Origin of the sequence: Pseudomonas sp. ADAK7, assembly GCF_012935675.1 — a bacterium.
Taxonomy (GTDB): domain Bacteria; phylum Pseudomonadota; class Gammaproteobacteria; order Pseudomonadales; family Pseudomonadaceae; genus Aquipseudomonas.
The window spans coordinates 6,122,907-6,176,615 of the sequence record NZ_CP052861.1 but is presented as its reverse complement, the minus strand read 5'-3'; the positions used below and the strand labels follow the sequence as shown (position 1 = coordinate 6,176,615).

Annotated in this window: 58 protein-coding genes and 3 pseudogenes (1 of these 61 cut by a window edge); 30 read left to right on the top strand and 31 right to left on the bottom strand. The window is 59.8% G+C overall.

Features of this window, described 5'->3' with window-relative positions; translation table 11 throughout:
• From HKK53_RS28375 to HKK53_RS28365, 3 genes are all read left to right on the top strand, one after another.
• On the top strand, positions 1-5 hold the final stretch of the coding sequence (locus HKK53_RS28375) for a TetR/AcrR family transcriptional regulator (RefSeq protein ID WP_169373500.1). It extends 604 nt beyond the left edge of the window; 5 of the gene's 609 nt are visible here — the last part of the coding sequence; its start codon lies beyond the left edge, outside the window; its stop codon occupies positions 3-5.
• A gap of 157 nt (positions 6-162) precedes the next feature.
• The gene (locus tag HKK53_RS28370; protein WP_169373499.1) at positions 163-1,245 is read left to right on the top strand and encodes a diguanylate cyclase; all 1,083 of its coding nucleotides are present in this window, start codon (positions 163-165) and stop codon (positions 1,243-1,245) included.
• A 34-nt stretch (positions 1,246-1,279) separates the two neighbouring features.
• Entirely contained in the window at positions 1,280-1,819 is a 540-nt protein-coding gene (locus tag HKK53_RS28365) for a DUF1003 domain-containing protein (RefSeq protein ID WP_169373498.1), read from the top strand.
• A gap of 148 nt (positions 1,820-1,967) precedes the next feature.
• Here the strand turns inward: HKK53_RS28365 and HKK53_RS28360 are convergent, their stop codons facing one another.
• Complete coding sequence (locus HKK53_RS28360; protein ID WP_169373497.1) at positions 1,968-2,132, bottom strand: hypothetical protein; 165 nt, start codon at positions 2,130-2,132, stop codon at positions 1,968-1,970.
• Positions 2,133-2,292: 160 nt separating this feature from the next.
• On the opposite strand from HKK53_RS28360, the pseudogene HKK53_RS28355 reads away from it, so the two are divergent.
• A pseudogene (locus HKK53_RS28355) lies at positions 2,293-2,541 on the top strand (hypothetical protein); the annotation flags it as partial.
• 147 nt (positions 2,542-2,688) lie between these two features.
• On the opposite strand, the gene HKK53_RS28350 reads toward HKK53_RS28355, so the two are convergent.
• Positions 2,689-3,015, bottom strand: coding sequence for a DUF2025 family protein (locus HKK53_RS28350; protein WP_169373496.1), 327 nt, complete (start codon positions 3,013-3,015; stop codon positions 2,689-2,691).
• Positions 3,016-3,250: 235 nt separating this feature from the next.
• Between HKK53_RS28350 and HKK53_RS28345 the strand changes: the two genes are divergently transcribed.
• The 3 genes from HKK53_RS28345 (at position 3,251) to HKK53_RS28335 (ending at position 6,090) form a co-directional block, all read left to right on the top strand.
• Positions 3,251-4,378 carry a glycerophosphodiester phosphodiesterase gene (locus tag HKK53_RS28345; RefSeq protein WP_169373495.1) on the top strand — a complete coding sequence of 376 codons (1,128 nt, stop codon included), beginning with the start codon at positions 3,251-3,253 and terminating at the stop codon, positions 4,376-4,378.
• Positions 4,379-4,490: 112 nt separating this feature from the next.
• Positions 4,491-4,796: a PepSY domain-containing protein gene (locus HKK53_RS28340; protein WP_169373494.1), complete on the top strand. Its 306-nt coding sequence runs from the start codon at positions 4,491-4,493 to the stop codon at positions 4,794-4,796.
• 115 nt (positions 4,797-4,911) lie between these two features.
• On the top strand, positions 4,912-6,090 hold the full coding sequence (locus HKK53_RS28335) for a GAF domain-containing sensor histidine kinase (protein WP_169374305.1): 1,179 nt from the start codon (positions 4,912-4,914) through the stop codon (positions 6,088-6,090).
• Here the strand turns inward: HKK53_RS28335 and HKK53_RS28330 are convergent.
• Entirely contained in the window at positions 6,087-6,524 is a 438-nt protein-coding gene (locus HKK53_RS28330; RefSeq protein ID WP_169373493.1) for a hypothetical protein, read from the bottom strand. The genes HKK53_RS28335 and HKK53_RS28330 overlap by 4 nt on opposite strands.
• A 111-nt stretch (positions 6,525-6,635) precedes the next feature.
• On the bottom strand, positions 6,636-8,258 hold the full coding sequence (locus HKK53_RS28325) for a methyl-accepting chemotaxis protein (RefSeq protein WP_169373492.1): 1,623 nt from the start codon (positions 8,256-8,258) through the stop codon (positions 6,636-6,638).
• Between the two features lie 523 nt (positions 8,259-8,781).
• On the opposite strand from HKK53_RS28325, the gene HKK53_RS28315 reads away from it, so the two are divergent.
• Together HKK53_RS28315 and HKK53_RS28310 are read left to right on the top strand one after the other, a co-directional pair.
• Positions 8,782-9,804 (top strand): transporter, encoded by a 1,023-nt coding sequence (locus HKK53_RS28315; protein ID WP_133838012.1) that lies wholly within the window; start codon positions 8,782-8,784, stop codon positions 9,802-9,804.
• Between the two features lie 216 nt (positions 9,805-10,020).
• Positions 10,021-11,640: an inorganic phosphate transporter gene (locus HKK53_RS28310; RefSeq protein ID WP_169373491.1), complete on the top strand. Its 1,620-nt coding sequence runs from the start codon at positions 10,021-10,023 to the stop codon at positions 11,638-11,640.
• 78 nt (positions 11,641-11,718) lie between these two features.
• Here the strand turns inward: HKK53_RS28310 and HKK53_RS28305 are convergent, their stop codons facing one another.
• On the bottom strand, positions 11,719-12,615 hold the full coding sequence (locus tag HKK53_RS28305; RefSeq protein WP_169373490.1) for a LysR family transcriptional regulator: 897 nt from the start codon (positions 12,613-12,615) through the stop codon (positions 11,719-11,721).
• A gap of 117 nt (positions 12,616-12,732) precedes the next feature.
• Between HKK53_RS28305 and HKK53_RS28300 the strand changes: the two genes are divergently transcribed.
• Complete coding sequence (locus HKK53_RS28300) at positions 12,733-13,491, top strand: SDR family NAD(P)-dependent oxidoreductase (RefSeq protein ID WP_169373489.1); 759 nt, start codon at positions 12,733-12,735, stop codon at positions 13,489-13,491.
• A gap of 45 nt (positions 13,492-13,536) precedes the next feature.
• Here HKK53_RS28300 and HKK53_RS28295 read toward each other — a convergent pair whose 3' ends face one another.
• A complete protein-coding gene (locus HKK53_RS28295) occupies positions 13,537-14,391 on the bottom strand; it encodes an NmrA family NAD(P)-binding protein (protein WP_169373488.1) in 855 nt (284 codons plus the stop codon).
• 114 nt (positions 14,392-14,505) lie between these two features.
• On the opposite strand from HKK53_RS28295, the gene HKK53_RS28290 reads away from it, so the two are divergent.
• On the top strand, positions 14,506-15,432 hold the full coding sequence (locus HKK53_RS28290) for a LysR family transcriptional regulator (RefSeq protein ID WP_169373487.1): 927 nt from the start codon (positions 14,506-14,508) through the stop codon (positions 15,430-15,432).
• Positions 15,433-15,588: 156 nt separating this feature from the next.
• Here the strand turns inward: HKK53_RS28290 and HKK53_RS28285 are convergent, their stop codons facing one another.
• Positions 15,589-16,026, bottom strand: coding sequence for a multidrug/biocide efflux PACE transporter (locus tag HKK53_RS28285; protein WP_169373486.1), 438 nt, complete (start codon positions 16,024-16,026; stop codon positions 15,589-15,591).
• Positions 16,027-16,114: 88 nt separating this feature from the next.
• On the opposite strand from HKK53_RS28285, the gene HKK53_RS28280 reads away from it, so the two are divergent.
• Positions 16,115-16,969: a LysR family transcriptional regulator gene (locus HKK53_RS28280; protein ID WP_169373485.1), complete on the top strand. Its 855-nt coding sequence runs from the start codon at positions 16,115-16,117 to the stop codon at positions 16,967-16,969.
• 144 nt (positions 16,970-17,113) lie between these two features.
• On the opposite strand, the gene HKK53_RS28275 is transcribed toward HKK53_RS28280, so the two are convergent.
• The 4 genes from HKK53_RS28275 to HKK53_RS28260 all read right to left on the bottom strand — a co-directional run bounded on the left by HKK53_RS28275 (position 17,114) and on the right by HKK53_RS28260 (position 19,703).
• The gene (locus HKK53_RS28275; protein WP_169373484.1) at positions 17,114-18,349 is read right to left on the bottom strand and encodes an RNA polymerase sigma factor; all 1,236 of its coding nucleotides are present in this window, start codon (positions 18,347-18,349) and stop codon (positions 17,114-17,116) included.
• Complete coding sequence (locus HKK53_RS28270; RefSeq protein ID WP_149657815.1) at positions 18,349-18,840, bottom strand: SRPBCC family protein; 492 nt, start codon at positions 18,838-18,840, stop codon at positions 18,349-18,351. Before HKK53_RS28270 ends, HKK53_RS28275 begins: the two co-directional genes overlap by 1 nt.
• 26 nt (positions 18,841-18,866) lie before the next feature.
• Positions 18,867-19,211, bottom strand: a complete 345-nt coding sequence (locus tag HKK53_RS28265; RefSeq protein WP_054044847.1) for a YciI family protein — start codon at positions 19,209-19,211, stop codon at positions 18,867-18,869.
• A gap of 66 nt (positions 19,212-19,277) precedes the next feature.
• Entirely contained in the window at positions 19,278-19,703 is a 426-nt protein-coding gene (locus tag HKK53_RS28260; RefSeq protein WP_169373483.1) for a YybH family protein, read from the bottom strand.
• Positions 19,704-19,855: 152 nt separating this feature from the next.
• Here HKK53_RS28260 and HKK53_RS28255 point away from each other — a divergent pair, with 152 nt between their 5' ends.
• Entirely contained in the window at positions 19,856-20,341 is a 486-nt protein-coding gene (locus tag HKK53_RS28255) for a GNAT family N-acetyltransferase (protein WP_169373482.1), read from the top strand.
• A gap of 18 nt (positions 20,342-20,359) precedes the next feature.
• A complete protein-coding gene (locus HKK53_RS28250; protein WP_169373481.1) occupies positions 20,360-20,965 on the top strand; it encodes a pyridoxamine 5'-phosphate oxidase family protein in 606 nt (201 codons plus the stop codon).
• Positions 20,966-21,005: 40 nt separating this feature from the next.
• On the opposite strand, the gene HKK53_RS28245 is transcribed toward HKK53_RS28250, so the two are convergent.
• From HKK53_RS28245 to HKK53_RS28235, 3 genes are all read right to left on the bottom strand, one after another.
• The gene (locus tag HKK53_RS28245; RefSeq protein ID WP_169373480.1) at positions 21,006-21,494 is read right to left on the bottom strand and encodes a GNAT family N-acetyltransferase; all 489 of its coding nucleotides are present in this window, start codon (positions 21,492-21,494) and stop codon (positions 21,006-21,008) included.
• Between the two features lie 314 nt (positions 21,495-21,808).
• Entirely contained in the window at positions 21,809-22,297 is a 489-nt protein-coding gene (locus HKK53_RS28240) for a GyrI-like domain-containing protein (RefSeq protein WP_169373479.1), read from the bottom strand.
• Positions 22,298-22,365: 68 nt separating this feature from the next.
• The gene (locus tag HKK53_RS28235) at positions 22,366-23,028 is read right to left on the bottom strand and encodes a LysE family translocator (protein ID WP_123514240.1); all 663 of its coding nucleotides are present in this window, start codon (positions 23,026-23,028) and stop codon (positions 22,366-22,368) included.
• A gap of 138 nt (positions 23,029-23,166) precedes the next feature.
• Between HKK53_RS28235 and alaC the strand changes: the two genes are divergently transcribed.
• The gene (gene alaC, locus HKK53_RS28230) at positions 23,167-24,384 is read left to right on the top strand and encodes an alanine transaminase (RefSeq protein ID WP_169373478.1); all 1,218 of its coding nucleotides are present in this window, start codon (positions 23,167-23,169) and stop codon (positions 24,382-24,384) included.
• Positions 24,385-24,548: 164 nt separating this feature from the next.
• Here alaC and HKK53_RS28225 read toward each other — a convergent pair whose 3' ends face one another.
• Together HKK53_RS28225 and HKK53_RS28220 are read right to left on the bottom strand one after the other, a co-directional pair.
• Entirely contained in the window at positions 24,549-25,901 is a 1,353-nt protein-coding gene (locus HKK53_RS28225; RefSeq protein WP_169373477.1) for a GntP family permease, read from the bottom strand.
• A gap of 82 nt (positions 25,902-25,983) precedes the next feature.
• Positions 25,984-26,517, bottom strand: coding sequence for a gluconokinase (locus tag HKK53_RS28220; protein ID WP_169373476.1), 534 nt, complete (start codon positions 26,515-26,517; stop codon positions 25,984-25,986).
• Between the two features lie 216 nt (positions 26,518-26,733).
• Between HKK53_RS28220 and HKK53_RS28215 the strand changes: the two genes are divergently transcribed.
• Positions 26,734-27,765 (top strand): LacI family DNA-binding transcriptional regulator, encoded by a 1,032-nt coding sequence (locus HKK53_RS28215; RefSeq protein ID WP_169373475.1) that lies wholly within the window; start codon positions 26,734-26,736, stop codon positions 27,763-27,765.
• A 112-nt stretch (positions 27,766-27,877) separates the two neighbouring features.
• Here the strand turns inward: HKK53_RS28215 and HKK53_RS28210 are convergent, their stop codons facing one another.
• Positions 27,878-28,753 (bottom strand): LysR family transcriptional regulator, encoded by an 876-nt coding sequence (locus tag HKK53_RS28210; protein WP_169373474.1) that lies wholly within the window; start codon positions 28,751-28,753, stop codon positions 27,878-27,880.
• A gap of 121 nt (positions 28,754-28,874) precedes the next feature.
• Here HKK53_RS28210 and HKK53_RS28205 point away from each other — a divergent pair, with 121 nt between their 5' ends.
• The 6 genes from HKK53_RS28205 to HKK53_RS28180 all read left to right on the top strand — a co-directional run bounded on the left by HKK53_RS28205 (position 28,875) and on the right by HKK53_RS28180 (position 33,894).
• Entirely contained in the window at positions 28,875-29,306 is a 432-nt protein-coding gene (locus HKK53_RS28205; RefSeq protein ID WP_169373473.1) for a PACE efflux transporter, read from the top strand.
• Between the two features lie 42 nt (positions 29,307-29,348).
• Positions 29,349-29,981, top strand: a complete 633-nt coding sequence (locus HKK53_RS28200) for a glutathione S-transferase family protein (RefSeq protein WP_169373472.1) — start codon at positions 29,349-29,351, stop codon at positions 29,979-29,981.
• A gap of 259 nt (positions 29,982-30,240) precedes the next feature.
• A complete protein-coding gene (locus HKK53_RS28195) occupies positions 30,241-30,981 on the top strand; it encodes an NAD-dependent epimerase/dehydratase family protein (protein WP_169373471.1) in 741 nt (246 codons plus the stop codon).
• Positions 30,982-31,106: 125 nt separating this feature from the next.
• Positions 31,107-32,531, top strand: a complete 1,425-nt coding sequence (locus HKK53_RS28190; RefSeq protein WP_169373470.1) for an MFS transporter — start codon at positions 31,107-31,109, stop codon at positions 32,529-32,531.
• Positions 32,532-32,668: 137 nt separating this feature from the next.
• Positions 32,669-33,220: a hypothetical protein gene (locus HKK53_RS28185; protein ID WP_169373469.1), complete on the top strand. Its 552-nt coding sequence runs from the start codon at positions 32,669-32,671 to the stop codon at positions 33,218-33,220.
• A 233-nt stretch (positions 33,221-33,453) separates the two neighbouring features.
• Entirely contained in the window at positions 33,454-33,894 is a 441-nt protein-coding gene (locus HKK53_RS28180; RefSeq protein ID WP_169373468.1) for a hypothetical protein, read from the top strand.
• Positions 33,895-33,962: 68 nt separating this feature from the next.
• Here the strand turns inward: HKK53_RS28180 and HKK53_RS33110 are convergent.
• From HKK53_RS33110 to HKK53_RS28170, 3 genes and pseudogenes are all read right to left on the bottom strand, one after another.
• A pseudogene (locus HKK53_RS33110) lies at positions 33,963-34,388 on the bottom strand (methyl-accepting chemotaxis protein); the annotation flags it as partial.
• A gap of 117 nt (positions 34,389-34,505) precedes the next feature.
• A pseudogene (locus HKK53_RS33105) lies at positions 34,506-35,282 on the bottom strand (PAS domain-containing protein); the annotation flags it as partial.
• Positions 35,283-35,703: 421 nt separating this feature from the next.
• Entirely contained in the window at positions 35,704-36,576 is an 873-nt protein-coding gene (locus tag HKK53_RS28170) for a LysR family transcriptional regulator (RefSeq protein WP_169373466.1), read from the bottom strand.
• Between the two features lie 99 nt (positions 36,577-36,675).
• Between HKK53_RS28170 and gstA the strand changes: the two genes are divergently transcribed.
• Positions 36,676-37,278: a glutathione transferase GstA gene (gene gstA / locus HKK53_RS28165; RefSeq protein WP_169373465.1), complete on the top strand. Its 603-nt coding sequence runs from the start codon at positions 36,676-36,678 to the stop codon at positions 37,276-37,278.
• A 149-nt stretch (positions 37,279-37,427) separates the two neighbouring features.
• Here gstA and HKK53_RS28160 read toward each other — a convergent pair whose 3' ends face one another.
• The 4 genes from HKK53_RS28160 to HKK53_RS28145 all read right to left on the bottom strand — a co-directional run bounded on the left by HKK53_RS28160 (position 37,428) and on the right by HKK53_RS28145 (position 40,855).
• Positions 37,428-38,441 carry an ABC transporter substrate-binding protein gene (locus HKK53_RS28160; protein ID WP_169373464.1) on the bottom strand — a complete coding sequence of 338 codons (1,014 nt, stop codon included), beginning with the start codon at positions 38,439-38,441 and terminating at the stop codon, positions 37,428-37,430.
• Entirely contained in the window at positions 38,438-38,980 is a 543-nt protein-coding gene (locus HKK53_RS28155; RefSeq protein WP_169373463.1) for a sigma-70 family RNA polymerase sigma factor, read from the bottom strand. Before HKK53_RS28155 ends, HKK53_RS28160 begins: the two co-directional genes overlap by 4 nt.
• Positions 38,981-39,103: 123 nt before the next feature.
• Positions 39,104-39,895: a phosphate/phosphite/phosphonate ABC transporter substrate-binding protein gene (locus HKK53_RS28150; protein ID WP_169373462.1), complete on the bottom strand. Its 792-nt coding sequence runs from the start codon at positions 39,893-39,895 to the stop codon at positions 39,104-39,106.
• A gap of 18 nt (positions 39,896-39,913) precedes the next feature.
• Positions 39,914-40,855, bottom strand: coding sequence for a fatty acid desaturase (locus HKK53_RS28145; RefSeq protein WP_169373461.1), 942 nt, complete (start codon positions 40,853-40,855; stop codon positions 39,914-39,916).
• A 415-nt stretch (positions 40,856-41,270) separates the two neighbouring features.
• Here HKK53_RS28145 and HKK53_RS28140 point away from each other — a divergent pair, with 415 nt between their 5' ends.
• Both HKK53_RS28140 and HKK53_RS28135 read left to right on the top strand, forming a co-directional pair.
• Positions 41,271-41,708: a GNAT family N-acetyltransferase gene (locus HKK53_RS28140; RefSeq protein ID WP_169373460.1), complete on the top strand. Its 438-nt coding sequence runs from the start codon at positions 41,271-41,273 to the stop codon at positions 41,706-41,708.
• 60 nt (positions 41,709-41,768) lie between these two features.
• Complete coding sequence (locus HKK53_RS28135; RefSeq protein WP_169373459.1) at positions 41,769-42,590, top strand: class I SAM-dependent methyltransferase; 822 nt, start codon at positions 41,769-41,771, stop codon at positions 42,588-42,590.
• Between the two features lie 74 nt (positions 42,591-42,664).
• On the opposite strand, the gene def is transcribed toward HKK53_RS28135, so the two are convergent.
• From def to HKK53_RS28120, 3 genes are all read right to left on the bottom strand, one after another.
• Positions 42,665-43,204 (bottom strand): peptide deformylase, encoded by a 540-nt coding sequence (gene def, locus HKK53_RS28130; protein WP_169373458.1) that lies wholly within the window; start codon positions 43,202-43,204, stop codon positions 42,665-42,667.
• 2 nt (positions 43,205-43,206) lie between these two features.
• Positions 43,207-44,157 carry a YihY/virulence factor BrkB family protein gene (locus tag HKK53_RS28125; protein WP_169373457.1) on the bottom strand — a complete coding sequence of 317 codons (951 nt, stop codon included), beginning with the start codon at positions 44,155-44,157 and terminating at the stop codon, positions 43,207-43,209.
• A gap of 172 nt (positions 44,158-44,329) precedes the next feature.
• On the bottom strand, positions 44,330-44,521 hold the full coding sequence (locus HKK53_RS28120; RefSeq protein WP_169373456.1) for a CsbD family protein: 192 nt from the start codon (positions 44,519-44,521) through the stop codon (positions 44,330-44,332).
• A 200-nt stretch (positions 44,522-44,721) separates the two neighbouring features.
• Between HKK53_RS28120 and HKK53_RS28115 the strand changes: the two genes are divergently transcribed.
• Entirely contained in the window at positions 44,722-45,099 is a 378-nt protein-coding gene (locus HKK53_RS28115) for a hypothetical protein (RefSeq protein WP_046032015.1), read from the top strand.
• A 149-nt stretch (positions 45,100-45,248) separates the two neighbouring features.
• Here the strand turns inward: HKK53_RS28115 and fadD1 are convergent, their stop codons facing one another.
• Positions 45,249-46,949 (bottom strand): long-chain-fatty-acid--CoA ligase FadD1, encoded by a 1,701-nt coding sequence (gene fadD1, locus HKK53_RS28110; RefSeq protein WP_169373455.1) that lies wholly within the window; start codon positions 46,947-46,949, stop codon positions 45,249-45,251.
• 376 nt (positions 46,950-47,325) lie between these two features.
• On the bottom strand, positions 47,326-49,014 hold the full coding sequence (fadD2, locus tag HKK53_RS28105; protein ID WP_169373454.1) for a long-chain-fatty-acid--CoA ligase FadD2: 1,689 nt from the start codon (positions 49,012-49,014) through the stop codon (positions 47,326-47,328).
• A 224-nt stretch (positions 49,015-49,238) separates the two neighbouring features.
• Between fadD2 and HKK53_RS28100 the strand changes: the two genes are divergently transcribed.
• The gene (locus HKK53_RS28100) at positions 49,239-50,183 is read left to right on the top strand and encodes an alpha/beta hydrolase (protein WP_169373453.1); all 945 of its coding nucleotides are present in this window, start codon (positions 49,239-49,241) and stop codon (positions 50,181-50,183) included.
• A gap of 54 nt (positions 50,184-50,237) precedes the next feature.
• Complete coding sequence (locus HKK53_RS28095) at positions 50,238-50,708, top strand: MaoC family dehydratase (protein ID WP_054044906.1); 471 nt, start codon at positions 50,238-50,240, stop codon at positions 50,706-50,708.
• Positions 50,709-50,798: 90 nt separating this feature from the next.
• Here HKK53_RS28095 and HKK53_RS28090 read toward each other — a convergent pair whose 3' ends face one another.
• A complete protein-coding gene (locus tag HKK53_RS28090; protein ID WP_169373452.1) occupies positions 50,799-51,266 on the bottom strand; it encodes a PA2169 family four-helix-bundle protein in 468 nt (155 codons plus the stop codon).
• Between the two features lie 203 nt (positions 51,267-51,469).
• Here HKK53_RS28090 and HKK53_RS28085 point away from each other — a divergent pair, with 203 nt between their 5' ends.
• Positions 51,470-51,706 carry a DUF3820 family protein gene (locus tag HKK53_RS28085; protein WP_092278897.1) on the top strand — a complete coding sequence of 79 codons (237 nt, stop codon included), beginning with the start codon at positions 51,470-51,472 and terminating at the stop codon, positions 51,704-51,706.
• Between the two features lie 16 nt (positions 51,707-51,722).
• Positions 51,723-52,904, top strand: coding sequence for an aminotransferase class V-fold PLP-dependent enzyme (locus HKK53_RS28080; RefSeq protein WP_169373451.1), 1,182 nt, complete (start codon positions 51,723-51,725; stop codon positions 52,902-52,904).
• A gap of 9 nt (positions 52,905-52,913) precedes the next feature.
• Here HKK53_RS28080 and HKK53_RS28075 read toward each other — a convergent pair whose 3' ends face one another.
• Positions 52,914-53,639: an intradiol ring-cleavage dioxygenase gene (locus tag HKK53_RS28075; protein WP_169373450.1), complete on the bottom strand. Its 726-nt coding sequence runs from the start codon at positions 53,637-53,639 to the stop codon at positions 52,914-52,916.
• Positions 53,640-53,709: the final 70 nt, after the last annotated feature.

The following is a 53,709-nucleotide window of genomic DNA, read 5'->3' as shown; positions in this document are numbered from 1 at the left end:
TCTAGATCAAGTCCCGCCGTACCTGCGCCCGCGTTAAATGGCTCCCAAGGACACTGATTATTCCCGTTGGAATAAATGACAATGTCTGCCGCTTTACCGATGAACGGTAACTCTGAATAAAACACCGCAATGTGTTTCAGAATGAATCTGGCGCAGGGAATTATGGAAAACCAACGCGGCAAGGGCCTTTCGTTCGCCCGACGCATTTACATGCCCAGAACGGTCGGTCTGGGCATTGGCTGTATTTGTGTGACCGCCGCGCTATATCCCTTGAACATGCCGGGCTGGGTCTGGGTGCTGATGCTGCTCAATGGCTTCGTCTGGCCCCATCTCGCTTACCAGATGGCCACCCGCTCGCCGTTTCCTTATCAGGCTGAACGCCGCAATATCATTGGCGATTCGTTGTGCGGCGGTTTCTGGGCGGCCGCCGCTCAGTTCAACCCGATCGTGACCGTGACCATTCTGTCGATGATGACGATGAACAACGTCGCAGCCGGTGGCCCGAGGCTGTTCCTCTACGGCGCCCTGGCGCAAATGGTCGGCGTCATCATTGCCTGGCTCGTGTTCGGCATCGGCTTTACCCCGACGGCCACGCCGATCCAAGTGTGGGCCTGCCTGCCATCGCTGACCCTTTACCCCTTGGCGGTGGGCATGGTGTGTTATCGACTGGCGTTCAAACTCGCCGAACACAAGCGCACCTTGAGCGCCTTGAGCCGCACGGACAGTTTGACCGGCCTGCTCAACCACGGCGCCTGGAAGGACCTGCTGCACGTCAAGTTCCAGCAGTGCCTGCAGAATCAGGGTGCGTCGGTGATTGCCCTGATCGACATCGATCACTTCAAGGCGATCAACGACACCTACGGGCATATCGTCGGCGATACGGTGCTGCGGCAATTGAGCGTGGAACTCAAGCGCACCCTGCGTGAAAGCGATCTGGCCGGCCGCTATGGCGGTGACGAGTTCTGCGTGATCCTGCCGAACATGTCGTTGCAGCAAGCCAGGGAAGCAATGGAACGTTTGCGCGAAGTGCTCAACGAATATCGCCACCCGCACGTGCCCGAACTGCGCATCAAGCTGAGCATCGGCCTGGCCGCGTACCAAACGCCTTTCGCCGACGCGATTACCTGGCTCAACGACGCCGACAAAGCCCTTTACACCGCGAAAAACACCGGTCGCAACAAGATCAGTATGGCGTCGAGCCATTCAACATTGATTCAGACAACCGACGCCTGCGCAGGACTATAGTGACCCCAAGTCCCGATTCCCTGCCGAGCGCACCATGAATTCAACCAAGCCCGACACCAAGCCCGCCGCCCCTGTCGATCACCTGCGCTTCCATCGCCCTCACGCTCACCTGGCGCCGACCTTCGGCAACGACAAATTCGCCCTGCGCGCCGAGGCGTTTGCGCGGTTCTTCGGCACCCCGACGTTTCTTGGTGCGCAAACCCTGATCGTGGTGCTGTGGGTCTGCCTGAATCTGTTCGGCGTGGCGCACTTTGACCTGTACCCGTTCATCCTGCTCAACCTGGCCTTCAGCCTGCAATCGGCTTACGCCGCGCCACTGATCCTGCTGGCCCAGACCCGTCAGGCCGCGCGGGACAAAGCCCAGTCCGACGCCGACGCGCAACACCGCGAAGCCCTGGCCGTCGCCAACAGCGAGCGCCAGGCCCAGGCCGCGCAGAACACTGCGCAGTTGCTGGAACTGCTGGAACAGAACACCCGCCTCACCGAAATGACCAAGGCCCTGACCGAACGGATCGAAAACCTGACGTCGGAAATGCATCAGCATTTTGTGCGCAAGGATGAGCCGAACCTCTGATCAGCGAACGACCACCTTATCCGCCGGCACCTGGGGCAGTGTGACGACTCGCTGCTGCCAGCGCTTTTTATAGCTTTTGGTCCATGTCTGATGGTTACCGTCCAATACGATCTCGATCCCCCCCCCTCTGGCAAATGGAAAACACCCGTTAAACACCGTCCGCCCGGCCGCCGTCCTCGATAATGGCTTGGGCAAGTTGAGCTTGCGTGTCACTTCCCAAAAAGTGCCCGCCACAGGTGAACGGCTGGGACATGGCTTGTCCCGAAGCACCCAAAACACACAAGGCCAACAGCCGTTGAGCCGCTTTTTTCATCCTTACCCTTCCTTGGATCAGCGATTGAATCGAATGTCATAGCGCTAAAGTTATAGGTCGAGACGAGCCTGAATAATCAGAAAAAACGACAGTAGCCATAGGACGAATACCCAGTTTTCGAAGGCGTTTTTCCGGGTGCCGCGGAAACGGCGCGGGCAATGAAACGTCCGAGGTTCACGAAGGCTATCGCTGCCGCTACGGTGTGAATCCGCAGTTCGAACAGGCGCTGTTGAACGGGCAACTCAACGCCGTCGGTCACGATTCGAATGGCGATTTGCGGGCGGTGGAGCTGCAAGGTCATCCGTTCTTCGTCGCTACTTTGTTCCAACCGGAACGTGCCGCGCTCAAAGGTACGTTGCCGCCGCTGGTGGGCGCCCTGATCGACGCCTGCGCGAAGCAGAAATCATGATCGCCAAGACTCCATCACCGCCTTACTACGCGGTGATCTTTACCTCCCTGCGCAGTCGAGCGGGCCTATCGGTTTGAAAAATCGGTTTAACAGCGCTGAAGATCGGCAGTTCCTGCAGGAGCTGCCGAAGGCTGCGATCTTTTGACCTTAACCCTGCACCAAACTGCGCACCGCCGAAATCTCCGGCACTTCCAGTCGATGCATATACACCCGCAACGGCTCGGTAACGTTGATCCGGTCATCGATGTTCTGATCCAGCAACAACTGAATCAACTCGCGCTTAAGCGTCATCGCCTGCTCGGGGCCCGGCGCCCAGACGAATTCGCTGGTGGGGATGATGCCGTCATCCGCCACGTCCATGCCGAAGGAGTCTTCGCTGAAACGCACGATGTACTGGCCGGTCTTGCGATTGAGGCCGACGAAGCCTTTGAGTTGGTCGGCGGCCTGGCAGATGAGCTGGGAAGTGATGCGCATATAAACCTCACAAAAGGTCGCAAAGGGACCGGTGATCGATGGTTTACACGCAAGGCTGGGGAACGGCTTTCCCTCTGCCGGGGAAACTGCCGGGGCCAAGAGTACTGCAAAGAACCGCACAAAAGCGCTGAAAAAAATCGCTTTAAACACGTTTATGTCGGTCTGGCGATAGCGCTCGCGGCGCTCAGTTGTTAAAAGGTACGTCTTTGAAAACCTCTGCGAAAGGACCTCGACCATGCCTGCTACCTTCACCAAGAGCGCCTTGGTACTGAGCCTGTTGCTCGGCCTCGGCCAGGCACAGGCCGCCACCCAGCCCAGCCCCACTGCACGGGCGACCACGCTGGGCATTCCGCATCCGGCCGTGATTGCCCACCGTGGCGCGTCCTTCGATGCCCCGGAATCCACCGCCGCTTCCTACAGACTGGCCCGCGACCTGGGCGCCGATTACCTGGAAATGGACCTGCAGCGCAGCAAGGACGGCGTGCTGTTCGCCCTGCACGACAACAACTTGCAGCGCACCACCGACGTCGCCACCAAGTTCCCCGAGCGCAAGGACGCCCCGGCCAACCAGTTCACCATCGCCGAACTGAAAACCCTCGACGCCGGCAGCTGGTTCAACGCCGCTTACCCGGATCGTGCGCGTCCTTCTTACGTCGGCCTGAAAATCCTGACCCTCGATGAAATCATCGACATCGCCCAGGGCAACCCACTGCACAAGCCCGGCCTGTACATCGAAACCAAAGAGCCGAAGCAATTCCCCGGCATCGAGCGCGACCTCAAGGAGAAACTCCAGGATCGCGGCTGGCTGAGCCCGGTCGGTTCGAAACTGGCGAAGAGCGCGATTGCGGTCGGCCAAGGCAAAGGCAAAGTCGTGCTGCAAACCTTCGAGAAGAGCAGCCTCGAACTGCTGCAAGCAGAAATGCCGAACGTGCCGAAGATCCTGCTGTTGTGGGTCGGTGACGGCAGCATCGAGCCGAAATCCAAAGTGACCTTCGCCGAGTCCGGTGACAAGGACAAAGCCACTTACTACGCCAAGCAAGAACCGAAAAGCAAAGCCGAATTCCAGCAATGGGTCGAGTACGCCAAGGCCCAGGGCGCAATCGGCACCGGTCCTTCGGCGGCGCTGACCAAGGGCGGCGATCAGAGCTATTCGGACCTGGTCAAGCCATGGATGAACCAGTTCACCCACGATCAGGGCCTGCTGGTGCACGTCTACACCATCGACGATGCCGTGGATTATCAGAAGGTGATGGACGCCGGTGTCGACGGCATCTTCACCAACCGCGCCAGCGAACTGCTGAAGTTCTACAAACGCCCGGCGGCAGGCACCGTGGCGCAATTGCTGCAGAACAACGGTTACTGATCGACGTCTGACGCGAGACGGCGTCGACTTCTTCGCGAGCAATTAAGGGTGAATTAAGTTGCGCCGCTTAACCTGAGCCCACTTAAACAGATCACCCCAAGGAAAGACTCTTATGAAAACCCTGACTGCCCTGTTCACCGCCGCTGCCCTGACCCTTACTGCCGGCATCGCCCAGGCTGACATTCGTGTCGACCAGATCCCTGAGCTGGTCAAAAGCGGCAAAATCAAGCCACTGGAAGAAATGAACCAGGCTGCGCTGAAGCTGCATCCGGGCGCGACCATCACCGACACCGATCTGGACAACCACTTCAACGGCTATGAATACGAAGTCGAATTGCGCACCGCCGAAGGCGTTGAATGGGACGTGGATTTCGATGCCACCACCGGCAAAGTCCTGAGCAACAAGCAAGACACATAATCCCCCGCAATACGAAATCCAAATAACGCACGATCTTCGGGTCGTGCGTTTTTTTATGCCTGCGCGCGCCAGGGTCGCTAGAATCCCACACGGGTTCACGCAGAGATCAATGAAGATGGAGCAAACAGCGGCAGCAGACATCGCCACCATCGGCCGCATCAGCGCCGTGCCGGCGATTCTTCAGGTGATCCGGGAAATGACCGGCCTGCGCTTTGCCGCCGTGGCCCGTGTCACCGAGGATTCCTGGACGGCCTGCGCCGTGCTCGATCAACTGGACTTTGGCCTCAAGGTCGGCGGCGAACTGGACGTGGTCTCCACCCTGTGCCATGAAATCCGCGAGGCCCACATGTCGGTGGTGATCGACAAGGCCAGTGAAGACCCGCTGTACCGCGATCACCACACCCCGCGCCTGTACCAATTCGAAAGCTATATTTCGGTCCCGGTGTTTCGCACCGACGGACGTTTCTTCGGCACCATCTGCGCCCTCGACCCCAACCCGGCCGAGCTCAAGAGCAGCGCGATCCAGACCACCATGGAGTCGTTCGCCAGGGTGCTGTCACTGCAGATCGAAGCCGAAGAAAACCTGCAACAGACCGAAGCGGACCTGCAACAGGAACGGCAAACCGCCGAACTGCGCGAACAGTTCATCGCCGTGCTCGGCCATGACCTGCGCAACCCGCTGTTCGCGATCAGCGCCGCCGCCGAAATGCTTCAGCGCAAATTCGCCAATCCGGGCAGCGACAAACTGGTGCAGCACATCCTCACCAGCGCCCGGCGCGCCGCGCAACTGGTGGACGACGTGCTGGACTTCGCCCGTGGACGTCTGGGCAACGGCATCCCGCTCGACATCGCCACTTGCCCGGACCTGGGCGATGCCTTGCAGCATGTGATTTCAGAGATACAGGGCGTGCACCCGCAACGGGTCATCCGCGCCTCGATCGGCGACTTGCAAGGCGTTCATTGCGATCGCGAGCGCGTCGCGCAATTGCTCTCCAACCTGCTGGCCAATGCCATTGCCCACGGCGATGTCCGAGGTGACATCGAAGTCATCGCGCAGGTGGATCAGGGCGCCTTGATGCTGGCGGTGAAAAATCCGGGGACAATCCCCGAAGCCGTGCTGCCCCAGCTGTTCCAGCCCTACTCGCGACCGACCCGCGACACGCCCCAGGCCGGCCTCGGACTGGGCCTCTACATTGCCAGCCAGATTGCCCAGTCCCATGGCGGCCAACTGCACGTGGCGTCCACCGTGCAGAACGGCACGCTGTTTACCTTCCGCCTGCCGGCAACCCGTTAAGCCGACGTACTAACCATCGACCCCGACGTGCTGCTGCCCTCCTGCTGCAACGCCTGCAACAACGCCGCTGTGGCGGTTTGCAACGAGCCCGAGGTCGTCGCGATCTGTGATTGCGCGGCGGCGACATCGGCGGCTTTGGCATCGGCGCTTTCCTGCCTGGCCTGAGCCGCTTGCAGTTGCTGCTGTTGTTCCTGCAATTGCTTTTGCAACTCGGCGATCTGCTTGCGCAACTCTTTCACCGTGTCGGATTCCGTGCTGCTGCTCGAATTTCCCCCACCGGCCGCTGGCGCCGCACCTCCGGCGGAAGCCTTGGTGGTATCGCTGGAAGTCGCTGCGGTCGCTGACGTAGCGTCGTCGGTGCTGTCGCTGATCGCGGTTTTGCTGGTCGGTGTGGAAAGGGTCTGGTTGATCGAAACCGAGGTGATGCTGACCATGGGACTTGTCCTATGTGGGTTCAGGTTAACCCCATCATCGACATCCGCTGGCCGCACTTGAGATCGACTGTGTACCGGTTTGGTAAGCGAACCGGTACACAGTCTCTTTGCTTAAGCGCTGAGGCGCGCCGTGACTTCATTCAACTGCCCCGACAAGCCGTGCAGGTTGTGGCTGGCGGCTTCGGTGCGTTGCACGTTGTCCAGGTTGGTGCTGGCAATCGTGGTGATTTCGGTGAGGTTGCGCGAAATGTCTTCGGCCACCGACGTCTGTTCTTCGGCGGCGGTGGCGATCTGGCGGTTCATGTCGCGGATGGCTTCCACGGCATGGGTGATGCGCTCCAGCATGGCGCCGGCCTCGGTCACTTGCGCGACACTTTCTTCGCTGCGGGACTGGCCGCTTTCAATGGCTTGGGCAGCATCTACGGCACCGGTTTGCACAGTCTGGATGATCTGGTTGATCTCGATGATCGACGCCGCCGTGCGCTGGGCCAGGCTGCGCACTTCGTCGGCCACCACCGCAAAACCGCGTCCGGCTTCACCGGCACGGGCCGCTTCGATGGCGGCGTTGAGCGCCAGCAGATTGGTCTGCTCGGCGATGCCGCGAATCACTTCCAGCACTTTGCCGATACGGCCGCTGTCGGTTTCCAGACGACGGATGACCGTGGCCGTATTGGCGATTTCGCCGCGCATCTGGGTGATGGTGTGGATGGTGCCCTGCATGACCTTTTCGCCTTGCTGGGCGGACTGGTCGGCATCGTCGGCGGCACGGGCGGCGTCGGCAGCGTGACGCGCCACTTCCTGGGCGGTGGCGGACATTTCATTCATCGCCGTCGCTACCTGATCAGTGCGGTTGAATTGCTCGTTGGTACCGCTGGCCATGAGGCCGGCAATGGCGTTCAACTCGCCGCTGGCGCTGTCCAGATCCTTGGCGCTGCGCTGCAAGCGGTTGAAGGTTTCGGCGAGGAAGTCGCGCAAGGTGTTGGCGGCCATGGCCAGTTTGCCCAGTTCGTCTTCACGGCTGCTGGCCACGCGCTCGGCGAACTTGCCCTGGCTCAGTTGCGCCACGTAGTCGATCAGTTTGCGGATCGGGTCCACCAGGTTGCGGTTGATCAGCCACAGGCTCAACAGGCCGATCAACAGGCCCGAGGCGAGCATCACGATAATCCCGAGCATGACCGTGCGCTCGGCACCGGCACTGATCAGCGCCGATTGCTCGGTGCCCTGCTTGCGCAATTCGCCGACCAGTTCGCTCATCTGATCGCTGGTGGCGCGGTCCACGCCTTTGACCGCAGTGTCGCCGGCGGTTGGATCGGCACCGGCGGCGACGTAGGCATCGCGACCTTTCTGGTAAGCGCTGCCCAACTGGCGATGCTCGTCACGCAGGCGTTCGATGCGGGTCTTGAGCTGGCCGTCCAGGCCTTTCTGGCTCGCCAGTTCGCCGAGGATGCCCTGCACGTCGCGCTGGCGGTCTTCGAATTGCTTCCAGTATTTGTCCAGGTCGGCCGGCTGCTTGCCCCGCAGCAGGACATTTTTCCACTCCTGAACCTGCACCTTGAATTGCAGGTTGGCTTCATCGATCAGTTGCGAGGTGTGCAGCGGTCCGTCGATCAGGTTGGCGTAACTTTGCACGCCACTGGACAGGAAGTGAAAGCAAGCCAAAGCGATCAGCAACATCGCCAACAGGCTGCCACCGAGCAATGCGAGAATTTGGGCTCTCAGGGATTTTTGCAGCATCGAGTGATACTCATGACAGGAATGAGGCACGCCTGATTGGGCGTGAAAGACGTCCAAACTTCCCTGTCTGCGATCCCGGCGCGTGGCCGAAGCCGCGCAACCTAACACCTGCGTCATCGGCGTGCCAGAGCGGTTCTTGAATCAATTCCGACCGCTGGTTGCGCACACGTTTGCGCGCCACACACCTGTCACAAAACCGTCAAGAAGCCTTGCGATGATGCCCGGTAGCAACTGCCGTAGCTCCCGTGGCTCCCGTGGCTCCCGTAGCTCCCGTAGCTCCCGTGGCTCCCGTAGCTCCCGTAGCAGCTGTCGAGCGGAGCGAGGCAGCGTTCGGCGGCGAAGCCGTCGTGAAATCAGGCACCGGGGTGTTTCAGGAAAACCGCGAGCTCAGGTTTGACGACGACTTCGTCGCCGAACGCTGCCTCGCTCCGCTTGACAGCTGCTACGTTGCTACGTTGCTACGTTGCTGCGTTGCTACGTTTCCACGTTGCTACGGCCGAATGCCCCTCCCCAGCGAGACCTCATGAACCACAGCATCGATCACACTCACCGCGACACTGACTTGTTCGGCTTGCTGTACGGCTTCCGTTTTCGTCCGGGGGAGCGTGGCCGGGAGATCGATTCGGCCGAGGCGCTGCGCTGTTTGCAACAGTCTGAAGACAGCGACGAATTCCTCTGGCTGCACCTGAACCTGGCCCACGCCGCGTGCGAGCGCTGGATGAAAAGTCATCTGGAATTGCCCGAGGAGTTTTTCGAGGCGCTGCACGAGGGCTCGCGCTCGACCCGCATCGAACATGTCGATTCGGCGTTGTTGGCGGTGGTCAACGATGTGGTGTTCAACCTCAGCAGCATGGTGTCTTCGGATGTGTCGACGCTGTGGGTCTGTGCCCGCAGCAAGCTGATCATCAGCGCGCGCCTGCAACCGCTGCACTCGGTGGACAAGTTGCGCTCCTCGGTGAAGGCCGGGGAATGCTTTCGCTCGCCACTGGAATTGCTCGTGCACTTGCTGCGCGATCAGGGCGAAGTGCTGACGCAGATCGTGCGCAAGACCAGCCAAAGTGTCGATCAGATCGAAGATGAATTGCTGTCCTCGCGGCTGTCGACCAACCGTGCCGAACTGGGCGCCAATCGTCGGGTGCTGGTGCGCCTGCAAAGGCTGCTGGCGCTGGAGCCGGGGTCGTTGCTGCGTTTGCTCAATCGGCCACCGCAATGGTTGCAGAAGGAAGACGTGAAGGAGCTGCGCAAATCCACCGAGGAGTTTGCGTTGATCATCAACGACCTCACGGCCCTCGGTGAACGGATCAAGCTGTTGCAGGAAGAAATCGCCGCCAACCTCAACGAACAGAGCAACCGCACGCTGTTTACCCTGACGGTGGTCACGGTGCTGGCGTTGCCGATCAACATCATTGCCGGTTTTTTCGGGATGAATGTGGGTGGCGTGCCGCTCTCCGGCGACCCGGAAGGTTTCTGGATTCTGGTGGCGCTGGTGGCGACCTTTACCTTGATCGCCGGGCGTTGGGCGTTTCGTAAGCGCCAGGATTATTAACGCACCCCAGTGATCGTTCCCACGCTCCGCGTGGGAATGCAGCCAGGGACGCTCCGCGTCCCAAAGCGGACGCAGAGCGTCCGGGGAGGCATTCTCACGCGGAGCGTGGGAACGATCAGTAGGTAAAAACCCCCAAACACTGACCCACCGCAGTCTCTCTGTCACATTTTGAAACGATCATGGGCGACACTCCTTCCCTCATCAGGATTGTCCGTGATGGCTACTCCTTCCTATACCACTGCCCAGGCGCCCGCCAGCGCCAGCAGCGCCAGACCGCAGCTTGATAAAAAACCCGGCCTGTTCACCCTCGTCATTTTCTTCGGCGTATTGGCCAGTGGTTTGTTGTTCACCGCTTACAGCCTGATGCACGACATGCACGAACTCGGCACGGTGGTGACCACCTGGACGCCGTTTCTGCTGCTCGGCGTGGCGCTGCTGATCGCCCTCGGTTTTGAATTCGTCAACGGCTTCCACGACACCGCCAACGCCGTGGCCACGGTGATTTACACCAACTCGCTGCCGCCGAACTTCGCGGTGGCCTGGTCCGGTTTTTTCAACTTCCTCGGGGTGTTGCTGTCGAGCGGCGCGGTGGCGTTCGGCATCATCGCGTTGCTGCCGGTGGAACTGATTCTGCAAGTCGGCTCCTCCGCCGGTTTCGCCATGATCTTCGCCCTGTTGATCGCCGCGATCCTGTGGAACCTCGGCACCTGGTGGCTCGGCTTGCCGGCCTCGTCGTCGCACACACTGATCGGTTCGATCATCGGCGTCGGCGTGGCCAATGCCCTGATGCACGGCCGTGATGGCACCAGCGGCGTGGATTGGGCGCAGGCGACCAAGATCGGTTATGCATTGCTGCTATCGCCGCTGGTGGGCTTCGGTTGTGCCGCGCTGTTGCTGCTGGCCCTGCGTGCCTTCGTCAAGAATCGCGCGCTGTACAAGGCTCCGGAAGGCGACGCGCCGCCACCGTGGTGGATTCGCGGTCTGTTGATCCTGACCTGCACCGGCGTGTCCTTCGCCCACGGTTCCAACGACGGCCAGAAAGGCATGGGCTTGATCATGTTGATCCTGGTCGGCACCCTGCCGATGGCGTATGCACTGAACCGCACCATGCCCGCCGATCAGGCGCTGCAGTTCGCCGCCGTGGCTGAAGTCACCCAGCAAGCACTGGTGAAAACCACGCCGCTGCCAGCACCTGGCAACCCGCGTGCGGTGCTGTCCGATTACGTGCGCAGCAAAGAAGCCACGCCGCAACTGATCCCTGCCCTCGCTGCGCTGGCCGGCAATATCGGCAACGAAGTGAAGGGTTATGGCTCGCTGTCGAAAGTCCCGGCCGAGGCCGTGGGTAACGTGCGTAACGACATGTACCTGACCAGCGAAACCATTCGCCTGATGGACAAGAACAAGGTCGGCAATTTCGACGCCGACACCAGCGGCAAGCTGCAACTGTTCAAGCAGCAGATCGACAACTCCACACGCTTCATTCCGCTGTGGGTGAAGATCGCGGTGGCCATCGCCCTGGGCTTGGGCACCATGGTTGGCTGGAAGCGCATCGTGGTGACGGTCGGTGAAAAAATCGGCAAGACCCACCTGACGTATGCCCAGGGCGCATCCGCCGAAACCGTGGCGATGCTGACCATCGGCGCCGCCGACATGTTCGGTCTGCCGGTATCGACCACCCACGTGTTGTCCTCGGGGGTGGCCGGGAGCATGGTCGCCAATGGCGGCGGTTTGCAGATGAAGACCATCCGCAACCTGCTGATGGCCTGGGTGCTGACCTTGCCGGCGGCGATCCTGTTGTCGGGCAGTTTGTACTGGTTGTTCACCAAGATTTTCTGACCCGCCCCTGTAGGAGCAAGGCATGCCCGCGATAGCGATTTCAAGAACGCCATCGCGGGCAAGCCTTGCTCCTACAGATCAGAGGCTGGTCTGGATGATTTGTGCCAGCCACTCCATGAACGCCCGCACCCGCAACGGTAAATGCCGTTGCCGTGCATACAGCAGCGACACTTCCATCGACGGTGCGTTGAACTGCGGCAGGACCGCCACCAATTCACCGCTGAGCAAGTACGGCTGCATGCCCGTCCGTGGCGCCTGGATCAAGCCGAACCCACCCAGGCACGCCGACTCATAGCCATCGGTGTTGTTCACCGTAATGCTGCCGGCCATCGCCACGCGCTGCAGCTTGCCCTCCTCTTCGTACAAAAACCCTTCCGACCGCGAACCCAACACACCGACGTAATGCACCAGTCGATGCTCTGCCAAATCGTCAAGACTTCGCGGCACGCCATAGCGTTGCAGGTAAGCAGGGCTGGCGCAGTTGACCATGGCAAAGTCGCACACATGGCGGGCGACCACCGATTGATCCGGCTGCGCACCGACCCGCAACACACAATCAAAGCCTTCGCTGAGCAAATCGACCCGGCGATCGGTGCTGCTGATTTCCAGCTCCAGAAGCGGATGCCGAGCCATGAATTCCGGCAGGCGCGGCATGACCAGGCGCCGCGCCAGAATGCTCGGCATGTCGATGCGAATCCGCCCGGCCAGCGAGGCTTCGTCCTGTTTGAACAGGCCTTCGATTTCATCCATGTGCGACAGCAAATCCTTGCTGCGCTCGTACAACGCCAGGCCGTCCTGCGTTGCCTGAACCTTGCGCGTGGTGCGTTGCAGCAGCCGCGTGCCCAGCAGGGTTTCCAGCGCCTGGATATGCTCCGAGACCGTGGACCGGGGCAAGCCCAGGCTTTCGCCGGCAAGGGTGAAACTCGACATCTCGCTGACGCGGACGAAGGTGCGCAGCAGTTCCAGCTTATTCATGGGCCGACCTTTATTGTTCGGATTAACCGATCAGTGATTCCGATTTACCCCTATTTATCACTGCCAACCGGATAAATAAACTTCCTCACATCGCTCACCCACGCTTGAGGAAATCCCATGAACCGTAAAATCGCATTGATCACTGGCGCCAGCCGCGGCCTGGGCAAAAGCACCGCGCTGCACCTCGCTACCCAAGGCATCGACATCATCGGCACCTACAACAGCCGCGCCGATGAAGCCCAGGCCCTGGTCGCGGAAATCGAAAACCTCGGTGGCCGCGCCGCCATGCTGCAACTCGATGTTGGCCAGAGTGATCGTTTCGGCGCCTTCAGCAGCGAAGTCGCGAATGTGTTGAAGAACCACTTTGATCGCCAGCACTTCGATTTCCTGGTGAACAACGCCGGGATTGGTGTGCACGCCAGCTTCGTCGACACCACCGTCGAGCAGTTCGACCTGCTGGTGAATATCCATTTCAAAGGCCCGTTTTTCCTCACGCAGAACTTGTTGCCGCTGATGAACGACGGCGGGCGCATCGTCAATATTTCCAGCGGTCTGGCCCGTTTCAGCTTGCCGGGTTACGCCGCTTATGCGGCGATGAAAGGCGCGATGGAAGTGTTGACCCGGTATCAGGCCAAGGAACTTGGCGAGCGCGGGATTGCGGTAAATATCCTGGCGCCGGGGGCCATCGAGACTGATTTCGGCGGCGGCACGGTGCGCGATAATGGCGCGGTGAACCAGATGGTCGCGAGCAATACGGCGCTGGGTCGCGCCGGTCAGCCGGATGACATTGGTGCGGCGATTGCGCTGTTGTTGTCGCCGGGCGGCCAGTGGATCAACGGCCAGCGCATCGAGGCGTCGGGCGGGATGTTTTTGTAAGCAACATCGCGATGGAGCGGGCTGACGATCAGCCCGCTTATCGCATTACTGGCGGGCCAACAGTTGCGCGAGAACCGTCAACAACTCGACCCGGCCCTTGCGCGGTTCACCTTCAAACTCGATCCAGCCTTCGTTGAAGCCGTCGATCATTTGCATCCGTGGCAACGGGTGGTTCATCCCCTGACTTTCAAACAATCCCTGCCAGGTCTCCCGTGGCACGACGTGCATACGCACCGGTTTGCCCAGCAGTTCGCTGAACCCGGCGCCCAGTTGCAACGGCGTGATCCGTTGCGGGCCTTCCAGTTCGACGACGCGTTGACCGTGCCAATCCTCCAGCAAAAGCTCAGCGGCGACGCGACCGACGTCGGCGGTGGCGATCATCGGCACGGGCTTATCCAACGGTTGCAGGAAGCTTGGAATCCCGCCTGAGCCGACCGCGTGCTCGACATCCCATAAAGCGTTTTCCATGAACCAGGCGGGTCGTAACAGGGTGACGGGCAATGCAAGCTTGTTAAGCGCCAACTCCAGCAAACGTAATTGATTAAGCAGGTTCGGCTGAGAAGCCTGAGCGCCGATGGTCGACAGCCCCACGACTTTGCCGGGCCGTGCAGCTTCCAGCGCCGAGCGAATGTTCTCCACCACGTGCCGGGTTTCCGGGAAACCTGGGGACGGGTCAAAATTCGACGGCATCATCACGAACACGCCTTTTACACCGGTAAACGCCCCAATCAGGGCGTTACGGTCATCGACATCCGCCACCACCGATTCACACCCCTGCCGGACCCACACCGCGCCTTTATCAATACTGCGCACTACCGCGCGTACCGGATGCCCGGCGGCCAGCAACGTCCGGGCGACCGCGCCGCCCACTTTCCCGGTAATGCCCATGACTGCGTACATCAGCTGTTCTCCTGCGCGATGGCGACGGTTGTCGCGATGGACGCAATTATTGGGTGCAGGGCGAACATTCTCCGATAGCATGAATGTCATTGGACAAATGATCTGGAGTCATCAATGAGTTTTGATGCGAGCCTTGCCAGCGGCATGGGCGTGTTCAGCGCGGTGGTCGATGGCGGCAGTTTCGTGCGGGCGGCCGAGGCGCTGGAACTGACGCCGTCGGGTGTCAGCCGCGCCATCGCCCGATTGGAAAAACGCCTGGGCATTCGCCTGTTTGATCGCACCACGCGTACGGTCACGCTGACCGATGAAGGTCGGCGCTTCCATGGTGAAATCGCGCCGTTGCTGGCCAGTCTGGAAGAAGCAGCCAACTCGGCCTCGACCAGCGCCACCCAGGTGCGCGGACGGCTGCGGGTGAACATGGACCCGTATTTTTCGCGGCTGATCCTCGGGCCGAAGCTGGGGCAGTTCATGGCGCGCTATCCCGAGCTGTACCTGGAGTTGCAAACCCGCGATCAGCTCGGGGACATGGTGGCGGAAGGATTTGATCTGGCGGTGCGTTTCGGCCATCCGCAGTCGTCATCGCTGGTGGCGCGCAAGTTGTTGGAGGTGCGGGTGCTGACGCTGGCGTCGCCGGCGTACTTGAAGCGCCACGGACGACCGTTGGCGCCATTGGATATGGAAGACGAGCGACACACGTGCGTGCAGTTTCGCGATCCGCAAACGGCGCGCCCATTTGGCTGGGAATTTCATCGCCCGGGGCGCGCGGTGCTGCATGTGCAGCCGCATTGTCGGTTGTTGGTCAATGATGTGGGGACGTTGCACAGCGTGTGCGAAAGTGGCGAGGCGATTGCCCAAGTGCTGGATTTGGGGATTGCTCCGGCGTTGGCGGAAGGTAGGTTGGTGGAGTTGTTCCCCGATTGGCCGGATGAGCGGTTTCCGTTGTATGCGTTGTACCCGTCGCGGCATTTGCCGGCGGCGAAGGTGCGGGCGTTTTTGGGGTTTGTGAGTGAGTTGTGTAACGGAGCGACAAGCCCCTTGTAGCAGCTGTCGAGCACCGCGAGGCAGCGTTCGGCGGCGAAGCCGTCGCAAACCCTGCGTACGCGGTCTGCCAGACATACCGCATAGCCTGATTTCACGACGGCTGCGCCGCCGAACGCTGCCTCGCGGGGCTCGACAGCTGCTACCAAGCCGTGATCGTTAGCCCTGGCAAGAAGAGCGCAAGACCAACCGCTCCCGCACCACGTCATACCCCCAGTGGTAAACATAGGTGTAGGGCAGGAAGAACAGCAGCACACCGATGTCCAGCAGGAACGCCTGCCACAGGCTGACGCTCAGCCACCAGGCAATCAGCGGCACGCCCATCACGATCAAGCCGCCCTCGAACAACAGCGCATGCACCACCCGCACCCAGGCGTTGCGCACGATTTCATAGCGCTTGAGCAAGCGGTCAAAAAACCCGTTGAACACCACGTTCCAGCCCAGGGCCAGGGCGGCGATGGCCACGGTGGCGACGCCCATTTCCAGCATCGGTTTATCCATGATCCAAGCCAGCAACGGGGTGCAGATCAACACGGCCAACAGTTCGAAACCGACGGCCTGGAAAATACGTTCAGTAATGGATTTGTTGGCGTTCATGGCCAGACTCCTGAGTGACTGTGGTTGCCATGATCTGTCAGCACACCGATACTTAATAATCAATAACCATCGATCAAGGCGATAGTTCATGGCCTCTCACGAAGTGTTGCTGGCGTTTGTCCAAGCCGCGACCCAAGGTTCGTTTTCTGCGGCGGCACGCAAACTCGGGCGCAGTCAGTCGACCATCAGCGCGGCGGTGGCGAGCCTGGAAATCGACCTCAACCTGACCCTGTTCGACCGCAGCAGCCGCAAACCGAGCCTGACCCCGGCCGGGCACGTGATGCTGCAACGGGCCGAGGACATCCTCGCCGCCACCAGTCGTTTGGAAATGACCGCCAGCCAATTGTCCCAAGGGGTCGAGGCGAAGTTGACGGTGGCGATTTCCGACACCTATCAATCCGACCGTTTCGAAGCGGCGCTCAGTGCCTTCGAGCAGCGTTATCCGGACCTGGAGCTGGAATGCCTGATCGCCGAATGCGATGACCTGGTGGCGTTGGTGCAACGCGGGCGAGCGCATGTTGCCTTCGCCGAAATGCAGGACAGTTATCCGCCGGACCTGGTCAGTTCGACCGTCGATGAGCGCACGGACATTGCACTGTTCGTCTCTCATACGCACCCGTTGGCAACGCAGAGCGGGATCGATCAGGAAGTGTTGCAGCAGCATCGTGAGTTGCGCCTGGCGACTATCGTCAATCCGTATGAAAGCCGGGCGAAGGGCCGGGTGTGGTCGGCGCCGAGTTACCTGATGCTGCTGGAAATGGCCCAGGGCGGGTTCGGCTGGGCGCCGCTGCCGCGCTGGCTGGTGGGACGGTTTGGCGCGGGGTCATTGGTGGAATTGGAGGTGCGCGGCTGGCCGAAACCGGTGTATGTCGATGCGCTGTGGTCACGGCTGCACCCGCCGGGGCCGGCGGGGAGTTGGTTATTGAGCAAAATGCTGGAATAAAACGCACACCCCTCGTAGCAGCTGTCGAGCACCGCGAGGCAGCGTTCGGCGGCGAAGCCGTCGTGAAATCAGACAACGCGGTGTTTCAGGTAAACCTCGCGTGTAGGGTTTGATCGGTCCCACGCTCCGCGTGGGAACGATCGGTCATTTCAATTCTTGCAGGCGCCCCTCGATAAACCGCCGCTCCGGCTCCTGCTGCGTCAACTCAAGCGCTCGCCGATACGCCGCCCGCGCCTTTTCCACCCGCCCCAACTGCCGACAAAACTGCCCCCGCGCCGAATGCGCCAGGTGGTAATCCAGCAACTCCCCGCGCGCCAAAATCTCTTCCACCACCGTCAACCCCGCCAACGGCCCATCGCGCATGGCCAGCGCCACCGCACGGTTCAGTTCGATCACCGGCGATGGCACCGCCCGCAGCAGCAAGTCATACAGGCCGACAATCTGCGGCCAATCCGTCTGCCCCGCCGTCACGGCCTCGGCGTGCACCGCCGCGATCGCCGCTTGCAGGCAGTAAGGCCCGAAGCGTCGCAGGGTCAGCGCGCGCTCCACCAGCGCGCAGCCTTCGGCAATCATCCCGGCGTCCCACAATGAGCGGTCCTGTTCATCCAGCAGGATCAACTCGCCGGTGTCCGAAGTCCGGGCCGGGCGCCGCGACTCGTGCAACAACATCAGCGCCAGCAATCCCATCACCTCAGGTTCCGGCAACAACTCCATCAACAAGCGCCCGAGGCGAATCGCTTCACGGGTCAGGTCTTCGCGGGTCAGTTCGGCGCCGACAGAGGCCGAGTACCCCTCGTTGAACACCAGGTAAATCACCCGTAATACGCTGTCGAGGCGTTCGGGCAATTCGCCCAGCGATGGCACTTGATAAGGGATTTTCGCGTCACGGATTTTCGCTTTGGCCCGCACAATGCGCTGGGCGATGGTGGCCGGCGCCGAGAGAAAGGCGCGGGCGATTTCTTCCGTGGTCAGGTCGCAGACTTCCCGCAGGGTCAGTGGCACCTGGGCATCCGCCGCAAGCGCCGGGTGACAGCAGGTGAAGATCAGGCGCAGGCGATCGTCTTCCACGTCTTCGTCACTCCAGTCGGCCTGCTCCAGCTCTTCCAGTTGAGCAATCAGCAACGGCTGCGACGCCTTGAAACGCCCGCGTCGGCGCAACACATCAATCGCTTTGAAGCGCCCGGTGGACACCAGCCAGGTGCGCGGATTGTCCGGCACACCGTCCCGCTGCCAACGCTCGACCGCGACGAAGAACGCCTCGTGCAAGGCCTCCTCGGCGAGGTCGAAATCGCCAAGCAAACGGATCAGCGTCGCGAGAATCCGCCGCGAGTCTTCGCGGTAAACCTGCTCGACCCTGGCCTTGACCGACTCGCCGGACATCAGTCCGGCATGCCTTCGGTCACCAATGTCACCAAGCGGTCGAGGCTCTGCCCCCAACCGTCATGAAAACCCATGGCTTCATGCGCCTGGCGATCCTCTTCGCTCCAGTGCATGGCGCGGGCGGTGTAGAGGGTTTTGCCGTCCCGGTCTTCGAGGGTCACTTCGGCGCTCATGAACGGTTTGCCTGACGGAATCCAGCCAGGAATAAACGCGTCGGTAAACACCAGCCGCTCCGGTGCGACGATCTCCAGGAACACACCCATGGTCGGGTACTCGCTGCCGTCCGGGGCGCGCATCAGGGTGCGAAACTGGCCGCCGACCCACAGGTCCATTTCGCACTCCGGTGTGGTCATGCCGTGGGGCCCCCACCACTGCACGAGCAAGGCCGGCTCGGTCCAGGCGCGGAAAATCTTACGGCGCGGCGCGTCGATCAAGCGGCTGATGGACAGTTCGAATTCGGCAGGCTGTTTTTTAAAGGGTTGCGGGCTCATGCAGCTCTCCTGTTTGTTTTGATTGTTCAGGGATTCAACTGGCGAACGGGACGCACCTCGACACAGCCGACCCGGGCCGCCGGGATGTCGCCGGCGACCTGGATGGCTTCGTTGAGGTCCTTGGCATCGATCAGGTAGAAGCCGGCCAACTGCTCCTTGGTTTCGGCGAACGGGCCGTCGGTGATCGACAACTTACCGTTGCGCATACGCACGGTGGTGGCGGTCTGCACCGACTCCAGCGCTTCGGCGGCGATCATCCGGCCGCTGCCCTGGATCGACTCGGCGTAGGCCATGCACTCGGCGTCTTCCGGGCTGTCGGGCAGCGAATGCAACGCCTGTTCGTTGCTGTAAACCAGGCATAGGTATTTCATGGGACGCTCCGTGATCGGCTGATCAACTATGGCTGCTGTTTGGCGTTACGGCTTCTTTTCCGACGATCAGGGCTTAAGCTCGAACAGAGCGGCGCCGCTGGTCATGTCGAACGGTGCCGACCAGTGTTCGTGGACGATCTGCCACAGCCCCGCCTCTTGCCGGTAGCACTGGGTTACGCGCATCCAGCAGGCCTGGGTTTCGCCCTTGTCGTTGGTGCCGCCGCACCGGGCCAGCCAGTGGGCGAAGGCGATCTCTTGCGAAGGCGCGATGTCGATCTCGTGGAATTCGAAGATGTGCGGGCCGGGGCACATTTCCATGCATTCCTGCCAGTGCGCGCGGTACGCCGCTTTGCCTTTGAATTGCAGGGCCTTGACCGCGTCGAAGGAGACGATGTCGTCGGCATACAGCGCCATGACTTTTTCCACGTCCTTGGCCATGACAGCCTGGCGGTAGCTTTCGATCAGGCTATGGATTTGGGTTTGCGCGTTCATGAAGGTTCTCCGTGGTTTTTGTTGTGAAGACACCCTTAGTCGTTCGGCGTAACGTTGAATCGACAGCTGAAATAAAAAATTATCACTGAAACAATTTGTCTAGAATCCGCGTCGCACATTCATGTGGGAAATTTCGGAAAAGGACACCACCCATGACCGCTCGACTCGTGCCTTACGAAAGCCTGAACGCGCAACAGTGCCGGCAGGTCGAGGCCATCGAAGTTCATCAGGAACAGATCAAGTTTAGCGGCGACATCCACGGTGCGTTGCACAGCCTACTGTCCAAACCCGGTCCCGGCGTAAAAGGCTTTGCCTTGCTGGTCGAGGACATTCCCGTGGCGTTCCTGCTGCTCAAGCGCCCACCGGCATTACCGGCCTGGGCGAATGAACACAGCGCCACGTTGCACGCCTTGCAAGTCGATCAACGCGCCCAGGGCAAAGGGTATGGCAAGGCCTGTTTGCAAGCACTGCCGGCTGCCGCACGCCAGGTGTTCCCGGAAATAAAGGGGCTGGAATTGTCGGTCGATGCCGACAATGAATCAGCCATCGCGCTGTACACAAAATACGGCTTCGTCGACAGCGGCGAGGCGTACAAGGGCCGCATCGGTTACGAACGGCGGATGGGTTTGGTTTTTTGAATCGTTGAGGGAATAACGATGGTGAATTCGATCGAAGCACTGGAAGCCATTTACGGCCAACCCCACGACCGCGCCGTGCGCAAGCAGATCCCGTTTCTGAACGAGGACTATCAAGCGATGGTTCGCGCCTCGCCGCTGATCATCATCAGCTCGGTCGGCCCGGACGGCATGGATGGCTCACCCCGGGGCGATGCGCCGGGGTTTGTGCGGATCATCGATGAACGCACCCTGGCGATCCCGGATCGTCCGGGCAACAACCGCATCGACACCCTGCGCAACGTGGTGCTCGATTCGCGGGTGTCGCTGCTGTTCATCATCCCGGGGATCGGCGAGACCTTGCGCGTCAACGGCACCGCGCAGATCAGCGCCGAACCTGCGCTGCTGGAGAGTTTCGCCGTCAACGGCAAACCGGCGCGCACGGTGCTGCTGGTGACGGTGGAGGCGGCGTATTTCCACTGCTCCAAAGCGATTGTGCGTTCGCAGCTGTGGAACCCGGAACGCTATCTGGACCGCTCTGCCCTGCCGACGGCGGGGGCGTTTCACAAGCGCTTGAACGATGGGGAGTTTGATGCCGAGACATATGACCGGGAAGCGCCGACGCGGGTGCGCGATAGTCTCTATTAGAGATTGAGATCTTCCGATCGCCTTCGCGGGACCGAATAAATCAGAGCTCAAGCACCATCTCATGCCACGCCATCCCGCCATGGTCCGACGCGGATGGCTTGATGTAGGCAAACCCGAACCCGGCATACAGCGGAATATGCCGTTCCTTGCACATCAAGTGAATGCTGGCCTTACCCATCCCGCGCATGCGCTCGATGAACTCGCCCATCAAGCGCTTCGCCAAGCCCTGCCCCTGATAATCCGGGTGCACCACCACCGACATGATCACCACGTGCGGGCCTTTCGGGTCGTGGCCGATCAGTTCCTTGAAGGCTTCGTCCGACATTTCCACTTCAAACGCCGCACCGGAATTGATGAAACCGGCTACAACGCCATCGACTTCAGCCACGATGAACCCTTCGGGCCAGGTGGCGATGCGGGTGGCGATTTTTTCCCGGGTGGCGGCTTCGTCGCCTTCGTAGGCCACGGTTTCGATGGCGTAGCAGCGGTCCAGATCAGCAGGGGTGACGTGGCGGATGACGGTGTTCATGGCAACTCGGATTCAGCGTTGGAAAGGTGGCCGATGATAGAGGAATAAGGTGTTCATATCGATCACCGTTGGCGCCGTAAAGCCTGCGTATAGGCGCTTTTATTGCTCAGCGAAGGGGATTATTGATAGGCCCTGTCTCTGATCATCCATAGGGGAACACACCATGAGCAGCGTTCAGATCGGCCTTCTTATGCTGTTGGGCATCAGCGCGTTTGGCTTCGTTACCTTGTCCATCGACCTGTTGCGGGCGCGACGGATGAAGCAGGGTAAATGACGAGTCGAGAGGCGGACGCGGGGTCCGCCTCTCGCTGCGATCATTCGGGTTTGAGTGGCAACCAGATTTCCAGCACACCGGTATTGAGCTTCGGGTCGAAGTCCTCGCTGTAGCGCTCGAACTCCGGGGCGTCCGCCGCGGCGCGACCGGACTGTGGCAGCCAGGTTTTCCAGATGTACTGAAAGGTCTCGGGCAAGGTGTCCAGCGAGCCTTTGTGTTCGAACACCGCATAGTGTTGGGGCTGAACCTCGACCCAGCGGTATTTCTCGGGCAGGTCGTCGAGTTTGCTGATTTCCACGCCGGCGATGTATTCGAACCCACCCATGCCGTCGGGATTGCAGCAGATGCCGTAGGTCACTTCGCTTTTTTGCCCTGGAATCTTGCCGATCTCGGGAATGAATTTCTCCCAGAGGTCGGGGATCTGTTTCGATGTTTCCTGGGTAAATCGTCCGCCAAGCCCGGCAATGAGCAGGAAATGCCCACTCTCAAAACGTGGCTCGGCCGGTTTAACGCCTGATTGCTCATCCATGACTCAACTCCTGGTACAAAAAAAGTGGGTTCGGCTGGGAGTATAGAAGCCAAACCCGATTCGCCCACTCAGAGCCCGGGAAGCTGCCCGACGGCAGCCTTGCCGATAAACTCGTTGTAGCCCGATAGGATCACGTAGACCGCGAAATAGCAGAAGATCGCCGCCGATGCCATGTAGGAGTAACGCAGTAGCTTGTCCCCCAGCAACTTGCCGCCGTGGCTTGCAGCGAAGCACAACGCGACGCACCACAACACTCCAGCGCACAGGAAACCGCCAAGGAACAACGCCGAACTGAGGGCGCCACCGCCGCCGGAACGGGCGATCAGGGTGCCGCCCACCGCCGCAAACCACAGAATCGCGCTGGGCGAGGACATGGCGAGGAAGATGCCGCGAAAAAACTCACGCCGATGGGAGTTGTTTCCCACCTCCGCGCCTTGAGCCAGTACCGCTTCGTGGTGAATCGCCGAGTAAATCATCTTCGCCGCGAAGTACAGCAACAACGCCGAACCGCCGATCCACAGCACCCAGCGCACGGTTTCGTATTGCAGCAAGACGGTCATCCCGGCCAGGGCCAGCACGGCGTAGATCAGGTCGCCGACGCAGGTCCCCAACCCCAGGGCAAAGCCTTGAAAATAGCCGCGTTGCATGGCCAACGTGATCATTGCGATGTTGGCCACGCCAATGTCCAGGCACAGCGAAAGGCTCAGCAAGAAGCCACTGCTAAATTCCATCAACCCGTTTCCTTCGGAAATTTTTGTTTACACAGACGCTGGACAGTTTGCCACATCAGCCCTTACATTCCGCCACAGGCCACCGCAGTGGCCAGCGTCGCTCGGACGGTTCCGGGCGCTCACGTTACCGAGGCAACAATGGCTAACCCAGGTTCGCCGCGCCGCTTTGCGCGCATAGATCGACTCCCCCCTTACGTATTCAACATCACTGCCGAGCTGAAGATGGCCGCCCGTCGTCGTGGCGAAGACATCATCGACTTCAGCATGGGCAACCCTGATGGCCCGACCCCGCCGCACATCGTCGAAAAACTGGTGACTGTCGCCCAGCGCGAAGACACCCACGGTTATTCGACGTCCAAAGGCATTCCGCGCCTGCGCCGGGCGATTTCCAATTGGTACAAGGATCGCTACGCGGTCGACATCGACCCGGAAACCGAAGCCATCGTGACCATCGGTTCCAAGGAAGGCCTGGCGCACTTGATGCTGGCCACCCTCGACCAGGGCGACACCGTGCTGGTGCCCAACCCCAGCTACCCGATTCACATCTACGGTGCCGTGATTGCCGGCGCCCAGGTGCGGTCGGTGCCGCTGATTCCGGGCGTGGACTTCTTCGCCGAACTGGAAAGCGCGATTCGCGGTTCGATCCCGAAACCGAAGATGATGATCCTCGGCTTCCCGTCGAACCCGACCGCGCAATGCGTGGAGCTGGACTTCTTCGAACGGGTGATCGCTCTCGCCAAGCAGTACGACGTTTTGGTCGTGCACGACCTGGCCTACGCCGACATCGTCTACGACGGCTGGAAAGCCCCGTCGATCATGCAAGTGCCGGGCGCCAAGGACATCGCGGTGGAGTTTTTCACCCTGTCCAAGAGCTACAACATGGCCGGCTGGCGCATTGGCTTCATGGTCGGCAACGCCGAACTGGTCAACGCCCTGGCGCGGATCAAGAGCTACCACGACTACGGCACGTTCACGCCGTTGCAGGTTGCGGCGATTGCGGCGCTGGAAGGCGATCAGCAGTGCGTCAAAGACATCGCCGAGCAGTATCGCCAGCGGCGCAACGTGCTGGTCAAAGGCCTGCATGAATTGGGCTGGATGGTCGAAAACCCGAAAGCGTCGATGTACGTCTGGGCGAAGATTCCCGAGGCTTACGCGCACTTGGGCTCGCTGGAATTCGCCAAGAAAATGCTCGCTGAAGCGAAGGTCTGCGTCTCGCCGGGCGTAGGATTCGGGGAATACGGGGATGATCACGTGCGCTTTGCGCTGATCGAAAACCAGGACCGGATTCGTCAGGCCGTGCGCGGGATTCGCGGGATGTTTCGGGCGGATGGGTTAGTCGCAAAAACCAACGCCTGATTATTCAGCAGACACAAAAAAACCGCATCGCTGCGGTTTTTTTGTGCCTGATCGTTCCACGCTCCGCGTGGAAATGCATCCCGTGACGCTCCGCGTCACAGTGGACGCGGAGCGTCCATGGCGGCATTCCCACGCAGAGCGTGGGAACGATCGGTGTGAGGTGCTTAGACGAACAGCGACAGCAGCAGGATAAAGCCCAGCGCGACCACGGACAGGATGGTTTCCATCGCCGTCCAGGTCTTGAAGGTTTCCAGCACGGTCATGTTGAAGTACTGCTTGACCAGCCAGAAACCCGCGTCGTTGACGTGAGACAGCACCAGCGAACCGGCACCGGTGGCCAGCACCAGCAACTCAAGGTTCACGCCTGGAATCATCCCCACCACCGGCACCACAATGCCCGCGCCAGTAATGGTCGCCACGGTGGCCGAACCGGTCGCTACGCGAATCACCGCCGCCACCAGCCAGGCCAGCAGGATCGGCGAGATCTGTGCGTTGACCGCCATGTGGCCGATCACGTCACCCACACCGCTGGTCACCAGCATCTGCTTGAAGCCACCACCGGCACCGATGATCAGGATGATCGCGGCGGTTGGCGCCAGGCTGGCGTCGAGCAATTTAAGAATGGTGTTCGAGCCCATGCCCTGCTTGTAGCCAAAGGTGTACAGCGACAGCAGCAACGCCAGCAGCAGCGCGGAGATCGGGTGACCGATGAGGTCCATGAACGAGCGCGCGAAATTACCTTCCGGCAGTACCACGTCGGCAAACGTCTTGAGCAACATCAGGAACACCGGCAGCAACACGGTGACCAGGGTGATGCCGAAGCTCGGCAGGTTGCTCGCCTCCTCCTCGCGCACCAGTTGATCGACCAATTCCTGATTGGCATGGCCTGGAATGTACTTGGCAATGAACGTACCGAAGATCGGACCGGCAATAATGGCGGTCGGCAGCGCAACGATCAGGCCATACAGAATGGTTTTACCGATGTCGGCACCGAACACGCCGATGGCCAGCAACGGGCCCGGGTGCGGCGGCACCAGGCCGTGTACCGCCGACAGACCGGCCAGCAGCGGGATACCGATCTTGATGATCGACACGCCGGTGCGCCGGGCAACGATGAACACCAGCGGGATCAACAGCACGAAGCCGATTTCGAAGAACAGCGGAATGCCGACCAGGAAGGCCGCGAACATCATCGCCCACTGCACCTTGTCCTTGCCGAACGCGCGAATCAGGGTCTGGGCAATCTGATCCGCCCCGCCCGACTCAGCCATCATTTTGCCGAGCATCGTGCCCAGCGCCAGGATGATCCCAACGAAACCGAGCACACCACCGAAGCCGTCCTGGAACGCCTTGATGACGGTGCCGATCGGCATGCCGGAGGTCAGCCCGAGGAAGGCGGCGGCGATGATCAGGGCAATGAACGGGTGAATCTTGAACTTAGTGATCAGGACGATAAGTCCGATCACTGTGACCACTGCGTCTAGCAGCAGGAACGACTCGTGGGACATGCCAAACATGGGGGGGTGACTCCTGTTTGTTGTTGTTATGAAAGCAATTATTCAAAAGCAATCAGGACAGCGCTATCTCTTGGAGCAAGACTTAACCGGTGAGTTTCAAACCGTGTTTCAACCACCAGGCTTGCGCCTGTTGCGCCAACTCGTCGACGCTGTGATTCGAGGCGTCGAGGGCCAGGGTCAACGGCTCGCCCACAGGCGACTCAAGAGTGGCGAACTGACTGTCGATCAAGGTGGACGGCATGAAGTGGCCCGGACGGTGAGATACACGCTCGGCGGCGACTTCAGGGGTCAGCTCAAGGAACACGAAGCCCAGGCCCGGCAAGGCACTGCGCAGCACTTCGCGATAACTGTGTTTGAGGGCCGAACAGGTCAACACCGGGCGTTGGCCCTGGGCGTCGACGCGGCGCAATTCATCGCACAGGCTGTCGAGCCAGCCGGCACGGTCTTCGTCGTTCAGGGGGATTCCCGCGCTCATCTTTTCGATATTGGCGGCAGGGTGGAAAGTGTCGCCTTCAATGGCAGTCGCGCCGCTGAGCTGGCACAAGGCTTCGCTGACGCAAGTCTTGCCACAACCGGCAACGCCCATGATAACCAGGGCGGTGATGGGATGATTCATGAAACACCTCAGCGCGCAGACAGCGCTACCTTTGCTACGTGAAACTCTAGTGCAAAAGTAGAAGTTGCCGACGCCTTCTTGTCATTTTTGTGGGTTGCAGCATGTTCGCTCACGAGGCCAAAAAGCGAGGTTCAGGCAAAACTCGCTTACGCATTTGCAGCTGCTTCGGGACAGCGCTACCTTAGTGCCTTGAATTTTGTTTGGCAAGCCGCCCCGATGACCACCCCTAAAAACGATAAAAATACACGAACCACTGGCCGCCCTACCCTCAACGAAGTCGCGCGCCTGGCCGGCGTCAGCCCAATCACCGCCTCCCGGGCCTTGCGCGGGGTCAGCACGGTGGCCACCGAACTGGTGGAAAAGGTGCAGAAAGCCGCGGCTGAACTGAATTACGTGGTCAACCCCGCCGCCCGCGCGCTGGCCTCGGCCCAGAGCCATTCGGTGGTGGTGCTGGTGCCGTCGCTGTCCAACCTGCTGTTCATCGACACCCTGGAAGCCATTCATCAGGTTTTGCGCCCCAAGGGCTTTGAAGTGCTGATCGGTAACTTCCATTACTCGCGCGATGAAGAAGAAAACCTGCTGCGCAACTACATGGCCTATCAACCCCGCGGCTTGTTGCTGACCGGTTTCGACCGCACCGAAAGCTCACGGCGGATGATCGAGGCGAGCAACATTCCCTGCGTGTACATGATGGAACTGGACAGCGCGGCGGGCCTTAATTGCGTGGGGTTTTCGCAACTGGCGGCCGGCGAAACGGCGGCCGAGCATTTGTTGTCCCGTGGTCGTAAGCGCCTGGCCTACATCGGCGCGCAGCTCGATCAACGCACGTTGCTGCGTGGTGAAGGCTTCCGCAAAGCCCTGCAAAAGGCCGGTTTGTACGACCCGGACCTGGAAGTGCTGACGCCCCGTGCGTCTTCCGTCGGTTTGGGCGGCGAGTTGTTCCTGCAACTCCTGGCCACTCATCCCGAGGTCGATGCAATCTTCTTCGGCAACGACGACCTGGCTCAGGGCGCACTGCTTGAAGCCATGCGCTGCGGGATCAAGATCCCCGAGCAAGTGGCGATCCTCGGCTTCAACGACCTGCCGGCCTCGGCGCACATGGTGCCGCGCCTGAGCAGCATCAGCACCCCGCGCGAGGCGATAGGCCGGCGCGCAGCGGAGCAGATGCTGACGTTGATGGCGGGTAATGCGGTGGCCAAACCGGTGCAGGACATGGGGTTTGAGTTGAAGGTGCGCGAGAGTACGTAGCCTGATCGTTCCCACGCTCGGCGTGGGAATGCAGCCCGGGACGCTCCGCGTCCCATCCAGAGCCGAACGCGGAGCGTCCGTTGAGGCATTCCCTCGCAGAGCGTGGGAACGATCATCCGCCGGACATGAGGCCAACAAAGGCCAACGCGCCTTTCTGCAACGGCTGACTCTTGAGCCAAACCGCATGCACCGGCAACACCAGGCCATTCTCGATGTTCCTGAAGCGCAGGCGTTTGAGCCTTCCGGCATCGAGCAACGGCTGCACCACCGACAACGGAAAATTGCCCCAGCCCAATCCCGCCTCGACCATCTCCAAAGCAGCGCTCAAGGTGTCCGTACGCCAATAGGATTCGGCCACCAACGGCCGGGTTTCGCTGATCGGCAAGTCGCGGCTGGCGACGATGATCTGCCGTACATGCACCAGGTCTTCGAGAAATAAATCCTGCCCCTGGAACAGCGAATTGTCTGCCGCCAACGTGGCGATCATCCGCTCCGTGCCGACAAACTGAAAACGCTCCAGCACGTTCATGCTCAACCCGGCGTACGCCAGGCACACGCTGACTCGACCGCTGTGCAGCAGCGCCAGCACATCATCCTGCGGCGCGCTGAGCACTTCGACTTCCAGCAGTGGATGACGCTCGGCAATGACTTTGATCGCCGTCATTAAACGGCTCTTATCGATGTCAGCCACCACCCCGATCGACAACTTGCTTTCCAACCCCAACGACAACTCGACCGCGTGCACCTGCAACTGTTTGAGCTGTTCAAAAATCAGCCGTGCGTGGGGCACCAGGGCGCTGGCCATGGCCGTCGGCACCGGTTCGCGGTGGCTGCGGTCGAACAGCGGATAACCGAGTTCGGCTTCGAGATTGCCGATGCCCATGCTCACCGCCGACGGCACTTTGCCCAATGCCCTGGCAGCCGCGGAAAACGAGCCGCGCTCGATCACCGCGAGAAACAATTCGATGCTGTCGCTGTTGAAGTTCATTCGCCGTCCTATCAATAAAACTGAAAGCTACTGACTTTTTCTGTCAGCGCTATTGAAGCTATCTTTCGTCGCCTTCGCCAGTGCTGCTGGCTCAAGTTCGCAAGAAAGAGGCAAAAACCCCATGCAAGGCGTTAAACGCAAACTGCTCTACGTGTCGCTGTACGAAGCCATCGGCATGACCCTCTCGGCCCTCGGCCTGGCGCTGCTGTCCGGCACTTCACCGCATAGCACCGGCCCGCTGGCGGTGTTCATCACCACCATCGCCGTGACCTGGAATTTCATCTTCACCTCATTGTTCGAACGCTGGGAAAGCCGCCAACCTTCGCGCACCCGCACCGTCAGACGGCGCATCGCCCATGCCGTGGGTTTTCAACTAACCTTGATTGTGTTCCTCATCCCGTTGATCGCCTGGTGGATGAACATCAGCCTGGTGCAGGCATTTCTGCTGGACTTGGCGCTGATCCTGCTCATCCCGTGCTACACCTTCGCCTTCAACTGGTTGTTTGATCGCACGTTTGGTTTGCCAGCGTCGGCGCTGCCGGATCCCGCTTAGTGGTAGATTCCCGAGGCGTCGATTCGCTAAAGGAGTAGCTCCATGGAACATGCACTGAAGATTCTCGGTAAGGCTTCGTCCATCAACGTCCGAAAAGTCCTGTGGACTTGTGAGGAATTGGGCGTTTCCTACGAGCGTGAGGATTGGGGCAGCGGTTATGCCTCGACCCACAGCCCCGAGTTCACCCGCCTCAATCCCAACGCTCAGGTGCCGGTGATCATCGATGACGCCGGGGTGTTGTGGGAATCCAATACCATTTGCCGGTATCTGGCCGGCAAGCATCACAACCACGAATTGCTGCCCGGCGAACCCGCCGCTCGTGCGCGGGTGGAACAGTGGATGGATTGGCAAGCGACCGAGCTCAATCGGTCCTGGGGATATGCGTTCACCGCACTGGTGCGCAAGGATCCGGAGTTCCAGGACCCGCACCAGATTGCCGTCGGCGTTAACGACTGGAATCACAAGATGGCCATCCTTGAGCAGCAGCTCAAGGCCACCAAAGCCTATGTCGCCGGGCCACGTTTTACCCTGGCGGACATTGTGATCGGCCTGTCGGTGAACCGCTGGCTGATGACGCCGATGGAGCGGCCGGACTTCCCCGCCGTTGACGAGTATTTCCAACGGCTGGCCCAGCGCCCGGGGTTTCTGAAACATGGTTGCAATGGATTGCCGTAGCCTCAGAACAACGCCTTCTCTTTCCAATACCGATCAGTTAAGAATGCTTCATGCGCAACACCTTCTTTGTAGCAGCTGGCGAAGCCTGCGTCCGGCTGCGCAGCAGTCGTGAAATCAGCCGACGCGTTTCTTCAGGAGAATCGCGCGCACTGGTTTTACGACTGCTGCGCAGCCGGACGCAGGCTTCGCCAGCTGCTACAGATCGCGTTACGGCTTAACGGACTGGCTTAGCCCCTCCCCCCAAAAAAAAGAGAGATTCATGAACGGACTCAACGTGCTGCTGACCGGTGCCTGCGGCAGAATTGGCAAGACCTTTTTCGAAGCGTCGAAAGACCGCTACACCTTCGTTCTGACCGACCGCGTCGAACCCGACTTCGCGGTCGAGGCGCCCCATCATTTCGTACGCCTGGACATGGCCGATCCCAAGGCAATCGAAGAAGTGCTCAAAGGCATTGACGTCATCGTCCACCTCGCCGGCATCCCCCACGCCACGGCGACTTTCGATGAGTTGCTGCCCAACAACATTCTCGCCACGACTTACCTGTTCGAAGCGGCAGTCGCCGCCGGCTGCAAGCGACTGGTGTTCGCCAGCAGCGCGCAAACCATCGAAGGCTATCCGGTGGATCGGCAGATCACCCCGGGCATGCAGGTGATGCCGGCCAATCTGTATGGCGTCAGCAAATGTTATGGCGAGGCGTTGTGCGGGTTCTACGCCGCCAAACGCGGGCTCTCGACCATCGCCATTCGCATCGGCGCCTTCGAATTTCCGGACCGCCACGAGCTGACCAACGCCCGCGACTTGAGCGCCTGGCTCAGCCCGCGTGATGCCGTGCAATTGCTGCAACGCGCGGTGGAAGTCGAAGGCGTGCAACACCTGATTGCCCACGGGATATCCAACAACCGTTTCAAGCGCCTGGACCTCAGCGAGACCACGCGGGTGCTGGGTTACTTGCCGGTGGATGATGCGTTTCGCGAGTTTGATCTTCCGATCGCGCCATAAACCCCTAAAACCCAAGCCGTTTTTGCAATAACTCGGCGAATCTCTGCGTAAAGCGGCAAAGATTCGCAACCCAATATTTCCGATAGCAGGCTAAGCTTCCGCTTCGACAAGAATCGGATCAGCCCATGCCTGCCCACGCCCCCACCGCTGTTCAAACCGACGGTATCGACCCTGTTCGCGCCGCCCGGATATCCGCCCGCATCGACCGACTCCCGGCCGTTTCCACAATCTGGAAACTGGTGGCGTTGCTCTCGATTGGCGGTTTCTTCGAACTCTACGATTTGTTCCAGACCGCCTACATCAGCCCCGGCCTGATCCGCGATGGCATCTTCGCTACCGGCAGCCAGGGTGTGTTCGGATTCTCCGATCAGGCGGCGTTTGCCTCGGCGACGTTTCTTGGTTTGTTCCTCGGCGCAAGTTTGCTCAGTCCCTTGGCTGACCGCTTCGGCCGCCGCGCGATCTTCACCTTTGCGTTGATCTGGTACACGGTCGCCACCGTGGCCATGGGCGTACAGAGTTCGGCGCTGGGCATTATCGGCATGCGCTTTCTGGTCGGCATCGGTCTGGGCATCGAGTTAGTGACCATCGACGCCTACCTCTCGGAACTGGTGCCCAAACGCATGCGCAGTTCGGCATTCGCCTTCGCATTTTTCGTGCAGTTTCTGTCGGTGCCGGCGGTGGCGTTGATGTCCTGGTGGCTGGTGCCGCAGGACCCCTTCGGCGTGTCGGGCTGGCGCTGGGTGGTATTGGCGAGTGCGGTGTTTGCGCTGTTTATCTGGTGGCTGCGCTCACGCTTGCCGGAGTCGCCGCGCTGGTTGGCCCAGCAGGGTCGTTTCGACGAGGCCAGCCGGATTCTCGACACCATCGAAGCGCGTTGCGTGAAGGATCAGGGCAAGGCGCTGGATGAGCCGGAACTCGCCGCGGTGGATATTCAGGGCAGCGGCCGCTTCGCCGATATCTGGCAGCCACCTTATCGCCGCCGGGCGCTGATGCTGATCGTGTTCCATGTGTTCCAGGCCATCGGGTTCTTCGGGTTCGGCAACTGGTTGCCAGCGTTGCTGTCCGGCCAGGGCGTGAGCGTGACTCACAGCCTGATGTACGCCTTCATCATCACCCTGGCCTACCCGCTCGGGCCGTTGATGTTTGTGAAGTTCGCCAACCGTTTCGAGAATAAATGGCAGATCGTCGGCTCGGCCCTCGGCGCCATGACCTTCGGTACGCTGTTCGCCCTGCAAACCAGCGCGGTCGGGCTGATCGTCTGCGGGGTGATGATCACCTTCTGCAACGCCTGGCTGAGCTTCGCCTACCACTCCTACCAAAGCGAACTGTTCCCCACCAACATCCGCGCCAGGGCCGTGGGTTTCTGTTATTCGTTCAGTCGTTTGTCGACGGTGTTCAGCAGCTTGCTGATCGGGATTTTTCTCGAACACTTCGGCACACCAGGGGTGTTGGCGTTCATCGTCAGCAGCATGTTGATCGTGATGATCACCATCGGTTACTTCGGTCCGAGAACCCGCAACCTGGCGCTGGAAAACATCGCTCACCGTTGAAGCGGTTGCCGTCTGCCGCCCAGCGGCAAGTTCTGACCGCCGCCGCTGCTGAGTCGCCCCGTAAACAGGGGCTTTCAGCAGCGGCACGCTAATTGCTCTTACAGACTCAACAGCAATTACCTACAGGTTTATCCATCATGCTGGTCAGTGCCCATCAAGCTTCCATCGTTCAAAAGACCCAGCGCACCGACATGGACCCGACCACGGCCGCCGCGAGCGCGCTGTACAGTGGTTTGATCCAGAACGCGCAAAACACCGTCGCGCAAATCAAGCAGGACAGCACCAATGTGCAGTCGTCCGGCCTGAACAACGCCACCCAGCAAGTCAGCGCGGCGAGCACCATCAGCGACAACGTTGACGAAGCGTTCGCGAAAACCCGCGTGGGCCTGCAAGCATCCGTCCCGGACGATAACAAGACCAAATCCACCGACAGCTCGGCCATGGCCGACTTCAAGGACTACATGAGCAAAACGCCGGAACAGCGGCTGCGCGACAGTATCCTGAAAGAAATGGGCATCACCGAAGATCAACTGCAAGCCATGCCGCCGGCGCAACAACTGGCGATTGGCAAAGAAATCGCCGAGCGCATCCAGGACAAGATGAAACTGGCCCAGGCTGACAAGGAAAACGGCAGTACCGAGAAGGCTGATGGGCCTCAGGTGGTCGACAAGTTCCTCGCTTCGCTTTAACACGATCACCCCATAAAAAAAGGGTCCCTTCTCGGGGCCCTTTTTGTTTTGGCAGTGTGACCGCCCGTCAGATCCATCCGCTTTCAAGCCTCGACCTGTAAGTTCTGACAGTAGACACCCCTCCCCCTCTGACCAATCATGAAAGTGCCGACTCAACAGCGCTACAGCGACTCGACAGTTGGAAATTGGATGCTGGCTTACTGGAAAAAACCTAACAGCAAAAGGATAGGGTTATGAGTAATAAACGACCGATAGGAATGTTTCGAGCAGTCGCCAAAGAGAATGATGGAACGCAACATGAACAAACCCGGACAGATCTGACGTTCAGCATTTCAGAAAACGCACTCATTGCCGGCGGATTCGATTTTGTTGACCATGAAGGGCAAAAAGTATACTGGGGGGTCATGATAAATATCCAAGACACAATCAAACCTGGAACTTTCAAGTTCACACCGAAAGGAGAAACATCAGGCTTTTACAACCCCCCGCGACCTCACAGTTCATGGGTACCGGATGGAACTAACCCCGAAGGCGAAATCACTTTAACCGAAGTTGATCATAGTAAAAAATTTGCACATGGTACTTTTAGCTTTGAGGTCTTCAACCGACACAACTCAAACGAAAGCGCAAAAATCACCGGCGCTTTTTCACTCACCGCAGGAGCCGAAGACTGAAAAACCAAAAAAAAACCGAATATAAAAATCGCCCCTCAAAAACTGAAGTCTATTAGAGGGGCGGTTTTTCAGTTGATTTGCAACGTCGAGTTGAACTGGCTGATCGCATCCACCACATGCCGCGATCCTTGTTGAATCTCCAGGATCACCTCCCCCGCCTCGTTCGCCAGTTCCACGCCTAACCCGGTGCGGCTCAGGCTTGATTGCATGCTCGACACCGCGCTCAACGACAAGTCGTGGTTCTTGCGCACCACTTCGACAATTTCCAGCGTGGCCTGACTGGTGCGTGCCGCGAGGCTGCGGACTTCATCGGCGACCACCGCAAACCCGCGTCCATGCTCCCCCGCCCGCGCGGCTTCGATGGCGGCGTTGAGCGCCAGCAGGTTGGTCTGGTCGGCAATCCCGCGAATGGTCTGGACGATGGTGCCGATGATGTCGGACTGTTTGCTCACCGCATCGATGCTCTCGGCCGCTTCGTTGAGGTCGCGGGAAATGTCCTGGATGATCTGCACCGTTTGCTGAACCACCTGGGAACCTTTCTGCGCACAGGCGTCGTTTTGTACCGAAGTGCTGTGGGCCGACTCCGCAGCGGTTTGCAGGGTGGTGACTTGCTGGGTGATGTCGCTGGCGAACTTCACCACTTTGTACAAGCGACCCTTGCTGTCGAACAACGGATTGTAGGACGCCTCCAGAAAGACCGTATGACCGTGTTTATCTCTGCGCTCGAAACGGTGCGAGTGATATTCGCCGCGATTGAGTGACGCCCAGAACGCCTTGTACTGCGGCGACTCGGCTTCGGCGCGGTGACAGAACAGGCTGTGGTGCTGGCCGACGACTTCGCCCAGCGAGTAATGCATGGTTTTCAGGAAGTTTTCATTGGCGGTAATGACCCGACCGTCCGGGGTGAATTCGATCACCGCCATGGAGCGCCCGATGGCCGCGAGCATGCTTTCTTCTTCGTGCTCTTTATGGATTCGGGCGGAGATGTCCGAGGCCACTTTGATCACACTCCGCACTTGGCGATCCGGCCCGAACACCGGCATGTAACTGGCTTCGAGCCACACCTCGCGACCCGCCTTGTTCAAGCGCAGGAAGGTACCACTGACCGGTTCGCCACGGGCCAGGTCACGCCACAACTTGGCGTACTCCTCGCTGCGGTAGAACGCTTCTTCACAAAAGATCCGATGATGTTTGCCGTGCACTTCCTCGGCGCTGTAGCCCATGACGGCGCAAAAGTTTTCATTGGCGTCGAGCACGATGCCTTCGGGGCTGAACTCGATCATCGCCATCGAACGACTGATCGCCGCCAACTTGGCGTTGGCCTCGGTCAATGCGCCATTGAAGCGTTCGATCTGCAGCAAGTCAGCCTTGTGATGTAGGTTAAACATGGCTCTATCACCTTAAGCGCGGTCTTTTGATTGATGAAAGTCGTCGGTCTTTCAAGTTCCACGAAACAGGCACACGCATCCCGCCAAGGGCAGGATTTGTCAGGTGATAAATGATGTTCAATCGGAGTGTCCATGCAGCGACGCTCTTATCAAGGCATCCTTCTCTTGATAGCCCAGGTGGGCCAACCTAACGTTTTGGTAAGTAACTCCATTTACGGCACGGCTCCTTGTTGTTCAGTGTCGGTGCCTTGGGTTGCGCACTCTGCGGCTTATGTCACGGCGCTCACGCTCCCCGTCATGAACCATTCATTTTTTTGACTGAAAAAGAGAGTTATGGGTGAGCATAGCCAGTGAAATGACCGGCGCAATGCCATTAGTCGGCCAGTATTCAGCACAAAATCGGTTCAGCGCCACATGCCTATCATTGATCGGCGAGCATACTCAGCAGCGCTTGCACCGGGGCGGAAGGTGTCCTGTGCGGCGCCACCACCAAGGCAAATTCACGAACGATCCGTGGTATCAGCGGAACGACCCGCAAACCCTGGCGATTGGCCGGCAATGTCATTTCTGGCACCAGGGTCACACCGATGTTTTCCCGCACCAGGGTGAAGGCGCTGCTCCACTCCCGGACCTCGGCCCGGACATCGTCCAGCTGCAAACCAGCGTCGGCGGCCAGGCTGCGGGCGTTGGTCGAACAGCCACCGGTGGCGAGCACAAAGGGTTGCGCCACCAACTGCCCGAGGCTGAGGCCTTCTTCGTTCGCGCCCCGCGCCAGGGGATGGCCGCCGGGCAGCACCGCCACCCAGGCGTCGCTGCCCAACAGCGCGGCATGGCGCTCGGGCGCCGGGTTCAGCACCACGCCGACATCCACCAGCCCGGCGTCGAGCAGGGTTTCCACTTCGTCGTCGCTGACTTCCAGGGCCACCACCTGAATGCCGGGATAGAGCCGATTGAACTGGCGCAACAGCGGCGGCAGAAACGTCGCCAGCACCATGGGAAAACTGGCCAGGCGAATGCTGCCACGCTGGACGTCTTTCGCAGCGTCGACGGTGCTGCGAATAGTCTCCAACGCGCCGAGCATGGTCCGCGCTTGCTCGATCACCGGCAGGCCGATGGCGGTCGGCAGGGTGTGACGGTTTTCCCGGCTGAACAGTTGAACGCCCAGGGTTTCTTCGATCAGCGCCAGCGCCTGACTGGCACCGGACTGGGTCATGCCGACCCGCTCGGCCGCCCGGGTAATGTTGCCGGTATCGGCCACCGCCACCACCATTCGCCAGTGCATCAGATTCATCATGGCAGTAGCTGTCCTTATGACAGGGTTCTGGAAGATTAATTTTACGAAGCCCGGCGCGCACTATGACACTGGCGTAAATCCTCAACCAGAGCCCTGCCCATGAAGCTGTATTACGCCCCGCAAGCCTGCTCGATGGCGCCGCACATTGTGTTGCGCGAACTCGACCTGCCGTTCGAGTTGATCCGCGTCGATAACAGCACCAAGAAGACCATCGCTGGCGAGGATTTCCTCGCGATCAACCCCAAGGGATATGTCGCGGCGCTGCAACTGGACAACGGCCAGGTGCTGACCGAAGGCCCGGCGATTCTGCAATATCTGGCGGACTTGCGGCCCGAAACGAATCTGGCGCCGGCGAACGGAACGTTCGAACGCGTGCGGTTGCAGGAATGGCTGAACTTCGTCTCGACCGAGATTCATGGCGGGCTTGGATGGCTGTTCAATTCACAGTTTTCCGAAGAGGTAAAAACGCTGATCAAGGCGAAGCTGTTCAAGCGTTTTGCGGTGTTGAGCGAGACGCTGGAACGGCAGGATTATTTGCTGGCGGGCGGGTTCAGCGTGGTGGATGCGTATTTGTTTACGGTGTTGCGCTGGGCGACGGGGTTTGGGATTGATTTGAAGGAGTGGCCGGCGTTGGCGCGGTTTCAGGCAAGGATTGATCAGCGCCCGGCGGTGAAGGCGACGTTGGCGGCGGAATGGGTGTAGGGCCTGAACCTGTGGCGAGGGAGCTTGCTCCCGCCAGGTCGCGAAGCGGCCCTTTCTCAATAAAAGAAGGACCGCTGCGCGGTCCAACGGGAGCAAGCTCCCTCGCCACAGCAAGCTCCCTCGCCACAGATTGTTTGGCGTTTGTCAGATCACAAACTCCCACTCACCTTGGACGCCACCTCCCCCGGCACCCAGCCCTTCCACACCTGCGGCTGATCACGCAAAAATGCTTCGGCGACCTGCCGCGGTTGCTGACGTTTTTCGCTCATCTGCGCCAGGGTCTGGTTCAGCAGATCAATCGGCAAATCGACCTTTTCAAAGAACGCCACCAAATCCGGGTACTGCGCCTTGAACGGTGCGGAGACGCCAATCGCCAGGCTCGCCGGCATCGAGCGCGTGCCTTTCGGATGCGGATTGTTGGCGTCGGCCAGGGTCTTCCAGGCTTCGGCATCGAAGGCCGGTTCTTCGAGTTTCACCAGTTTGAAGCGGCCCAGTAACGGCGTTGGCGACCAGTAGTAGAACAGCACCGGTTTGCCGCGACGGATCGAAGACGCCACCTCGGCATCCAGCGCCGCGCCGGAGCCGGTGCGGAAGTTGACGTAGTCGGCGGTCAGGTCATAGGCCTTGAGTTTCTGGCTGTTGACGATCTCCGAGGTCCAGCCGGTGGGGCTGTTGAGGAAGCGACCGCGGCTCGGATCTTCCGGGTCGCGGAACACGTCTTTGTAGCGCGCCAGATCAGCGACGGATTTCAGCTCCGGGGCCAACGGTTTGATACCGCGCTCCGGGTCACCCTTGATCACGTATTCCGGCACCCACCAGCCTTCGGTGGCGCCTTTTACCGTATCGCCGAGACCGAAGACTTTGCCTTCATTCGAGGCCTTGACCCACGCCGGACTGCGCCCTGCCCACTCTTCGCCGATCACCTGGATGTCATTCTTGGCCAGCGCCGCTTCGAGGCTGACGGTGCTGCCCGGCAAGGTATCGGTCGGGTAGCCGTAACCTTTCTCGACAATCAGGCGCAGGACTTCGGTGATGAAACTGCCGCTTTCCCAGGCGATGTCGCCAAAGTGGATCGGCGCGGTTTTTTCGGCGGCGGGCACGTGGCTGGCCACCAGGCTCAGGGCCAGCAGCGAACTGCCGAGCAGGGTTTTGATCGATCTCATGCGGACCTCTGGGTCGTTCTATTTAGGGGTTCGTTGGCACTGTGCTGGGCGCACAAGGCTTGGGAGCGGGTCATGTAAACGCTGACCGAACGCTGGGAAATGCCCAGTTCGGCGGCGATTTGCGGGTAGGTCAGGCCGTCGATGCGCGACAGCAGGAACGTCGCCCGGACCTTGCCCGGCAGGCGTTCAAGGGTACGGTCGAGGCCATTCAAGACTTGGGTGGTGTGCAGCAGTTCTTCGGGCGATCGCGCCTGATGCGAATCGAGGTGCTGCAATTGATCGAGGTGCTGACGCTCCAGATCCCGGCGGCGCCAGAGCTGATAGATCAAGCGCTGGGCGATGGTGGTCAGCAACGCGCGGGGCTCGCGGATTGGCGTCAGCCCCGGGGATTCGAGCAATTGGGTAAAGGTTTCGGCGGCGATGTCTTCGACACTGGCGCTGGCGCCCAACTGCCGGCGCAACCGGGCGCACAGCCAAGGGTAATGCGCGCGGAACAATCCGCCCACGTGATTGCGATGGGAAAGGTCGGCGCCGGACATAGGGGCTCCTGGGGTTAGGGGTCGCTGAATGTCCGGTGATCCGGTGGCGCGATTCTAGACGGGAGCCTTATTCTTTAATAATACTTAAAATGCATTTTTATATTCTATTTTGATCTTTCTTACCTAACGCAACCGCCCATACCCCAACGCCTCCGCTTCCTGCTGGTAATCAAGCACCACCTGATAGTCGCTTTCCGTCGCCGGCAATACCTCTTGCAGACCGAGGATTTCGGCGACGTCCGGCAGCTCGCGCAATGTTTCATTCATCACCCGCCGAAGATGCCCGATCTGTTCATCACTGGCGCTCGCAACGGTGATGTAAGGCAAGGTCGGACTGAACGCACTTCGAGCAATCACGCGCAAGCCGGCCACTTCTGCTTCGGCGTGCCGCGCCAGGTAGGCGAAGGTCACGCTGTCGATGGCGGCCAGGTCGGCGAGGTCTTCACGCAGCCAGCGCAGGCTCTCGCGGTGACCGCCGCTGACGCCGACACGGGCGAAGAACTGACCGTCGCGGTGCAGTGGCGCCAGTCGCTGGCGCAACAGGTTCATGCCGCTGTTGGAGCCTTCGTCATTGATCACCCCGCGACTGTTGTAAAAGGCCGGCAAGTTGCGGCGAGGATCGTCGGCGCGGCTGAGCAGCAGGCTGCAATGGTTGCCGCCGTTGCTGTCCGGCAGTTCGTAGCGAGGACGGCCGACGACCTTGACCTGACCGCGTAGCAAGGTCATCAGCGGATAGCCGCAGGTTTGCGTCAGCAATAATTGCGGGGAGAGCCAGAGGTCCGGCAGCGACAGGCCGTCGGCGCTTTGGCGCGAGGCACCCAGGCGCTGGGCAATGCCTGTCAGCCAGCGTTCATTGGCTTGGCGGATCGGCTCCGGGGCCACGTACATCAATAGTTCGGCGAGATGCTGGGTCATCGAAATCCCTTCAGCCAATCAATGAAACGGATGTTGCGGGCTGTCGATCGCCCTGAGCCCATTCCGGCGCCACAACTGCCCATAACCCCGCACCAGAAACCCGCCGCTACGTGCCTGCCATTGCTCACGGCGGGCGTGATAAGCCTTGGGCAAGTCGTACCAGGGCAGGCTCGGTATGTCGTGATGCACCAGGTGCAGGTTGTTGTTGAGGAACAGCCAACTCCACGGCCACGCCGCTTCATTGAGCACAGTGCGTTGCTCGGGCTGGGCGTTGGGGCGATGTTCATAGTAGGAGCGAATCATCGCAATCGACAGCGCCGGCACACTGACCAGTAACAGGTAATGCCACACCGGTAGCGCGCTGTAACGCGCGATGAACGCCAGCATCAACAACGTGAACGTACCGTGGGTCAGCCACATCAACCAGGCCTGGCGCTCGCCGGTGTTCAGACGTCGCAGTTCTTTGCGCGCCAGGGCCAGCAGCGCCATGGGCGCGCCGATCATGACGCGCCCCAATACGGTTTTATTAAGCCAGTGCAGGGCCTGCTTGACCACGGAGCTGCGCTGCCAGTGCTCGGCGGTGAGGTAACGGCTTTCCGGGTCGCGACCGGGAACGGTCAGGTCTTCGTCGTGGTGGTGCAGCAGGTGGCTGTCGCGATACAGGGTGTACGGGAACCACACCGCAAACGGTGCATAACCGAGGACTTTGTTCAGGGCCAGCCAGCGCGTGGGATGACCGTGGAGCAATTCGTGCTGCACCGACAGCCAGAGCACCACCAGCGGGATCAGCAACAGCGTGCTCCACCAAAGGCCCAACCAGTCACTGCCCAGGACGATACTGAACCAGCCCGCGTACACGCCGATCAGCAGCAACCAGGTCGGCCACTCGGTGCGAGCGGTCAGGCGTTGGCGCAGGGTTTCGATTTCTGCTCGATGGGCGGCGTCGAAGTAATGGGACATGGCTTTGCTCAGAACGGGACGTGTCCCTCTCTGTGCAATGGCGTGGGGAAATCTTGCAGATTATTTATCGCTAACGATTGATCGTTCCCACGCTCTGCGTGGGAATGCAGCCCGTGACGCTCCGCGTCACTGGACGCGAAGCGTCCCCAGAGGCATTCCCACGCGGGAGCGTGGGAACGATCATACAGGGTGACTCAGGTATTAGTGCCCGAACACATCCACCTTCTTGGCCTTCTTGTCCGCGCGCTTTTCATCGGCGGTTTTTGCCGGTTTTTTCTTCGCTGCTTTTTTTGAATCCATGCCTTTGGCCATGATACGTACTCCACTCATACGGGATGTGAAGTCAGGTATACACCTATCGCCGCGTTCGCGTTCTTTTATAATCGCCCACTTTGCCAACTGACAGCCAAAGCCCATGCCAGACACCCAATACGCCTTGCTCGACGAACCGTTGTGGCCGTTGATGAACAAGTTTTACCGCGCCCACCAATCGCCGATGAAAGCGGTGCGCGAAGCGCAACTGTGGGTGGCCCGGCGCGGGGATATCGTCGCGGCCTTGTGTTTGCGGCCGGTGGCGGGCGGGTATTGGTTGACGGGGTTGTTCGTCGATCCGGCGTGTCGTGAACAAGGCATCGGCGCAGCGTTGATCGCCGAAGCGGTCAAGGGTCTCGACAGCCCGGTCTGGCTGTATTGCCACCCGGATTTGCGCGGCTTCTACGAGCGCCGCGGCTTCACTTTCGACCCGCAGATGCCCTACGCCATGGTCGAGCGCCTGACCCGTTACGCCCGCAGCAAACCGATGATCGCCATGGGCTTAGAACCGTTGGTTAGGTCCTCCATCGATAATGTGTGATCGGCCCTTGATTGCTGCGTGCTAGCCTCGGGGTCGACTTCGAATCTGCCAGGATGCGCCATGAAACCTGCCCTACTTGCCTTGACCCTGACCGCCCTGCTCACCCCTGTTCTGGCGCACGCCGCCGACACCAAACCCATCTCCAGCGAGCAATACACCGAGGTGCTCAAAGGCACCTGGCGCGCCCCGCAAAACGTGGTGCGCGACGTCTACCGGCATCCGCAACAGAGTCTGCAATTCTTCGGTTTGCGGGCGAACCAGACGGTTATCGAAATCACCCCCGGCAGCGGTTGGTACAGCGAACTGCTGGCACCGTTGCTCAAGGATCACGGTACCTACATTGCCGCCGTACAGGCGCCGACGGTCAGCGACTATGCGCGCAAGAATGAAGAAACGCTGAAGGCCAAATTCGCCGCTGCCCCGGCGCAATACGCCAAGGCCCAGGTGGTCGAGTTTGATCCCAAGGCCCCGGTGCTTGGTAAACCCGGTTCGGCGGACACGGTGCTGACCTTTCGCAACGTGCACAACTGGGTGCTCGCCGACACGGCGCCGCTGATGTTCGAGTCGTTCTTCAAGGTGTTGAAACCGGGCGGCGTGCTCGGCGTGGTGGATCACCGGGCCAAGGACGGAGCGTCGCTGGACGACATCAAGCACAGCGGCTACCTGACCACCGCGTACGTGGTGAAACTGGCGACCGATGCGGGGTTCAAGCTGGAGGAGAAAAGCGAGATCAATGCTAATCCGAAGGACACCAAGGATTACCCGGAAGGTGTCTGGACTTTGCCGCCGGCGTTGACGTTGGGAGAGAAGGACAAGGCGAAGTATGTAGCGATTGGCGAGTCGGACCGGATGACGTTGCGGTTTGTTAAGCCTGGGAAATAAAAAGCGAAGATCAAAAGATCGCAGCCTTCGGCAACTCCTACGCGCCGCCGAAGGCTGCGATCTTTTGCTTGTGGTCAATCGTCCGCGTTGGGATCAAGGTCCGGGAACATGACTTCGGTAAACCCGAACTTGGTGAAATCCGTGATCCGCGACGGGTACAACCGGCCTATCAGGTGATCGCATTCATGCTGCACCACACGCGCATGAAACCCCGAGGCAATCCGCACAATCGGCTGGCCCTTCGGGTCAAAACCTTCATAACGAATGTCCTGATAACGCTCCACCGCGCCACGCAAGCCAGGCACGGAAAGGCATCCTTCGAAGCCCTCTTCCAGGGTCGGGCTAAGCGGCGTGATCAGCGGATTGATCAGGATCGTCTGCGGCACGGCTTCGGCATCAGGGTAGCGTTCGCTGTGCTCGAAGCCGAAGATCACCAGCTGCAGGTCTACGCCGATCTGCGGCGCGGCCAGGCCAACACCGCCGACGCTTTCCATGGTCTGGAACATGTCGTCGATCAGTTGCCACAACTCGGGGCTGTCGAACATCTCGGCCGGCACCGGTGGCGCGATACGCAGCAGGCGTTCATCGCCCATTTTCAGGATTTCACGGATCATGTTCAGGCTTCGTCAGTGTTCGGCTTGAGCGAGTGGTCCCGTCCCAGTCCCGATACGTGGTGTTTGGTTTCGTGGTCGTGCTCGCCGGGGACCTTTTCGCCAGGGTCCTTGCCTTCGGTCGACATGTGTTCGATCACCGCATTCATCTCCGCGCCGAGCAATAGCACCGCGGCGGAAATGTAGAAGTACAGCAACAGCACGATGATCGCGCCGATACTGCCATACATGGCGTTGTAGTTGGCGAAGGTCTTGACGTAAAACGCGAAACCCAACGAGGCGATGATCCACACCACCACCGCTAGCACCGAGCCGGGGGTGATGAAACGAAACTCCTGACGGACATCGGGCATGACGTAATAGATCAGCGCCACCGCGATCATCATCAGGATCACGATCACCGGCCAACGCGCAATGGTCCACACCGTGACGATGAAGTCTTCGAGCCCGACCTGCGCGGCAATCCAGCCCATCACCTGCGGCCCGAGCACCATCAGCGCGGCGGCGGCGAGCAGCATGCCGGCGATGCCAATGGTGTAGAAAATCGACAACGGAAAGCGCTTCCACACCGGGCGGCCTTCGACCACGTCGTAGGCAGCGTTCATCGCGCTCATCATCAGCCGCACGCCCGAAGAGGCGGTGTACAGGGCGATGACGATACCGATCGAGAGCAAGCCGCCCTTGGACTGCTGCAACTGGTCGATCACCGGGTTCACTTGCTCCAGGGCCTGGGGCGGCAGCACCAGTTCCGATTGCAGGCGCAGCCAGGAGAAGAAGTCCGGCAGGTGCAGGAAACCGATGAGGGCGATCAGGAACAGAATGAAGGGGAACAGCGAGAACAGCATTTGATAGGCCAGCGCCGAAGCGTAGGTCGACATTTCATCGTCGATGAATTCTTTGACCGTGCGCACCATCACGCGGTGGATGGGCAGGCCTTTCATGTCGGGGAAAATCATTAGCGTCTCCTTTCGCCGCAAAAGGTTGAAGTCGTGGCGACTCAGGGGCCGTTTTCTACATCAAAGTAGCCTACTTGGCGACTTTGAAACAATTGCGTTGTTTATCCGTTGCATCTGACACAAAAACGGCCATCCGCGGATGGCCGTTTCTTTACCGTCTTCAAAGGCCGAATCACGCCTTGTCGACACCTTTCTTGATGGCATCCTTGGCTTTGCCCACGGCTTGCTGGGCTTCGCCTTTCTTCTCCTGGATTTTGCCTTCGACTTGCAGTTTGGTGTTGTCAGTGGCTTTGCCGACGCCTTGCTTGACGTTGCCGACTGCTTCGTTTGCCACGCCTTTAACTTTATCGCCAGTGCTGCTCATGGTGTTTCTCCTGTGAACAATTCAAGGGGCATAGTCGTTACACAAAGATTGACCGGAGGCGTTTGCACGGAGTTTCATTTATTTTTGCAGCGACATTTCATCGCGGCGCAAAGGTTGGGCTTTATGTTTGCCCCGCAACCCCCGAGAATGCGCAACGTATTCAGGCCTTGGCGCTGAAGATCCAATCCCGTAGGAATGTTATGAAACTCGATAAAAAGCAGGCCATTGCCCGCAGAAACCAGGAACTCGGCGGTGCTGTGCTTGGCGTCAACAATTGCCATTTCACCGAATTGAACCGCAACCGCAACATCTGGTGGTTCGACATCCCGGTGGCACGCCTGGCCGTTGGTCAGTACGAGTGGGTTCACTTGTTGATGCATACCCCGGACACCGACGAACTGCTGCACCTGAAAGTGCCGACGGTGTTCCTGCGTGAAAAACTCGAAGGCCTGGTGGTGCGCAACGAAGGCAAGCGCAAAGCGGCCCTGAGCCTGGAACTGAGCGCCGACAAGGACTCGTACCTGCAGGACATGCGCCCGGCGGGCACCAACGTCAACTTCGCACCGTTTCGCCTCTGACCGATCGTTCCCACGCTCTGCGTGGGAATGCCTCAATGGACGCTCTGCGTCCGCTGCTGGGACGCGGAGCGTCCCGGGCTGCATTCCCACGCGGAGCGTGGGAACGATCAGTCAGGCCAAAAAAAGCCCCGCATCTGCGGGGCTTTTGTTTAGGCGCCTACTTTCTTCACGCCCAGTTTCTTCAGCTCTTCGTCACGCAGTTCGCGGCGCAGGATCTTGCCGACGTTGGTGGTCGGCAGCGCATCGCGGAATTCCACGGAACGCGGGACCTTGTAGCCGGTGACGTTGGCGCGCATGTGCTCCATCACCTGTTCCTTGGTCAGGGTCACGCCCGGTTTGGCGACGATGAAGATCTTGATCGCCTCGCCCGATTTCTCGTCCGGGATGCCGATGGCCGCGCATTGCAGCACGCCCGGCAGGGTCGCAAGCACGTCTTCCAGTTCGTTCGGGTACACGTTGAAACCGGAGACCAGGATCATGTCTTTCTTGCGATCGACAATGCGCATGTAGCCATCGGGCTGGATCAAAGCGATGTCACCGGTCTTCAACCAGCCTTCGCTGTCGAGCATTTCATCGGTGGCATCCTGGCGCTGCCAGTAGCCCTTCATGACTTGCGGACCTTTCACACACAACTCGCCGATTTCGCCCAGCGGCTGTTCAACGCCGGCATCGTCGATGACTTTGCACAGGGTCGACGGCACCGGAATACCGATGGTGCCGACCTGGATGTGCTGGATCGGGTTCACGGTGGCGACCGGACTGGTTTCGGTCATGCCGTAGCCTTCGCAGATCGGGCAATTGGTCACGGCTTTCCAGCGTTCGGCCGCAGCCAGTTGCAGGGCCATGCCGCCGGACAGGGTGACCTTCAGCGCCGAGAAATCCAGCTTGCGGAAGGCTTCGTTGTTGCACAGGGCCACGAACAAGGTGTTCAGGCCAACGAAACCGCTGAACTTCCACTTCGACAGTTCCTTGACCATCGCCGTCAAATCGCGCGGATTGCTGATCAGGATGTTGTGGTTGCCGATCAGCATCATCGCCATGCAATGAAAGGTGAAGGCGTAGATGTGGTACAGCGGCAGCGGGGTGATCAGGATCTCGCAACCTTCATTGAGGTTGGAACCCATCAGTGCCTTGCACTGCAGCATGTTGGCGACCAGGTTGCGGTGGGTCAGCATCGCGCCCTTGGCCACGCCGGTGGTGCCGCCAGTGTATTGCAGCACCGCGACATCGCCGCTGTCCGGGTTGGCTTCAGCCACTGGCTGGCCATGGCCCTTGCTCAGTACCTCGTTGAACTTGATGGCCTTGGGCAAGTGGTACGCCGGGACCATCTTCTTCACGTACTTGATGACGCTGTTGATCAGCAGGCGCTTGAGCGGCGGCAGCAGGTCGGCGACTTCGGTGACGATCACGTGCTTGACGCCGGTTTTCGGCACCACGATCTGCGCCAAGTGAGCCATGTTGGCCAGGCAGACCAGGGCTTTGGCACCGGAGTCGTTGAATTGGTGTTCCATCTCCCGCGCGGTGTACAGCGGGTTGGTGTTGACCACGATCAGCCCGGCGCGGATCGCACCGAACACGGCGACCGGGTACTGCAACACGTTAGGCAGTTGCACGGCGATTCGATCACCGGGCTGCAAGTCGGTATGCTGTTGCAGGTAAGCGGCAAAGGCACCGGACAGTTCGTACAGTTCACCGTAGGTGATTGTCTTGCCCAGGTTGCTGAAAGCCGGTTTGTCGGCGAAGCGTTGGCAGGATTGCTTCAACACTGCCTGAATATTCGGATACTCGTCTGGATTGATGTCGGCAGCAATCCCGGCAGGGTACTTATCCTTCCAAAAGTCTTCGTTCATGGAAGCCCACTCCTCAGCAACGCGAATTCATCACCGCATTTGATGCGATTATTATTGGTGTGTGTTTTTTATTGGTGAGTCTGGCTTTTATATAGGCCGAGAAGTCACAAAAGCGCGCCGAGAGTAGCAGCTTTGCCAAGGGCCGACTAGAGCCAAAAGCGGCCTCTACAGTCACTTTCATGACTCAAGAATAGCCGGCAGTCATTTTAGAGCAAAAATTCTATACAACCTTGAAAGCCCTTTAAATTGGGCTTTTCAGCCCTTAAAAGCTTCGCGGGCAAGCCTCGCTCCTACGGGCATCGCGTCAATGTGAATGACGGTGAACCTGTAGGCGCGAGGCTTGCCCGCGAACGCGCGAAGCGCGGCCATTCAACGCTTATGCGATATCCCGCAACTCCCGCCGCAGAATCTTGCCCACCGGCGTCATCGGCAACGACTCACGCAACACAATGTGCTTGGGCACTTTGTACGCGGTGAAGTTTTCCTTGCAGTACGCCTTCAACTCTTCAAGGCTGACCCCCGACTCACGGGCCACCACAAACAGCTTCACCGCCTCCCCCGAACGCTCGTCCGGCACGCCGATCACCGCGCAGTTGGCCACTTTCGGGTGGGCCATGACCACGTCTTCGATTTCGTTCGGGTACACGTTGAAACCCGAGACGATGATCATGTCTTTCTTGCGATCGACGATGCGTACAAAACCGTCCGGGTCGATCACCGCGATATCACCGGACTTGAACCAGCCCTCGGCATCCAGCACTTCGGCGGTGGCTTCGGGTTTCTGCCAGTAGCCCTTCATGATCTGCGGGCCCTTGATGCACAACTCGCCACGCTCGCCCAGCGGCTGTTCGACGCCTTCGTCATTGATGACCTTGAGCGTGGTCCCCGGCACCGGCAGGCCGACCGTGCCGATCCGCGATTTTTCACCGTACGGGTTGGTGCAGGCCACCGGCGAAGTTTCGGTCAGGCCGTAGCCTTCGGTGATCCGGCAACCGGTGAGCTGTTCCCAACGCTCGGCGGTGGCCTTGACCAGCGCGGTGCCGCCGGAGTTGGTGAGCTTGAGGCTGGAGAAGTCCAGGGTCTTGAAGTCCGGGTGATCCATCAGCGCCACGAACAGCGTGTTGAGCCCCAGCAACGCCGAGAACCGCCAGTTCTTCAGTTCCTTGATAAAGCCTTTGATGTCCCGCGGATTGGAGATCAGCACGTTGTGGTTGCCGGTCACCATCATGCACATGCAGTTCGCCGTGAACGCATAGATATGGTAGAGCGGCAGCGGCGCGATCATCACTTCCTGGCCTTCGCGCAGCAGCGGCTGACCGTCGCTGCCGAACTGGCCCAGACAGGCCCGCGCCTGCTGCATGTTCGCCACCAGGTTGCCGTGGGTGAGCATCGCGCCCTTGGCCAGGCCGGTGGTGCCGCCGGTGTATTGCAGCACCGCGATGTCGTCGAGGCCGACCTTCAGCGGCTTGATGCCCAGGCCCCGGCCCAGACGCAGCGCGCTCTTGAAGGAAACCGCCTGGGGCAAGGCATAGGCCGGGACCAGTTTCTTGACCTTGCTCACCATCGTGTTGACCAGCCAGCCCTTGGCGGCGGGCATCAGGTCGCCCATCTTCGCTTCGATCAGGTACTGGATGTCGGTGTCGGCCAGCACTTCTTGGACCTTGGCCCCGAACATGTTCAGGTACACCAGCGCCCGGGCACCGGAATCCTTGAATTGATGACGCATCTCCCGCGGGGTGTACAGCGGGTTGGTGTTGACCACGATCAGCCCGGCGCGCAAAGCACCGAACACGGCAATCGGGTAATGCAGGACGTTGGGCATCTGCACCGCGATGCGATCCCCCGGCGCGAGATCAGTGTGCGCCTGCAGGTAACCGGCGAACGCAGCGCTGTAGCGTTCCAGTTCGGCGTAGGTCAGGGTCACGCCCATGTTGCTGAAGGCCGGGCGATCCGCAAATTTCTTGCAGGAACGCTCGAACACCTCGATCACCGACTTGTAGGCCCCAAGATCAATGTCCAGGGGTACGCCGGCCGGGCGTTTGTCATTCCAGAAATCAGGTTGCATTGTTCTTGTCCTCTTTACCTGAATCACCTTGGCCACTTTCTGTCATTTCTGAAAACAGAACACAAAAAGCGGAGCTTCACGGACACTAGCAGCTATGGCGAATCAGGCAAATATGGCGAACAGCGTCATTGATCGTGTGAATCTTCCTAACGTGGCGTGGCCTGATCAGACGGCAAGCGAAGGATGCGCTATACAATGCAACCACATCGTGCAAAGGAATCGCCATGATCCACGACACTTTCTGGCTGACCGCGAGTGATCACAGCCGCCTCTTCGTCAATCAATGGCTGCCCGCCTCGCCGTTAAAAGCGGTGATTCTGCTGGCCCATGGCATGGCCGAACACAGCGGTCGCTACGCCCGACTGGCGGAAAAACTCTGTGGTCAGGGTTATGGCGTCTACGCACCAGACCTGCGCGGACATGGCAAAACTGCCGAAAACGGGACACTCGGCCATTTCGCCGATGACGATGGCTGGTGCAAGGTGGTGGGCGATCTCGCCAGTCTCAACCAGCACATCGGCCAGCACCACCCCGGCGTACCGATTGTGCTGTTGGGCCACAGCATGGGCAGCTACATCGCCCAGGCCTACTTGCTGCACCACAGCGCCAGCCTGCACGGAGCGATTCTCAGTGGTTCGAATTTTCAGCCAGTGTCGCTGTATCGCGCGGCGCGGCAGATTGCCCGGCTTGAACGGCTGCGCCAGGGGCCGAAGGGCCGTAGCGCGCTGATCGAGTTCCTGTCGTTCGGCTCGTTCAACAAGAAATTCAAGCCCGTACGCACCCAGTTCGACTGGTTGAGCCGCGACCCGACGGAAGTCGATCTGTACGCCAACGACCCGTTCTGTGGCTTTCGCTGCACCAATCAGCTGTGGATCGACTTGCTCGGCGGCTTGCAGCAAATCAGCAAAGCGTCCAATCTCGCCCAGGTCGATCCGGGCCTGCCCTTGTTGGTAATGGGCGGCGAATGTGATCCGGTGAGCGAAGGCAAGCGTCTGAAAGATCTGGCCCATGCGCTACGCGCGGCCGGCAGTCAGAACCTGCAATTGAATATTTACCCGCAGGCACGCCACGAACTGTTCAACGAGAGCAACCGCGATGAAGTGACCGCCGACGTATTGAACTGGATCGCCCAGGCGCTGAGCCACCGCCGCCCGGCCAGAACCGAATAGTTTTTCGAACAGCTTTTTTGTGGATTTTTAAATTCGTCACAGGAATTGAGACAGATGACCCAGGTTACCAATACCCCTTACGAAGCCCTTGAAGTCGGCCAGACCGCCAGCTACAGCAAGACCGTCGAAGAGCGCGACATTCAGTTGTTCGCCGCGATGTCGGGCGATCACAACCCGGTGCACCTGGACGCCGAATTCGCCGCCGGCACCATGTTCAAGGAACGCATCGCCCACGGCATGTTCAGCGGCGCGCTGATCAGCGCCGCCGTGGCGTGCGAGTTGCCTGGGCCGGGGACTATTTATATCGGTCAGCAGATGAGCTTCCAGAAACCGGTGAAAATCGGCGACACCCTGACCGTGCGTCTGGAAATTCTCGAAAAACTGCCGAAGTTTCGCGTGCGCATTGCCACTCGCGTGTTCAACCAGCGCGATGAGCTGGTAGTGGATGGCGAGGCGGAGATTCTGGCGCCGCGCAAGCAACAGACGGTGACCTTGCCTGTGTTGCCGGCGATCAGCATTGGCTGATCTGTTGATCGTTCCTACGCTCCGCGTGGGAACGATCAGGCATAAAAAAACGCCAGTCAGACTGGCGTTTTTTATTACAGCGACGAACGCTTACGAGCGAGCACGCGCCTGGTTACGCAGGGCTTTCACCTGATCGTGATTGCGTTGCACGCCATGGTACTGACGTTCAACCAGGTCACGAATACCCACCAGGTTGTGTTTGTTGATTTTCTCCAGCGCTTCCTTATACGCCTTCAACGCATGGTCTTCACCGCGTTCGGCTTCGTTCAGCACAGCTTCTTCATCCTTGCCGGTGAACATCGCTTTCACGTCCACCCAACGACGATGCAGATCACCGCTGACGCTGGTGGAAGTTTCCGGATCGCCGCCCATGGAACGCACAGCGGCCTGAAGTTCGGCAGCCGCGGTAGCGCAATCGGCAGAACGGGTCACGAACAGCGTTTTGAGTTCTGGGTGCTTGATGTCTTCAGCGCAGGTCTTGAACCCTTCCTGACCGTCTTTGCTGGTTTCAATCAGGTCGTTGAGTACAGAGATGGCTTCTTTATTCACGTCGGTCATTTTCAATTCCTCGCGGGTTGATGAAAGATGCAATAGCTATTGCAGCCTGCATGCCAGCTTTGAATCGAGTATTTATTCCTTATTTTTCAACTAGTTAACTTATGCAGCGAAATCTGTATCCGCTTTATTTGCATGATCTGTCATTTGGCCTGCATGCAGAATGCCTGTATTTTCCAGACTGTTTGAATCAAGACGACTGATTGATGAATCCTGAAAAGCTCGAATTGCTGATTACCCGCGAAATGCCCTTCGGCAAATACAAGGGCCGCATCATCGCCGACCTGCCCGGCCAATACCTGAACTGGTTCGCCCGGGAAGGTTTCCCCCATGGCGAACTGGGAGGTTTGCTGGCGCTGATGCAGGAAATCGACCACAACGGTTTATCGGAACTGCTCGACCCGCTGCGCGCCAAACACGGCAAGCCAGCCCCTCGCCACTGAACTGACTGAGTAGCCCATGCCCGATAACACCCGCCGTGCCCGTGATGAAGCCTTCTGGCAAACCTTTGCCGACCGTTACGCTGTCGAACCTGGCCCGATCAATCTGGAGAACGGCTACTTCGGACGCATGTCGCGCACAGTGGTCGAGGAGTATCAGCGCAATATCGAGCTGATCAACCGCAGTAACTCGGTGCATGTGCGCCAGCATTTCGAGCAAAGCGAAAGCCTGGACATCCGCGCGCAATTGGCCGAGATGATGGGCGTGCGCGCGCAATCGATCGCCCTCACCCGCAACGCCTCGGACGGCTTGCAATCGCTGATCCGCAACTACAATCGCCTGCAACCCGGCGATCAGGTGCTGCTGTGCGATCTGGAGTACGACACGGTCAAGGGCGCCATGCGTTGGCTCGCCCGCCATCGCGGCGTGGAAGTGATCGAAATCGACCACCAACACCCTGCCACTTTCGACAGTTTGCTCGCCACTTACCGCGAAGCTTTCGTGCGTTATCCGCGCCTCAAGCTGATGGCCCTGACCCACGTTACCCATCGCACCGGCCTGGTGATGCCGGTGCAGGCGATTGCCGCACTCGCCAAGGAACACGGCATCGATGTGATCCTCGACGGCGCCCATGCCCTGGGCCAGATGGAATTCGACCTGGCAGCGCTGGGCATCGCCTTTGCCGGGTACAACCTGCACAAATGGATCGGCGCCCCGCTGACCCTGGGTTTCATTTACATCGCCCCTCAGCGCCTGGCCGATATCGACCCGGACATGGGCGAGATGCACTTCCCGATCAACGACATTCGCGCCCGCACGCCCTACAGCACGCCGAACATCCCGGCACTGATGACCCTGCCACTGGTGCTCGAAGAGCATCAGGCCATGGGCGGTTCCGCCGCCAAGGGTGCACGGCTCAACTACCTGCGCAATCGCTGGGTCAACGCCGTGCGTGAGCTGCCGGGCATCGAAGTCATGACCCCGGACGATCCCCGGCTGTATTGCGGCATCACCTCGATGCGCTTTACCCGCCACGCCGACCAGCACGTCATGGCCGAACGGCTGCTCAATGAGTACAACCTGTTCACCGTGGCCCGCAATGGCGCCGCCAGCGGACCGTGCATCCGCATCACGCCGGGGCTGACCACCACCGCAGCCGAAGTGGACCTGCTGATCCAGGCGCTGACCGAACTGCGCTGAGGCTGGTGCTTACACGGTGTACTTGTCGAAGTCCTCGGGTCTGATCTGGCTCGACACCGCAATCGTGTCGACGCCAATGGTCATGTGCCCGAAGAAACCGTCTTCATGGCTGTCCCGGCCGATCTTGTGAATGTTCAAGGTCGAGGCGTCCCTGCCCATGCTTTCGAAGTAGTGGTCTTTTTCGTTGCTCAGTGGCGACACACTACGGCCCTGATACTCCCGGGCGCTGAGCACTGACCTGGAAGCCACTTCCGGGAGGTACAACTGGCCGACCCAGGCGACATGCCGCTCTTCCAGGTAATTGTTGCCAGCGGTGATGCGTACCGCCACATGAATATGCAACGCACGGCCGGCATAGAACCCCGGATAGATGGTGGTAAATCGCACTGCGCCCCTGTTGTCGCTGAATTGCCCGCCACACAGGTAAGTATCGTCGTCCGTGCGCGGGATCGAACCGATGCTGCTGACATCGACTTCCTTGTCCGGGTCGACCTTGCTCCATCCCGAGTAAGCCCCGCGCGCGTTGCAATGCCAGATATCCACCAGCGCCCCGCTCACCGGTTCGCCAGTCATGGCGTCGACGATGTTCAGGCGCAACACCAGGGGAATGCCATCCTGGCCTTCGCTGATGTTTCTTCTGATGAGTTTCGGGTTACGGAAATACGGGCCGGCGATCTGCTCCGGGGTGAGCAGGCAGACAGTTTGGCGGGGAATCGTGGTGGTGGTGTTTTCCATGAGGTTGTCTCTCTTCCATAAGATGCTTCAAGGATAGAGAGAGAGGCGCGGCGGGATGCGGTAACTATGT

Excerpts from the sequence above, each read along its gene's own strand:
- HKK53_RS28325 (WP_169373492.1), bottom strand. The coding sequence starts at position 8,258 with ATGCTGCAAAAATCCCTGAGAGCCCAAATTCTCGCATTGCTCGGTGGC.
- HKK53_RS28215 (WP_169373475.1), top strand. The coding sequence starts at position 26,734 with ATGACCACCCCTAAAAACGATAAAAATACACGAACCACTGGCCGCCCT.
- HKK53_RS28180 (WP_169373468.1), top strand. The coding sequence starts at position 33,454 with ATGAGTAATAAACGACCGATAGGAATGTTTCGAGCAGTCGCCAAAGAG.
- HKK53_RS28280 (WP_169373485.1), top strand. The coding sequence starts at position 16,115 with ATGGCCTCTCACGAAGTGTTGCTGGCGTTTGTCCAAGCCGCGACCCAA.
- HKK53_RS28085 (WP_092278897.1), top strand. The coding sequence starts at position 51,470 with ATGAATCCTGAAAAGCTCGAATTGCTGATTACCCGCGAAATGCCCTTC.
- HKK53_RS28290 (WP_169373487.1), top strand. The coding sequence starts at position 14,506 with ATGAGTTTTGATGCGAGCCTTGCCAGCGGCATGGGCGTGTTCAGCGCG.
- HKK53_RS28220 (WP_169373476.1), bottom strand. The coding sequence starts at position 26,517 with ATGAATCATCCCATCACCGCCCTGGTTATCATGGGCGTTGCCGGTTGT.
- HKK53_RS28135 (WP_169373459.1), top strand. The coding sequence starts at position 41,769 with ATGAAACCTGCCCTACTTGCCTTGACCCTGACCGCCCTGCTCACCCCT.
- HKK53_RS28365 (WP_169373498.1), top strand. The coding sequence starts at position 1,280 with ATGAATTCAACCAAGCCCGACACCAAGCCCGCCGCCCCTGTCGATCAC.
- HKK53_RS28285 (WP_169373486.1), bottom strand. The coding sequence starts at position 16,026 with ATGAACGCCAACAAATCCATTACTGAACGTATTTTCCAGGCCGTCGGT.
- HKK53_RS28200 (WP_169373472.1), top strand. The coding sequence starts at position 29,349 with ATGGAACATGCACTGAAGATTCTCGGTAAGGCTTCGTCCATCAACGTC.
- HKK53_RS28300 (WP_169373489.1), top strand. The coding sequence starts at position 12,733 with ATGAACCGTAAAATCGCATTGATCACTGGCGCCAGCCGCGGCCTGGGC.
- HKK53_RS28255 (WP_169373482.1), top strand. The coding sequence starts at position 19,856 with ATGACCGCTCGACTCGTGCCTTACGAAAGCCTGAACGCGCAACAGTGC.
- HKK53_RS28245 (WP_169373480.1), bottom strand. The coding sequence starts at position 21,494 with ATGAACACCGTCATCCGCCACGTCACCCCTGCTGATCTGGACCGCTGC.
- HKK53_RS28190 (WP_169373470.1), top strand. The coding sequence starts at position 31,107 with ATGCCTGCCCACGCCCCCACCGCTGTTCAAACCGACGGTATCGACCCT.
- HKK53_RS28370 (WP_169373499.1), top strand. The coding sequence starts at position 163 with ATGGAAAACCAACGCGGCAAGGGCCTTTCGTTCGCCCGACGCATTTAC.
- fadD1 (WP_169373455.1), bottom strand. The coding sequence starts at position 46,949 with ATGAACGAAGACTTTTGGAAGGATAAGTACCCTGCCGGGATTGCTGCC.
- def (WP_169373458.1), bottom strand. The coding sequence starts at position 43,204 with ATGATCCGTGAAATCCTGAAAATGGGCGATGAACGCCTGCTGCGTATC.
- alaC (WP_169373478.1), top strand. The coding sequence starts at position 23,167 with ATGGCTAACCCAGGTTCGCCGCGCCGCTTTGCGCGCATAGATCGACTC.
- HKK53_RS28140 (WP_169373460.1), top strand. The coding sequence starts at position 41,271 with ATGCCAGACACCCAATACGCCTTGCTCGACGAACCGTTGTGGCCGTTG.
- HKK53_RS28295 (WP_169373488.1), bottom strand. The coding sequence starts at position 14,391 with ATGTACGCAGTCATGGGCATTACCGGGAAAGTGGGCGGCGCGGTCGCC.
- HKK53_RS28340 (WP_169373494.1), top strand. The coding sequence starts at position 4,491 with ATGAAAACCCTGACTGCCCTGTTCACCGCCGCTGCCCTGACCCTTACT.
- HKK53_RS28240 (WP_169373479.1), bottom strand. The coding sequence starts at position 22,297 with ATGGATGAGCAATCAGGCGTTAAACCGGCCGAGCCACGTTTTGAGAGT.
- HKK53_RS28305 (WP_169373490.1), bottom strand. The coding sequence starts at position 12,615 with ATGAATAAGCTGGAACTGCTGCGCACCTTCGTCCGCGTCAGCGAGATG.
- HKK53_RS28235 (WP_123514240.1), bottom strand. The coding sequence starts at position 23,028 with ATGGAATTTAGCAGTGGCTTCTTGCTGAGCCTTTCGCTGTGCCTGGAC.
- HKK53_RS28145 (WP_169373461.1), bottom strand. The coding sequence starts at position 40,855 with ATGTCCCATTACTTCGACGCCGCCCATCGAGCAGAAATCGAAACCCTG.
- HKK53_RS28360 (WP_169373497.1), bottom strand. The coding sequence starts at position 2,132 with ATGAAAAAAGCGGCTCAACGGCTGTTGGCCTTGTGTGTTTTGGGTGCT.
- HKK53_RS28205 (WP_169373473.1), top strand. The coding sequence starts at position 28,875 with ATGCAAGGCGTTAAACGCAAACTGCTCTACGTGTCGCTGTACGAAGCC.
- HKK53_RS28315 (WP_133838012.1), top strand. The coding sequence starts at position 8,782 with ATGAACCACAGCATCGATCACACTCACCGCGACACTGACTTGTTCGGC.
- HKK53_RS28195 (WP_169373471.1), top strand. The coding sequence starts at position 30,241 with ATGAACGGACTCAACGTGCTGCTGACCGGTGCCTGCGGCAGAATTGGC.
- HKK53_RS28210 (WP_169373474.1), bottom strand. The coding sequence starts at position 28,753 with ATGAACTTCAACAGCGACAGCATCGAATTGTTTCTCGCGGTGATCGAG.
- HKK53_RS28125 (WP_169373457.1), bottom strand. The coding sequence starts at position 44,157 with ATGATTTTCCCCGACATGAAAGGCCTGCCCATCCACCGCGTGATGGTG.
- HKK53_RS28075 (WP_169373450.1), bottom strand. The coding sequence starts at position 53,639 with ATGGAAAACACCACCACCACGATTCCCCGCCAAACTGTCTGCCTGCTC.
- HKK53_RS28185 (WP_169373469.1), top strand. The coding sequence starts at position 32,669 with ATGCTGGTCAGTGCCCATCAAGCTTCCATCGTTCAAAAGACCCAGCGC.
- HKK53_RS28225 (WP_169373477.1), bottom strand. The coding sequence starts at position 25,901 with ATGTTTGGCATGTCCCACGAGTCGTTCCTGCTGCTAGACGCAGTGGTC.
- HKK53_RS28095 (WP_054044906.1), top strand. The coding sequence starts at position 50,238 with ATGACCCAGGTTACCAATACCCCTTACGAAGCCCTTGAAGTCGGCCAG.
- HKK53_RS28330 (WP_169373493.1), bottom strand. The coding sequence starts at position 6,524 with ATGGTCAGCATCACCTCGGTTTCGATCAACCAGACCCTTTCCACACCG.
- HKK53_RS28310 (WP_169373491.1), top strand. The coding sequence starts at position 10,021 with ATGGCTACTCCTTCCTATACCACTGCCCAGGCGCCCGCCAGCGCCAGC.
- HKK53_RS28080 (WP_169373451.1), top strand. The coding sequence starts at position 51,723 with ATGCCCGATAACACCCGCCGTGCCCGTGATGAAGCCTTCTGGCAAACC.
- HKK53_RS28350 (WP_169373496.1), bottom strand. The coding sequence starts at position 3,015 with ATGCGCATCACTTCCCAGCTCATCTGCCAGGCCGCCGACCAACTCAAA.
- HKK53_RS28335 (WP_169374305.1), top strand. The coding sequence starts at position 4,912 with ATGGAGCAAACAGCGGCAGCAGACATCGCCACCATCGGCCGCATCAGC.
- HKK53_RS28100 (WP_169373453.1), top strand. The coding sequence starts at position 49,239 with ATGATCCACGACACTTTCTGGCTGACCGCGAGTGATCACAGCCGCCTC.
- HKK53_RS28120 (WP_169373456.1), bottom strand. The coding sequence starts at position 44,521 with ATGAGCAGCACTGGCGATAAAGTTAAAGGCGTGGCAAACGAAGCAGTC.
- HKK53_RS28265 (WP_054044847.1), bottom strand. The coding sequence starts at position 19,211 with ATGAAATACCTATGCCTGGTTTACAGCAACGAACAGGCGTTGCATTCG.
- HKK53_RS28270 (WP_149657815.1), bottom strand. The coding sequence starts at position 18,840 with ATGAGCCCGCAACCCTTTAAAAAACAGCCTGCCGAATTCGAACTGTCC.
- HKK53_RS28155 (WP_169373463.1), bottom strand. The coding sequence starts at position 38,980 with ATGTCCGGCGCCGACCTTTCCCATCGCAATCACGTGGGCGGATTGTTC.
- HKK53_RS28170 (WP_169373466.1), bottom strand. The coding sequence starts at position 36,576 with ATGATGAATCTGATGCACTGGCGAATGGTGGTGGCGGTGGCCGATACC.
- fadD2 (WP_169373454.1), bottom strand. The coding sequence starts at position 49,014 with ATGCAACCTGATTTCTGGAATGACAAACGCCCGGCCGGCGTACCCCTG.
- HKK53_RS28160 (WP_169373464.1), bottom strand. The coding sequence starts at position 38,441 with ATGAGATCGATCAAAACCCTGCTCGGCAGTTCGCTGCTGGCCCTGAGC.
- HKK53_RS28090 (WP_169373452.1), bottom strand. The coding sequence starts at position 51,266 with ATGACCGACGTGAATAAAGAAGCCATCTCTGTACTCAACGACCTGATT.
- gstA (WP_169373465.1), top strand. The coding sequence starts at position 36,676 with ATGAAGCTGTATTACGCCCCGCAAGCCTGCTCGATGGCGCCGCACATT.
- HKK53_RS28115 (WP_046032015.1), top strand. The coding sequence starts at position 44,722 with ATGAAACTCGATAAAAAGCAGGCCATTGCCCGCAGAAACCAGGAACTC.
- HKK53_RS28250 (WP_169373481.1), top strand. The coding sequence starts at position 20,360 with ATGGTGAATTCGATCGAAGCACTGGAAGCCATTTACGGCCAACCCCAC.
- HKK53_RS28260 (WP_169373483.1), bottom strand. The coding sequence starts at position 19,703 with ATGAACGCGCAAACCCAAATCCATAGCCTGATCGAAAGCTACCGCCAG.
- HKK53_RS28150 (WP_169373462.1), bottom strand. The coding sequence starts at position 39,895 with ATGACCCAGCATCTCGCCGAACTATTGATGTACGTGGCCCCGGAGCCG.
- HKK53_RS28345 (WP_169373495.1), top strand. The coding sequence starts at position 3,251 with ATGCCTGCTACCTTCACCAAGAGCGCCTTGGTACTGAGCCTGTTGCTC.
- HKK53_RS28275 (WP_169373484.1), bottom strand. The coding sequence starts at position 18,349 with ATGTCCGGCGAGTCGGTCAAGGCCAGGGTCGAGCAGGTTTACCGCGAA.